The organism is Bradyrhizobium sp. NAS96.2, assembly GCF_001908235.1.
Classification (GTDB): domain Bacteria; phylum Pseudomonadota; class Alphaproteobacteria; order Rhizobiales; family Xanthobacteraceae; genus Bradyrhizobium.
The window spans coordinates 1-43,103 of the sequence record NZ_LGHK01000144.1 but is presented as its reverse complement, the minus strand read 5'-3'; the positions used below and the strand labels follow the sequence as shown (position 1 = coordinate 43,103).

46 protein-coding genes are annotated in these 43,103 nt (G+C 65.0%); 20 read left to right on the top strand and 26 right to left on the bottom strand.

Annotation, left to right across the window (positions count from 1 at the left end; genetic code table 11):
- Positions 1-227: 227 nt before the first annotated feature.
- The 8 genes from AC628_RS28100 to dnaK all read right to left on the bottom strand — a co-directional run bounded on the left by AC628_RS28100 (position 228) and on the right by dnaK (position 7,386).
- On the bottom strand, positions 228-851 hold the full coding sequence (locus tag AC628_RS28100; RefSeq protein ID WP_074130027.1) for a 2,3-bisphosphoglycerate-dependent phosphoglycerate mutase: 624 nt from the start codon (positions 849-851) through the stop codon (positions 228-230).
- A 46-nt stretch (positions 852-897) separates the two neighbouring features.
- On the bottom strand, positions 898-1,710 hold the full coding sequence (gene dapB, locus AC628_RS28095; protein WP_074130026.1) for a 4-hydroxy-tetrahydrodipicolinate reductase: 813 nt from the start codon (positions 1,708-1,710) through the stop codon (positions 898-900).
- A gap of 65 nt (positions 1,711-1,775) precedes the next feature.
- Entirely contained in the window at positions 1,776-2,078 is a 303-nt protein-coding gene (locus AC628_RS28090; protein ID WP_050424071.1) for a DUF1330 domain-containing protein, read from the bottom strand.
- A 40-nt stretch (positions 2,079-2,118) separates the two neighbouring features.
- Positions 2,119-2,841, bottom strand: coding sequence for an orotidine-5'-phosphate decarboxylase (gene pyrF, locus AC628_RS28085; protein WP_074130025.1), 723 nt, complete (start codon positions 2,839-2,841; stop codon positions 2,119-2,121).
- Positions 2,842-2,847: 6 nt separating this feature from the next.
- The gene (locus AC628_RS28080) at positions 2,848-3,426 is read right to left on the bottom strand and encodes an NADPH-dependent FMN reductase (RefSeq protein ID WP_074130024.1); all 579 of its coding nucleotides are present in this window, start codon (positions 3,424-3,426) and stop codon (positions 2,848-2,850) included.
- A gap of 48 nt (positions 3,427-3,474) precedes the next feature.
- Entirely contained in the window at positions 3,475-4,077 is a 603-nt protein-coding gene (locus AC628_RS28075) for a class I SAM-dependent methyltransferase (protein ID WP_074130023.1), read from the bottom strand.
- Positions 4,078-4,177: 100 nt separating this feature from the next.
- Positions 4,178-5,308: a molecular chaperone DnaJ gene (dnaJ, locus tag AC628_RS28070; RefSeq protein WP_050424067.1), complete on the bottom strand. Its 1,131-nt coding sequence runs from the start codon at positions 5,306-5,308 to the stop codon at positions 4,178-4,180.
- 176 nt (positions 5,309-5,484) lie between these two features.
- Positions 5,485-7,386: a molecular chaperone DnaK gene (gene dnaK, locus AC628_RS28065; RefSeq protein ID WP_050404333.1), complete on the bottom strand. Its 1,902-nt coding sequence runs from the start codon at positions 7,384-7,386 to the stop codon at positions 5,485-5,487.
- A 567-nt stretch (positions 7,387-7,953) separates the two neighbouring features.
- Between dnaK and AC628_RS28060 the strand changes: the two genes are divergently transcribed.
- The 4 genes from AC628_RS28060 (at position 7,954) to AC628_RS28045 (ending at position 11,059) form a co-directional block, all read left to right on the top strand.
- A complete protein-coding gene (locus AC628_RS28060) occupies positions 7,954-8,889 on the top strand; it encodes a hypothetical protein (RefSeq protein ID WP_074130022.1) in 936 nt (311 codons plus the stop codon).
- 99 nt (positions 8,890-8,988) lie between these two features.
- Entirely contained in the window at positions 8,989-9,699 is a 711-nt protein-coding gene (pncA, locus tag AC628_RS28055; protein ID WP_074130021.1) for a bifunctional nicotinamidase/pyrazinamidase, read from the top strand.
- 24 nt (positions 9,700-9,723) lie between these two features.
- On the top strand, positions 9,724-10,566 hold the full coding sequence (locus tag AC628_RS28050) for a helix-turn-helix domain-containing protein (RefSeq protein WP_074130020.1): 843 nt from the start codon (positions 9,724-9,726) through the stop codon (positions 10,564-10,566).
- Between the two features lie 67 nt (positions 10,567-10,633).
- The gene (locus AC628_RS28045; protein WP_074130031.1) at positions 10,634-11,059 is read left to right on the top strand and encodes a VOC family protein; all 426 of its coding nucleotides are present in this window, start codon (positions 10,634-10,636) and stop codon (positions 11,057-11,059) included.
- Positions 11,060-11,097: 38 nt separating this feature from the next.
- On the opposite strand, the gene grpE is transcribed toward AC628_RS28045, so the two are convergent.
- Together grpE and hrcA are read right to left on the bottom strand one after the other, a co-directional pair.
- Positions 11,098-11,703, bottom strand: a complete 606-nt coding sequence (gene grpE, locus AC628_RS28040) for a nucleotide exchange factor GrpE (protein ID WP_074130019.1) — start codon at positions 11,701-11,703, stop codon at positions 11,098-11,100.
- A 165-nt stretch (positions 11,704-11,868) separates the two neighbouring features.
- Positions 11,869-12,957 carry a heat-inducible transcriptional repressor HrcA gene (hrcA, locus tag AC628_RS28035; protein WP_016841498.1) on the bottom strand — a complete coding sequence of 363 codons (1,089 nt, stop codon included), beginning with the start codon at positions 12,955-12,957 and terminating at the stop codon, positions 11,869-11,871.
- Between the two features lie 182 nt (positions 12,958-13,139).
- On the opposite strand from hrcA, the gene rph reads away from it, so the two are divergent.
- The 3 genes from rph to hemW are packed head-to-tail and all read left to right on the top strand — an operon-like array spanning position 13,140 to position 15,644.
- Entirely contained in the window at positions 13,140-13,853 is a 714-nt protein-coding gene (gene rph, locus AC628_RS28030) for a ribonuclease PH (RefSeq protein ID WP_021078183.1), read from the top strand.
- Positions 13,854-13,864: 11 nt separating this feature from the next.
- Positions 13,865-14,500 carry an RdgB/HAM1 family non-canonical purine NTP pyrophosphatase gene (gene rdgB, locus AC628_RS28025; protein ID WP_074130018.1) on the top strand — a complete coding sequence of 212 codons (636 nt, stop codon included), beginning with the start codon at positions 13,865-13,867 and terminating at the stop codon, positions 14,498-14,500.
- Entirely contained in the window at positions 14,487-15,644 is a 1,158-nt protein-coding gene (gene hemW / locus AC628_RS28020; RefSeq protein WP_074130017.1) for a radical SAM family heme chaperone HemW, read from the top strand. Before rdgB ends, hemW begins: the two co-directional genes overlap by 14 nt.
- Before the next feature lie 203 nt (positions 15,645-15,847).
- Here hemW and AC628_RS28015 read toward each other — a convergent pair whose 3' ends face one another.
- Positions 15,848-17,050: a penicillin-binding protein activator gene (locus AC628_RS28015; RefSeq protein ID WP_074130016.1), complete on the bottom strand. Its 1,203-nt coding sequence runs from the start codon at positions 17,048-17,050 to the stop codon at positions 15,848-15,850.
- Positions 17,051-17,269: 219 nt separating this feature from the next.
- Here AC628_RS28015 and rsmI point away from each other — a divergent pair, with 219 nt between their 5' ends.
- The 4 genes from rsmI to AC628_RS27995 all read left to right on the top strand — a co-directional run bounded on the left by rsmI (position 17,270) and on the right by AC628_RS27995 (position 20,812).
- Entirely contained in the window at positions 17,270-18,223 is a 954-nt protein-coding gene (gene rsmI / locus AC628_RS28010) for a 16S rRNA (cytidine(1402)-2'-O)-methyltransferase (RefSeq protein ID WP_074130015.1), read from the top strand.
- A complete protein-coding gene (locus tag AC628_RS28005) occupies positions 18,210-18,593 on the top strand; it encodes a YraN family protein (protein WP_050628015.1) in 384 nt (127 codons plus the stop codon). The genes rsmI and AC628_RS28005 overlap by 14 nt, the downstream gene beginning before the upstream one ends.
- A gap of 30 nt (positions 18,594-18,623) precedes the next feature.
- Positions 18,624-19,571 carry a glutathione synthase gene (gene gshB / locus AC628_RS28000; RefSeq protein WP_074130014.1) on the top strand — a complete coding sequence of 316 codons (948 nt, stop codon included), beginning with the start codon at positions 18,624-18,626 and terminating at the stop codon, positions 19,569-19,571.
- A 269-nt stretch (positions 19,572-19,840) separates the two neighbouring features.
- On the top strand, positions 19,841-20,812 hold the full coding sequence (locus AC628_RS27995; protein ID WP_074130013.1) for an MBL fold metallo-hydrolase: 972 nt from the start codon (positions 19,841-19,843) through the stop codon (positions 20,810-20,812).
- A 74-nt stretch (positions 20,813-20,886) separates the two neighbouring features.
- Here AC628_RS27995 and AC628_RS43210 read toward each other — a convergent pair whose 3' ends face one another.
- Entirely contained in the window at positions 20,887-21,714 is an 828-nt protein-coding gene (locus tag AC628_RS43210; protein WP_143201841.1) for a hypothetical protein, read from the bottom strand.
- Between the two features lie 139 nt (positions 21,715-21,853).
- On the opposite strand from AC628_RS43210, the gene AC628_RS27985 reads away from it, so the two are divergent.
- The 3 genes from AC628_RS27985 to AC628_RS27975 all read left to right on the top strand — a co-directional run bounded on the left by AC628_RS27985 (position 21,854) and on the right by AC628_RS27975 (position 26,403).
- A complete protein-coding gene (locus AC628_RS27985; protein WP_074130011.1) occupies positions 21,854-23,392 on the top strand; it encodes a YifB family Mg chelatase-like AAA ATPase in 1,539 nt (512 codons plus the stop codon).
- Positions 23,393-23,522: 130 nt separating this feature from the next.
- Positions 23,523-24,038: a hypothetical protein gene (locus AC628_RS27980; RefSeq protein WP_074130010.1), complete on the top strand. Its 516-nt coding sequence runs from the start codon at positions 23,523-23,525 to the stop codon at positions 24,036-24,038.
- 103 nt (positions 24,039-24,141) lie between these two features.
- Positions 24,142-26,403 carry a PAS domain-containing hybrid sensor histidine kinase/response regulator gene (locus tag AC628_RS27975; protein WP_074130009.1) on the top strand — a complete coding sequence of 754 codons (2,262 nt, stop codon included), beginning with the start codon at positions 24,142-24,144 and terminating at the stop codon, positions 26,401-26,403.
- Between the two features lie 159 nt (positions 26,404-26,562).
- Here the strand turns inward: AC628_RS27975 and coaA are convergent, their stop codons facing one another.
- The 7 genes from coaA to hisB all read right to left on the bottom strand — a co-directional run bounded on the left by coaA (position 26,563) and on the right by hisB (position 31,462).
- Entirely contained in the window at positions 26,563-27,519 is a 957-nt protein-coding gene (gene coaA, locus AC628_RS27970) for a type I pantothenate kinase (RefSeq protein ID WP_050628009.1), read from the bottom strand.
- 136 nt (positions 27,520-27,655) lie between these two features.
- Positions 27,656-27,979 (bottom strand): phosphoribosyl-ATP diphosphatase, encoded by a 324-nt coding sequence (locus tag AC628_RS27965; protein ID WP_074130008.1) that lies wholly within the window; start codon positions 27,977-27,979, stop codon positions 27,656-27,658.
- Positions 27,980-28,088: 109 nt separating this feature from the next.
- A complete protein-coding gene (gene hisF, locus AC628_RS27960) occupies positions 28,089-28,865 on the bottom strand; it encodes an imidazole glycerol phosphate synthase subunit HisF (protein ID WP_028335794.1) in 777 nt (258 codons plus the stop codon).
- 11 nt (positions 28,866-28,876) lie between these two features.
- Positions 28,877-29,608: a 1-(5-phosphoribosyl)-5-[(5-phosphoribosylamino)methylideneamino]imidazole-4-carboxamide isomerase gene (gene hisA, locus AC628_RS27955; RefSeq protein WP_074130030.1), complete on the bottom strand. Its 732-nt coding sequence runs from the start codon at positions 29,606-29,608 to the stop codon at positions 28,877-28,879.
- Positions 29,605-30,255, bottom strand: a complete 651-nt coding sequence (gene hisH / locus AC628_RS27950) for an imidazole glycerol phosphate synthase subunit HisH (protein WP_074130007.1) — start codon at positions 30,253-30,255, stop codon at positions 29,605-29,607. Before hisH ends, hisA begins: the two co-directional genes overlap by 4 nt.
- Positions 30,252-30,782, bottom strand: coding sequence for a DUF2628 domain-containing protein (locus tag AC628_RS27945; protein WP_074130006.1), 531 nt, complete (start codon positions 30,780-30,782; stop codon positions 30,252-30,254). The genes hisH and AC628_RS27945 overlap by 4 nt, the downstream gene beginning before the upstream one ends.
- A gap of 86 nt (positions 30,783-30,868) precedes the next feature.
- Positions 30,869-31,462, bottom strand: a complete 594-nt coding sequence (gene hisB / locus AC628_RS27940) for an imidazoleglycerol-phosphate dehydratase HisB (protein WP_021078165.1) — start codon at positions 31,460-31,462, stop codon at positions 30,869-30,871.
- Between the two features lie 245 nt (positions 31,463-31,707).
- Between hisB and hslV the strand changes: the two genes are divergently transcribed.
- The 5 genes from hslV (at position 31,708) to AC628_RS27915 (ending at position 35,978) form a co-directional block, all read left to right on the top strand.
- Entirely contained in the window at positions 31,708-32,265 is a 558-nt protein-coding gene (gene hslV / locus AC628_RS27935) for an ATP-dependent protease subunit HslV (protein ID WP_074130005.1), read from the top strand.
- A 2-nt stretch (positions 32,266-32,267) separates the two neighbouring features.
- A complete protein-coding gene (locus tag AC628_RS27930; RefSeq protein ID WP_074130004.1) occupies positions 32,268-32,753 on the top strand; it encodes a GNAT family N-acetyltransferase in 486 nt (161 codons plus the stop codon).
- The gene (locus AC628_RS27925; protein ID WP_074130003.1) at positions 32,750-33,346 is read left to right on the top strand and encodes a DUF2585 domain-containing protein; all 597 of its coding nucleotides are present in this window, start codon (positions 32,750-32,752) and stop codon (positions 33,344-33,346) included. The genes AC628_RS27930 and AC628_RS27925 overlap by 4 nt, the downstream gene beginning before the upstream one ends.
- A 43-nt stretch (positions 33,347-33,389) precedes the next feature.
- Complete coding sequence (hslU, locus tag AC628_RS27920) at positions 33,390-34,694, top strand: ATP-dependent protease ATPase subunit HslU (protein WP_074130002.1); 1,305 nt, start codon at positions 33,390-33,392, stop codon at positions 34,692-34,694.
- Between the two features lie 159 nt (positions 34,695-34,853).
- Entirely contained in the window at positions 34,854-35,978 is a 1,125-nt protein-coding gene (locus AC628_RS27915; RefSeq protein WP_074130001.1) for a hypothetical protein, read from the top strand.
- 2 nt (positions 35,979-35,980) lie between these two features.
- Here the strand turns inward: AC628_RS27915 and AC628_RS27910 are convergent, their stop codons facing one another.
- Genes AC628_RS27910 through AC628_RS27900 form a run of 3 tightly spaced genes read right to left on the bottom strand, consistent with a single transcriptional unit; the run spans position 35,981 to position 38,857 of the window.
- On the bottom strand, positions 35,981-36,571 hold the full coding sequence (locus AC628_RS27910) for a Smr/MutS family protein (RefSeq protein ID WP_074130000.1): 591 nt from the start codon (positions 36,569-36,571) through the stop codon (positions 35,981-35,983).
- Positions 36,568-38,169: a murein transglycosylase A gene (gene mltA, locus AC628_RS27905; RefSeq protein WP_502689780.1), complete on the bottom strand. Its 1,602-nt coding sequence runs from the start codon at positions 38,167-38,169 to the stop codon at positions 36,568-36,570. Before mltA ends, AC628_RS27910 begins: the two co-directional genes overlap by 4 nt.
- Positions 38,153-38,857: a Tim44/TimA family putative adaptor protein gene (locus AC628_RS27900; RefSeq protein WP_074129999.1), complete on the bottom strand. Its 705-nt coding sequence runs from the start codon at positions 38,855-38,857 to the stop codon at positions 38,153-38,155. The genes mltA and AC628_RS27900 overlap by 17 nt, the downstream gene beginning before the upstream one ends.
- A 420-nt stretch (positions 38,858-39,277) precedes the next feature.
- Between AC628_RS27900 and secB the strand changes: the two genes are divergently transcribed.
- Entirely contained in the window at positions 39,278-39,766 is a 489-nt protein-coding gene (secB, locus tag AC628_RS27895; protein WP_074129998.1) for a protein-export chaperone SecB, read from the top strand.
- A 166-nt stretch (positions 39,767-39,932) separates the two neighbouring features.
- Here the strand turns inward: secB and dnaQ are convergent, their stop codons facing one another.
- Genes dnaQ through AC628_RS27875 form a run of 4 tightly spaced genes read right to left on the bottom strand, consistent with a single transcriptional unit; the run spans position 39,933 to position 42,784 of the window.
- Positions 39,933-40,655: a DNA polymerase III subunit epsilon gene (gene dnaQ / locus AC628_RS27890; protein ID WP_074129997.1), complete on the bottom strand. Its 723-nt coding sequence runs from the start codon at positions 40,653-40,655 to the stop codon at positions 39,933-39,935.
- A 29-nt stretch (positions 40,656-40,684) separates the two neighbouring features.
- Positions 40,685-41,284 carry a dephospho-CoA kinase gene (gene coaE, locus AC628_RS27885; RefSeq protein ID WP_074129996.1) on the bottom strand — a complete coding sequence of 200 codons (600 nt, stop codon included), beginning with the start codon at positions 41,282-41,284 and terminating at the stop codon, positions 40,685-40,687.
- A gap of 44 nt (positions 41,285-41,328) precedes the next feature.
- Entirely contained in the window at positions 41,329-41,937 is a 609-nt protein-coding gene (locus tag AC628_RS27880; RefSeq protein WP_074130028.1) for a Maf family protein, read from the bottom strand.
- Between the two features lie 10 nt (positions 41,938-41,947).
- Positions 41,948-42,784 (bottom strand): pyruvate, water dikinase regulatory protein, encoded by an 837-nt coding sequence (locus AC628_RS27875; protein ID WP_074129995.1) that lies wholly within the window; start codon positions 42,782-42,784, stop codon positions 41,948-41,950.
- Between the last annotated feature and the right edge of the window lie 319 nt (positions 42,785-43,103).

Here is a 43,103-nt window from a genome sequence, read left to right as displayed (position 1 = left end):
TGCTGGCCTCCGCCCAGCCAGCATGGTGAATCAAAAACGACCTGATTTGGGAATCCCAAATCGATTCAAGCTAACTTCATCCCGCTTTAGAGCGGGACCGTACGGTCTCTCACCGTCACCCTGAGGCGCTCGCGCAAGCGAGCCTCGAAGGGTCGACGGCCCGGCTGGTGGCCGTGCATCCTTCGAGACGCGCTTCGCGCTCCTCAGGATGACGGATCACACGTTGCCTACCCCGCCAGATCGACCTTCGAGGCCACGGTGGAATCGGCATTGAGGCGATAGACCACCGGCGCGCCGGTCGCGAGCTCGCGCTTGAGGATCTGCTCCGGCGTCAGCTTCTCCAGCACCATGATCAGCGCGCGCAGCGAATTGCCATGGGCGGCGATCAGCGTGCGCTGGCCGCGCAGCACGCCGGGCAGGATCTCCTGCACGTAATAGGGCAGCGTACGCGCCAGCGTGTCTTTCAGGCTTTCGCCGCCGGGCGGCGGCACATCGTAGGAACGGCGCCAGATCAGCACCTGGTCCTCGCCCCACTTCTTGCGGGCGTCATCCTTGTTGAGGCCCGAGAGATCGCCGTAGTCGCGTTCGTTGAGCGCGAGGTTCTTCGTGGTCGGCAGTCCGGTCTGGCCGATCTCTTCCAGCATCAGCTTCAGCGTGTGCTGCGCGCGGGTGAGGTCGGAGGTGAAGGCAACGTCGAACGACAGGTCCTGCGCCTTCAGCTTGCGGCCGGCGTCCTTGGCCTCACGGATGCCCTGCTCGGTGAGATCGGGGTCCTTCCACCCGGTAAACAGGTTCTTCAGATTCCATTCGCTCTGACCGTGACGAACGAGCACAAGAAGTCGATCACTCATTTCAGATTCCGTTTCGCTAAGATGGATTTGATCTCGACGAGCGATCTCAGTCACTCAACCCGAGAACGTCGGTCATCGAATACATGCCGGGCTTCTTGCCGTGTGCCCACAGCGCCGCCTTCAGCGCGCCCTGCGCGAACAGCGCGCGATCCTCGGCGTGATGGGAGAGCGTGATGCGCTCCGAGGGGCCGGCAAAGATCACGCTGTGATCGCCGGCCGCGGTGCCGCCGCGCAGCGAGGCAAAGCCGATGTCGCCTGCACGCCGTGCGCCGGTCAGGCCGTCGCGGCCGCGCGCCGAATGCTGATCGAGCGCGATCTTGCGGCCGGCAGCGGCAGCTTCGCCGAGCATCAAGGCGGTGCCCGACGGCGCATCGATCTTCTGCTTGTGATGCAGCTCGAGGATTTCGATGTCAAAGCTCTGGTCGAGCGATTGCGCGACGCGCTTGACCAGCGCCGCGAGCAGATTGACGCCGAGGCTCATATTGCCCGACTTCACCACGATGGCGCGGTCGGTGACGCTGCGGATCACCGCGTCGTCGGACGGCGACAGGCCGGTGGTGCCGATGACATGGACGAGGCCGCGCTCGGCCGCGATCGCGACATTGGCGATGGTCGCCGCCGGCACGGTGAAATCCAGGATGCCGTCGGCGCCCGCCGACATCGACCACAGATCGGCCGACAGTTTGACGTCATTGGCGGGAAGGCCGGCGAGCACGCCGGCGTCCTTGCCGAGCAGTTCCGAGCCCGGCGCTTCCAGCGCGCCGACCAGCACCGCCCCCGGGGTTTCGGAAATCACCCGCACCAGCGTGCGGCCCATCCGGCCGCCGGCTCCCGCAACGATCAAACGCATGTCAGCCATGGCTCACCTCTCCACGCGATATAGCGAGCCAAGGCAGTTCCGGCAACCGAGCCGGCCGGCCCCGGTCAGGGCTGCGGGCCGTCATAGCCCTCGATGATGATGAGGTCGGCGATCGAATGCGGCTGCCGCACCTTGATGTTGGCCTGGTATTCCGGCGAGTTGTAGCAGGCCATCGCGGTTGCGTAGTCGGGGAATTCGATCACGACGTTGCGGGAGCGGCTCTGGCCCTCGACGCAGTTGAGCTGGCCGCCGCGCACCACGTAGCGGCCGCCGAATTTCTTGAAGATCGCAAGGTTGGCGACCGCGTAGGGCTTGTAGCCTTCGTCGTTGTGAACGTCGACGCGTCCGATCCAGTATCCCTTCGCCATCTGTGTTCTCCCTTGTTGTTGGTTCAGGCGAGCTGTTGCTTCAGGCAAGTGCTTGGGCGATCTCGGTGTGAATGGCTTCGGCGGCGGCCTTCGGATCGGCGGCTTCCATCACCGGGCGGCCGACCACCAGATAGTCGGCGCCGGCGGCAATGGCACGGGCCGGCGTCATGATGCGCTTCTGGTCGCCGGTCGCCGAGCCCGCCGGGCGGATGCCGGGCGTCACCAGGTTCATCTGATCGCCGACGATCTTGCGCAGGGCGGCGGCTTCCTCGGGCGAGCTGACGAGGCCGTCGACGCCGAGCGCCTGCGCCTGCCGGGCACGCGCTTCGACGAGATCGGAGACGTTGAGGCGATAGCCTGCGGCGTGAAGGTCGGCGTCGTCGTAGGACGTCAGCACCGTCACCGCGAGGATCTTCAGACTGGTGCCGGCGCGGGCTTCGACCGCCGCCTTCATGGTCTGCGGATAGGCATGCACGGTGAGGAAGGTCGCGCCGAGCGAGGCGACGCTCTCGACGCCGCGCGCAACGGTGTTGCCGATGTCATGCAGCTTGAGATCGACGAAAACCTTCTTGCCGCTGCCCGCAAGCTGCTTCGCCAGCACGAGGCCGCCGGCGTAACCGAGCTGATAGCCGATCTTGTAGAAGGTGACGCTGTCGCCGAGCCTGTCGATCATCGCCTCGGCCGCAGCGACTGACGGCACATCGAGCGCCACAATCAACCGGTCTCTTGGGGCGATCCTTGGAGCGATCTTGGCTGGCTGCATGTCACCTCACATCATGCGTTGGGAATGGTCGATCAGCTGCCGCACCAGCGCGCGCATCGTGTCGATGTCGCCCTGGTGCTTAAGGTGATCCATGTCGTCATAGGCGTGCTCGGCGAATGACAGCGCGAGCTGGTTCGGGATCACGGTGGCGTGGCACGCCGACAGGATCAGGCGCAGCGCCGCCAGCGCACGCGTGCCGCCGAGCCGGTTGCCGGAGGCCGCGGCGATCGCGAACACGCGCTCGCGGAACACCTGGCCGCGTGCCTCGTGCGGATCCTGCACGCGGCTCACCCAGTCGATCGTGTTCTTCACCAGCGCCGGCACCGAGGAATTGTATTCCGGCGTCACCACCAGCACGCCATGATGGGCGCCGATCATCCGCTTCAGATTGACGGCGTGCTGCGGCACGCCCGATTTGGCCTGCAGGTCGCCGTCATAGATCGGCAGCGGAAAATCGCCGAGCGAAATGCGGGTGACATCGGCCCCCAGCAGCGCTAGCTCGTGCGCCAGCACGGCTGCCAGCTTCGCATTGAGCGAGCCTGATCGAAGCGATCCAGGGATCACGAGGATTTTCAGCGCGGACATTCTGCAATCGCGGTTGGGGCGCGTGCCCGACACGATTGCGCCGAGCGGTCAGCCCTTGCGATACACCCAGACCCGCGCGGGCGGAAGGTTCATCCAGATCCGCTCGGAGGCCTCTGTGGACACGCCCGGCAGCGACTTCGGAATCGGGGGCGCCACCGAATAGGTGAACTGGACGAAGGGCGCGCCCGGTGCGAGCGCAATGAAGGCGTCGCGGATCAGCTTCAGGCGGGTCAGCATCGGCTTGGTGACGAGCGGCAGGCCGGAGACCACGGCCGAGGCCGGAGACTTCATGACGTCCCACAGCGTGTCGCGAAGCCTGTAGGCGTCGCCCTGGACGACTTTGGCGTGCGGATAGCGTTCGCGCAGCAACGCGCAGAAGCCGGGATTGTACTCAACCAGGACGAGACGCTTCTGATCGACGCCATGTTCGATCAGCGCATTGGTGATCGCCCCGGTGCCGGGCCCAAGTTCGATGACCGGCCCTTCGGCTTCGGGATCGACATATTGCGCCATGGTGCGCGCGAGCAGCCGTCCGGACGGCATCACCGCGCCCATATGCAGCGGCTTCTCCATCCATGAACGGAGGAAACGAACCTCGTCGTCGAGACGGAGGGGCTTCTTCGACGCACGCACGGACGATTGCAGAGGCATGTCGCTACCAGGCGGGACCGCGCACAATCGAGCGGTTGTCAGAAAACGTTCATAAACACGTATAGATCGAAGTCGTTACGGTCAAGCGTAACGACTGCGGCTAGACGGAGCGGTTTCCGAAGAAGTCCTTGACCTTAGAGAAGAAACCCGCTGCCTCCGGCTGGGTTGCGCCGGACGAGAGTTTTTCGAACTCCATCAGCAATTCTTGCTGCTTCTTGGTCAGATTCTGCGGCGTTTCGACCACGACCTGGACGTACATGTCGCCGGTCTGGCGCGAGCGCAGCACCGGCATGCCCTTTGATGCGATGCGGAATCGGCGGCTGGACTGGGTGCCGGCCGGCACCTTCACCTTGGTCTTGCCCTTGTCGATGGTCGGCACCTCGAACTCGCCGCCGAGCGCTGCGGTCACCATCGAGATCGGCACGCGGCAGTGCAGGTCGGCGCCGTCGCGCTGGAAGAACTGGTGCGTGGTCAGCGACAGGAAGATGTAGAGGTCGCCGGGCGGTCCGCCGCGGACGCCGGCCTCGCCTTCGCCGGCGAGCCGGATACGGGTGCCGTCCTCGACCCCCGGGGGAATGTTGACCGACAGCGTGCGCTCGCGCGTCACCCGGCCGGAACCGGCGCAGGAGGTGCAGGCGTCCTCGATCATCTGACCGCGACCCTGACAGCCGGGGCAGGTCCGCTCCAGCGTGAAGAAGCCCTGGGCCTGCCGGATCCGGCCGGCGCCGCCGCAATGCGAGCAGGTCTTCGGCTTGGTGCCGGCCTTGGCGCCGGTGCCGGAGCAGGATTCGCAGGTGACCGAGACCGGGATCTCGATCTGCGCGGTCTTGCCCTGGAAGGCCTCCTCGAGTGTGATCTCCATGTTGTAGCGCAGGTCGGCGCCGCGCTCGCGGCCGCCACCGCCGCGGCGCTGTCCGGCCATGCCGAACAGATCCTCGAAGATATCGGAGAAGGAGGAGGCGAAGCCGGCGCCGAAGCCGGGACCACCGCCGCCCATGCCCTGCTCGAAGGCGGCATGGCCGAAGCGGTCATAGGCGGCGCGCTTGTCGCCGTCCTTCAGCACCTCATAGGCTTCGTTGATTTCCTTGAACCGGACTTCGCTGGTGGCGTCGCCCGGATTCTTGTCCGGATGCCATTTCATCGCGAGCTTGCGGAAAGCCGATTTCAGCTTGGTCTCGTCCGCGTTCCGATCGACCTCGAGAGTCTCGTAATAGCAGCGCTTGGTCGACATCCTTCAATTCCGTCCGAAGTTCGTGGCCATCGCCCAGGACCAGGTCCGCAAGAACTGCGCTTGCAAGGATTGCGCCTGTCTCGAAGATGCAGCGATCGCCTTAAAGAAAAATGACCCCCACTCCTCCGAGACGCGGCGCGTGCTCTTTGGTGTGAGGGTCATGATCGCAAATCCGCTTAAGCAGACTTCTTGCTGTTCTTGTCGTCGTCGACCTCGGTGAATTCCGCGTCGACAACGTCATCCTTGGCAGCGTCCTTGGCCGCATCGGCCTCGGCCTGCTGCTTGTACATGGCCTCGCCGAGCTTCATCGAAGCCTGCGCCAGCGTGTTGGTCTTGGCCTTGATCGCCTCGGCGTCGTCGCCCTTCAGCGCTTCCTTGAGGTCGCTGACGGCGTCTTCGATTGCGCGACGGTCCGTCTCCGGGATCTTCGATCCGTGCTCGGCCAAAGCCTTCTCGGTCGAATGAACCAGGCCATCGGCATGGTTCTTGGCGTCGACCGCCTCGCGGCGCTTCTTGTCCTCGGCCGCATTGGCCTCGGCGTCCTTGACCATCTTGTCGATGTCGGCCTCGGACAGACCACCGGATGCCTGGATCCGGATCTGCTGTTCCTTGCCGGTCGCCTTGTCCTTGGCCGAGACGTTGACGATGCCGTTGGCGTCGATGTCGAAGGTCACCTCGATCTGCGGCATGCCGCGCGGAGCCGGCGGAATGCCCATCAGGTCGAATTGGCCGAGCATCTTGTTGTCGGCCGCCATTTCACGCTCGCCCTGGAAGACGCGGATCGTGACGGCGCCCTGATTGTCTTCGGCCGTCGAGAACACCTGGCTCTTCTTGGTCGGGATCGTGGTGTTGCGGTCGATGATGCGGGTGAACACGCCGCCCAGCGTCTCGATGCCCAGCGACAGCGGGGTCACGTCGAGCAGCAGCACGTCCTTGACGTCGCCCTGCAGCACGCCGGCCTGGATCGCAGCGCCGATCGCGACGACTTCGTCGGGATTGACGCCCTTGTGCGGCTCCTTGCCGAAGAACTGCTTCACGACTTCCTGGATCTTCGGCATGCGGGTCATGCCGCCGACCAGCACCACTTCGCCGATCTCGCCGGCGGTCAGGCCGGCATCCTTCAGCGCCTTGCGGCACGGCTCGATGGTCTTCTCGACCAGGTCGGCCACCAGCGCCTCGAACTTGGCGCGGGTCAGCTTCATCGTCAGATGCTTCGGACCGGTCTGGTCAGCCGTGATGAACGGCAGGTTGATTTCGGTCTGCGTGGTCGACGACAGCTCGATCTTGGCCTTCTCGGCAGCTTCCTTCAGGCGCTGCAAAGCGAGCTTGTCGTTGCGCAGGTTGATGCCCTGCTCCTTCTGGAACTCGTCGGCGAGATAGCCGACCAGGCGCATGTCGAAGTCTTCACCACCGAGGAAGGTGTCGCCGTTGGTCGACTTCACCTCGAACACGCCGTCGCCAATCTCGAGAATCGAGACGTCGAAGGTGCCGCCGCCGAGGTCGTACACGGCGATCGTGCCGGACTTCGACTTGTCGAGACCGTAGGCGAGCGCGGCAGCCGTCGGCTCGTTGATGATGCGCAGCACTTCGAGGCCGGCGATCTTGCCGGCGTCCTTGGTGGCCTGACGCTGCGCGTCGTTGAAATAGGCGGGAACGGTGATGACGGCCTGATCGACCTTCTGGCCGAGATGCGCCTCAGCGGTCTCCTTCATCTTCTGCAGAATGAAGGCCGAGACCTGCGAGGGCGAATAGGTCTTGCCGTCGGCTTCGACCCAGGCATCGCCGTTCGATGCTTTGACGATCTTGTAGGGAACGAGCTTCTTGTCCTTCTCGACCATCGGGTCGTCATAGCGGCGGCCGATGAGGCGCTTCACCGCAAAGAACGTACGCTCGGGATTGGTCACCGCCTGGCGCTTCGCCGGCTGTCCGACGAGGCGCTCGCCGTCGTCGGTGAAGGCAACGATCGACGGCGTCGTCCGCATGCCCTCGGCATTCTCGATCACCTTGGCGTTCTTGCCATCCATTACGGCGACGCACGAATTCGTGGTGCCGAGGTCGATCCCAATGACCTTACCCATGATTTTGATATCCTCTTTGCTACGGCAGGTTGGTTGGGCCCTGACGGCGCTCCGTACCGAACCCCCAGACGTTCACATACTCGCGATATTGCGACGGTGAGCCTGATATAGGAGAGAGGGTCCTGCCCGCAAGGACTGGACGCAACGTTGAGGCCTGAAAAGACTGACGTTTGAAAGATTGTGTCAGTCCGACCGCGGCGCCGGTTCAAGCCCGATCCAAGTTAACAAATCGGCAATGATGGGGCCTGCCGTCGACCGCAAACGTTCGCGGCATGGCGTCAGCGCTGTTGAGTGAACGCTCACAAACGTCGTATGCGAGAGCGGCGCACGGGTCGAGGGCGCGCTGTTTGGCCGCTGGCGGCCGCTCGTTGGAAACGTCGGGAAACTGGAAAGTGCCAGCCAATCGGGGCCAAAAGCCCACGGAATCGAGCCTGCGGGCCCGGAGCGGAGAGTTGGCGGCCTGTTGCAGGGCCATCAAAACCGCTAAAAGCGGTCCGACTGAAAGAGGCCATCCAGCCCTGCACCGGCCCCGTTGCGCGGCCACCAAGCAAAACCGGTAGATCCCCCATGACGCCTTTTCGAGTTCTCGTTGCGGTTGCCTTGCTGATTGCCGCCACCTGTCGTGGCTTTGCCGCCGACGTGGTGTTTCCGCCGGGCGCGCATGTCGGGATGAAACCGCTGGTGGGCCTCGTCCGCGCCAAATCGTTCATCGGCTTCGAGACCGAGGATCAGGGCGTCAAGGTCCTGATCGCCGACCTGCCTGCGGACGCCTACAACGAGGTCGTGACCGCCTTCAAGGCCAACCCGGCCGGCACCGGAAACATCAAGCCCGAGAGCCTCGAGACGCCGGCCGGCCTCGCATACTACACCGTGGAGAGCGCGCGCGACGGCGCCAGCAATGTGCGGCGCTATTCCATGATCCTGCCGGGGCCGACCTTCTCCGGCTATGTCGCGGTGCAGGTGCCGGAGAACGCCAGCAAGATCTACACCGACGACGCGGTCCGGCAGATGTTCGCCTCGGCCCAGATTCGCAACGAGGTGCCGGTCGACGAACAGCTCGCCATGATGCCGTTCAAGGTCACCGAGCTCGGCAGCTTCAAGAACATCCGCATGCTGGCGCCGGGCGCAGCGCTGCTGATGGCCGACGGCGACGACAAGGTCCTTGAGACCAAGCCCTTCATGCTGCTTGGCGTCATCGCTTCTGCGCCCGCCACGCCTGACGACCGCGGCCGCTTTGCCCAGCAGATCGCGACCACGATCCCCGGCGTGCGCGACGGGCGGATCACCATGTCCGAACCGATCCGGATCGACGGCCAGCCCGGCTTCGAGACCCGGATCGACGCCGTCAGCGGCAAGGACAACACCCCGGTGACCATCGTGCAGTGGCTGCGGTTCGGCGCGCAGACATCGGTGCGGGTCATCGGCAGCTCGCCGCGCACCGATTGGGAGAAGGCCTTCCCGCGCTTCCGCGCGGTGCGCGACGGCATCCAGCCGCGCGGCTGACCAGCCGTTCGCAGCCCGGTCAGAAAAATCCCACTTTCGTCGTTCGCCGAACGGAACTAGCCTCCTCGCGCTGTATCACGCAAAGCGAGGAGGGGCGCGATGTTGGATCGACGACGGATCGTTGCAGGCCCTGGTACGATGGCGCTTGCGACGCTGGTTCCAAGAAGTCTCTGGGCCGCCACCATCAAGCCCGACGATGGCTCCGCGCTGCTCGTGATCGACGTCCAGAACTGCTTCCTGCCCGGCGGCAGCCTCGCGGTGAAGGATGGCGAGCAGGTGGTGCCTGTCATCAACAAGATCGCCAAGAGCTTCGCCAATGTGGTGATGACGCAGGACTGGCACACGCCGGGTCACATCTCGTTTGCCTCGGTCCATGCAGGCAAGAAGCCGTTCGAGGTCATCGACCTCGCCTACGGCAAGCAGGTGCTGTGGCCCGATCACTGTGTGCAGGGCACTGACGGCGCAGGGCTGTCGAAGGACCTCGCGATCCCGCAGGCCGAGCTGATCATCCGCAAGGGTTTTCACAAGGACGTCGACAGCTACTCCGCCTTCACCGAAGCCGACGGCAAGACCACCACAGGGCTTGCCGCCTATCTCAAAGCGCGCAACGTCGAGCGGGTTTTCGTGGCCGGGCTCGCCACCGATTTCTGCGTGGCATGGACCGCGCTCGATGCGCGCAAGGCCGGTTTCGAAACCTATGTGGTGGAAGACGCCTGCCGCGGCATCGACACCCAGGGATCCCTCGCCAAGGCCTGGGCCGATATGGACAAGGCCGGGGTCAAGCGCATCCAGTCGTCCGATATCGGGTAAGCCGCCGCCTCCTGCGAGGACCGCATGGCCGAGTTCGCGGCACCCGTCGCATTTGAGTTCGTGCAGCGCACCCCGTCGCTGCGCACGGCAGGGCTGATTGCTGCGATGACCGGCTATCGCGAGACCGCGGCCGGCCGGTTCGCGCAGCGGCAGACCGCGCCGCTGATCGTTCCGCTGATCATCAGCTTCGGCACCCCGTTCCTGATCGCGCTCGGGCGGGAGCCGCAAGCGAGCGACCGCCAGCACAGCTTTGCTGCCGGTCTCTACGCGGGACCGGTCTACATCGAGTCCGATGGCCACGCCGCCTGCGTGCAGGTGGATTTCACCCCGCTTGGTGCCTACAGCTTCTTTGGCGGCGCCGTGACCGAGCTGGCCGGGCGCATGATCGAACTCGATGACGTGCTCGGCCGTGATGGCCATTGGCTGCGCGAGCGGCTCGGCGCCGAGACCTGCTGGCAGCGCCGCTTCGACCTGATCGAGGACTTCGTGCTTCGCCGCGCCGGCCACGCGCCGTCTGGCGAAGTCGCGTTCGCCTATCGAAGACTGGCGCGCTCGGCCGGTGCCATCAGGATCACGGCACTGGCCGGCGAGATCGGCTGGAGCCGCAAGCATCTGGTCGGCCGGTTTCGATCCGAGCTCGGCCTCGCGCCCAAATCGCTGGCGCGCATGATGCGGTTTCATCGGGCGAGCCGGCTTGCACAAAGCGGATCCAGGCTCGGCTGGGCGGGCATCGCGGCGGAAAGCGGCTATGCCGACCAGGCCCATCTCGCTCGCGAGTTCGTCACGTTCGCAGGGGAACCGCCGACCGCCTGGGCACGCCGCCAGGCGCTGACCAACGGCCGGCTGGTTCGTGCCGAGGACTGGTAACAAACCTTCAAGCCGAAGCCGGATTGTCTCGTGCAGAGTGGCGCCATCAGCCAAGGAGGCCACGACCATGACGCACGATATCGAACCGCCCCGCATCTATCCGACCCTGCGCTGCAAGGACGCCGCGGCGATGATCGCCTGGCTGACGACGGTGATCGGATTCACCGAGCACGTCGTCTATCGCAACGGCGGCGTGATCCACCATGCCGAGCTTGCCTACGGTTCCTCGCTGCTGATGCTGGGCCAGGCTCGCGACGATGCCTATGGCAGACTGGTCGGCGACCTCGGCGGCCGCCGCACCGATTCGATCTACATCGCCGTCAACGATCCCGACGCCCTGCATGCGAAGGCGAGGGCTGCGGGAGCCAAGATCGAAATGGAACTGCGCGACACCGAATACGGCAGCCGTGATTTCGCGTGCCGGGACCCGGAAGGAAATCTCTGGAGTTTCGGCACCTATTGGCCGAAAGCGCATGAGAAGCCGCTGCCGTGAAACCACGACAGCGCGCTTAGGTTCGCGGATTGGACGGATCAGACCGTGATGTCGGCGGCGGGTGCAGCCTTGGCGCCGCCCTTGGAGACGCCGACCAGCGCCGGACGCAGGATGCGCTCGCCGATCATGTAGCCGGCCTGCACCACCTGCACCACCGTGCCCGACGGCACCGACGCATCAGGCACCTCGAACATCGCCTGTTGGAAGTTCGGGTCGAACTTCTCGCCGATCGGATCGAACTTCTTGACGCCGTTCTTCTCCAGCGCGTTGAGCAACGAACGCTCGGTCAGCTCGACGCCTTCGATCAGCGCCTTCAGGCCGGGATCGGCAGCTTCCTTGGTCTCGGCCGGCACGGCGTCGAGTGCGCGCTGCAGATTGTCGGCGATATCGAGCACGTCGCGGGCGAAGCCGGTGATGCCGTAGGTCTTGGCGTCGGCGACCTCGCGGCGCGTGCGCTGGCGGAGGTTCTCCATCTCGGCCAGCGTGCGCAGCGTGCGGTCCTTCGCCTCGGCGAGTTCCTTGGTCAAGGCCTCGGCCGATCCCACCTCGGGATCGTCAGGCATGATGTAGGGCTTCGAGACCACGGGCTCACCCGTCGGCGCCGAATTCTCGGTGTTGTCGTTGGCCCGGTTCGGATCGGTCATGGCTTGCCTTCTCGAAAACTCGCGTCGGTTCAAATCTTGGGGATTGGCTGCCCGGGATATCGTGCTTTAAGCGGCGAAAATCAAGCGCAACATACCGGTTTCGGGCATAGGGATCTCCGGTCGGGGTGAACGAAACCCATCAAATGAAAGCGAAATCCGCCCCTGTCAGCCGCCCAGCATCTTGCTGACGATGCGCGCGGCATAATCGACGGTCGGGATCACCCGCGCATAATTCAGCCGCGTCGGCCCGATCACGCCGAGCACGCCGACGATCCGGCCCTGGGCGTCGCCATAGGGCGCGATGATGGTCGAGGAACCCGACAGCGAGAACAGCTTGTTCTCCGAGCCGATGAAGATCCGCACGCCCTCGCCGCGCTCGGCGCGGCCGAGCAGGTCGATCACGCCGCGCTTGGTCTCGAGATCGTCGAACAGCGACTTGATCCGCTCGAGATCATCGAGCGCATGGAGATCCTCGAGCAGGTTGGCGTGACCGCGCACGATCAGCTGGCGGTCCTCGTTCTCGCCGCCGGACCAGCTCGCGATGCCGGCCGCGACGACCTTTTGCGTCAGCTGGTCGAGCTCGGCGCGATTTTGCGTCAATGCGGTCTCGAGCTCGAGCCGTGCTTCGGCCAGCGTCCGGCCGCGGATCCGCGCATTGAGGAAATTGGTCGCCTCGGTCAGGGCCGAGGACGGAACGCCCGGCGGCAGCGCCAGCACGCGGTTTTCGACCTGGCCGTCTTCGCCGACCAGCACGACCAGCGCCTTCTCCGGCTCCAGCCGCACGAATTCGATATGCTTCAGCCGCGCATTCGACTTCTGCGTCAGCACCACGGCCGCGGCCCGGGTCAGCCCCGACAGCCGCGTCAACGCTTCGCCAAGCGCCGCCTCGACGGATTGCGCACGGCCGACGGCCGCAAGCTGGGTCTGGATCGACTGGCGTTCGGCCTCGGTAAGGTCGCCGACCTGCATCAGGGCGTCGACGAAGAAACGCAGGCCAAGCTCGGTCGGCAGCCGGCCGGCCGAGGTGTGCGGCGCATAGATCAGGCCGAGCTGCTCGAGGTCCGACATCACATTGCGGACCGAGGCCGGCGACAGCGGTAATGCGATCAGGCGCGAGATGTTGCGCGAGCCGACCGGCTCGCCGGTCGCGAGATAGCTTTCGACGATTTGACGAAAAATATCGCGCGAGCGCTCGTTGAGCTGGGCGAGCCCGGCATGCGGGGCAATCAGGCCGATCGGATCGTGGTGAGTCACACTCCAGTCCCTCACAATTACTGCCTAATTTGTCGATCCGGAGGGCCGGTGACAAGCATGCATTCGGCCCTCTGGTACCGGACCAATCCGGGGCCGAAAACCCGTGCCAAAGCCCTTGCCGCTGCCCCCTGCCCCTCCTACAAGCACGCCCAGCCATATCTGTCGGATTTTTGGAGGATTTCATGCGGCCAAGCCGCCGTGCGCCCGATGAACTACGTCCCGTGTCGCTGGAACGCGGCGTCGTCAAATACGCCGAGGGTTCCTGCATGGTGAAGTTCGGCGACACCCATGTGCTGGTGACCGCGACGCTGGAAGAGCGCCTGCCGCCGTGGCTGAAGGGCCAGGGCCGCGGCTGGGTCACCGCCGAATACGGCATGCTGCCGCGCGCCACCCTGGAACGCACCCGCCGCGAGGCCTCCGCCGGCAAGCAGGGCGGCCGCACGGTCGAGATCCAGCGGCTGATCGGCCGCTCGCTGCGCGCCGCCGTCGATCTCGAAGCGCTCGGCGAGCGCCAGATCACGGTCGATTGCGACGTCATCCAGGCCGATGGCGGCACCCGCACCGCCTCGATCACCGGTGCCTGGGTGGCGCTGGCCGACTGCATCAACTGGATGAAGACCCGCAACATGCTGAAGACCAACGTGTTGCGCGACAATGTGGCGGCGATCTCCTGCGGCATCTACCAGGGCACGCCGGTGCTCGACCTCGATTATGCCGAGGATTCGGAGGCCGACACCGACGCCAATTTCGTCATGACCGGCGACGGCCGCATCATCGAGGTGCAGGGCACCGCCGAGAAGACGCCGTTCTCGCAGGACGAATTCCTGGCCCTGATGGCGCTGGCGCGCAAAGGTGTCGCGCGTCTGGTCGACTTGCAAAAGATCGCGGTCGCGTAGTCAGATTGGTCATGCATCGCCGAATCACCGGAAGGCTCGTCATCGCCACCCATAATCCCGGCAAGCTTGCCGAGATGCGGGAACTGCTGGCGCCGCATGGCGTGGAGGCGGTGTCGGCGGGCGAGCTCGATCTGGCTGAGCCCGAGGAGACCGGCGACAGCTTTCGCACCAATGCGGCGATCAAGGCGATCACAGCGGCAAAGGCTGCGGGACTGCCGGCCTTCGCCGACGATTCCGGCCTCGTGGTCGACGCGCTCGACGGTGCGCCGGGGATTTACTCGGCGCGCTGGGCCGGCGAAGGCAAGGACTTCATGGCGGCGATGACGCGGATCGAGCGGCTGCTGCAGGAGCGCGGCGCCACCGCGCCGGACCAGCGCAAGGCGCATTTCGTCTCCGCGCTGTGCGTGGCCTGGCCGGACGGTCACCTCGAAGAGGTCGAGGCCCGGGTCGATGGAACCCTGGTCTGGCCGCCGCGCGGCACCGCCGGATTCGGCTATGATCCGGCTTTCCTGCCCGACGGTTACACGCGGACCTTTGGCGAGATGAGCAGTATCGAGAAGCACGGCCTGCCGCCGCTCGGGCTCGGCCTGTCACATCGCGCCCGCGCCTTCGTGAAGCTCGCGGAGATCTGCCTTGAGCCACGCTGAACGAGAAGCTTTCGGCGTCTACGTGCACTGGCCGTTCTGCCTGTCGAAATGCCCGTATTGCGACTTCAACAGCCACGTCCGGCATGCGCCGGTCGATGAGGCGCGCTTCGTGCGCGCGTTCGCCCGCGAGATCGAGACCACGGCTGCGCGGGTGCCGGGGCGCGAGGTCACTTCGATCTTCCTCGGCGGCGGCACGCCGTCGCTGATGCAGCCGCAGACCGTCGGCGCCGTGCTCGATGCGATCGGCAAGCATTGGCAGGTCTCGCGCGACGTCGAGGTCACGCTCGAGGCCAATCCGACCAGCGTCGAGGCGACGCGCTTTCGCGGCTATCGCGCCGCCGGCGTCAATCGCGTCTCGCTCGGCGTCCAGGCGCTGGATGATGCGTCGCTGAAGGCATTGGGCCGCCTGCACACCGCGCGCGAGGCGCTCGACGCGGTTGCGATCGCGCGCTCCGCATTCGACCGCTACTCGTTCGATTTGATCTACGCCCGCCCCGACCAGACGCCGCGGATGTGGGCCGATGAATTGAAGCAGGCGATCGCGGAAGCAGCCGAGCATCTGTCGCTCTATCAGCTCACCATCGAGGAAGGCACGCCGTTCTTCGGACTGCATGCCGCCGGCAAATTGCAGACACCTGATGAAGCGACTTCGCGCGCACTCTACGACGTGACGCAGGAAGTCTGCGCCCGCGAGGGATTGCCGGCCTACGAGATCTCCAACCACGCCCGCACTGGGGCGGAGTGCAAGCACAATCTGGTCTACTGGCGCGGCGAGGAATATGCCGGCATCGGCCCCGGCGCGCATGGCCGGCTCGACGTCGATGGCATCAGGCACGCGACCGCGACCGAGCGGCGTCCCGAGGCCTGGCTGCTGAACGTCGAGGAGCGCGGCCATGGCGTCGTCACCGATGACAGCCTCAACAGCGAAGAGCGCGCCGACGAATTCCTGCTGATGGGGCTGCGGCTCGCCGAGGGCATCGATCCCAAGCGTTATGCGCAGCTCTCCGGCCGAAAGCTCGACCCGCACCGGATCGCGATGCTGCGCGAGGAAGGCGCGATCGCCGTTGATGCCGACGGACGGCTGCGCGTGACCAAGTCGGGATTCCCGGTGCTCGACGCCGTCGTCGCGGATCTCGCGGCCTGAAGCCTGATGAGATTAGGTTGAGCTGGAACGGCGTCGGAAGTTCACCTCTCCCTTGGGAGAGGTGAACCAAGACCGAGCCAAGCCGATTCAACCGAAACTCATCCCGCTCTGGGTGCACGCTGCCAAAATATCGAAAACAACCCCATGCAAAGTAGCCGGCGGGTGCCGGCGCTCGACAAGGCAGCTCGACCGGCTGACGAAAATTAAGCGCCAAAGCTCTTCGGCGAACCTGCAACCGGCGTGCTGCCTCCGGACGCCACCTTCATGACCGCAAGGCCGCGCTCGTTGGTGCCGTCGGAGCGAAAGCGGAACAGGCCGTCGATGCCGGCAAAGCCGGACGGATTGGTCAGCGTCTCCGGTGCGAAGCGCTGCGCCCCCTGGGTGCGCGCCAGCGCCGCCATCAATGCCACGGCATCATAGGCGAGCGTTGCGGTGCGCACCGGCTCGCCGCCGAACTTGGTGCGATAGCGGCCGGCGAAGCTGCGGAAGCCGGAAGGGTCGGGCGCGGCGTAGAGGCCGCCCTGCAAGACGGGGCTCGCGAACACCCGCGGATTGTCCCACAGCCCGGTACCGAGCAGCTGGATGTTGCGCAGATTGGCGCCCGCCGCGGTCAACGCATCGGCGGTCGCGACCACCGAATCGCCGTCGTCGGCGATCAGCAGCGCATCGGCCTGGCCGAGCGCCTGCGCCACGGTCCGCGCCGGCGTCGCGCGATCGGCGCCATATTTCTCGAATGCGACGACGCGGCCATTCTTGCGGCCGACCGCCTGCTTGAACGCGGCCTCGACCACGTTGCCATAGGCATTGTCCGGCACCATCGCGGCGAACGAGCGCTTTCCGATCCCGGAAGAATAATCGACGATCCGGTTGATGTCGGACTCGGGGAGGAAGCTCAGCAGATAGACGCCGTGCCCGGCGACGCTCGAATCGGTGGAGAATGCGATCACCGAGGTTCCGCGCGGCCGCGTCAGTTGCGCGACGGCCGGCACCGAACCGGCGAACAGCGGTCCCAGGATGATCTCGGCGCCTTCGGACAGTGCCTGCTGGGCACCCTGCGATGCGCCCTGCGGGCTGCCGCCATCGTCCTTGATCAGGAGCTGAATATTCGGGTTCTGGAATTCCGCCAGCGCCATTTCGGCGGCGTTGCGCATCGATTGCGCGGCGAGCCCGGCATTGCCGGACGCCGACAGCGGCAGGATCAATCCAATTTTGACCTGCCCGGTGCCGACCGCCTGCGGCTGCTGTTGCGGGCCGGCGGGACCACCTTCCGGGTTGCTGGAGAATTGGCTCAAGCTCTGCTGGATGCCGGAACAGGCCGCGAGCAACGGCGCGCCCACGAGCAGGCCGAGCGCCGTCCGCCGGGTCGCGCCCGATGGCGAGGAGTTGCGGTGATGCGGGCCTTCCATCGTCTCTCTTCTCTTGGCCGACCAGGATCGGCCAGGACTCCATCGACCTCTGATGAGGCGGGTGGATTTGGGCATATTGTCGGCGAATAGTTAACTAAAACAAAAGGATTATGGCCCCGCGGCGCCCTTGCCGCGGCTCCCGTTTCCCTCAGCAGCCGCCTACCGTCATCGCGGTTTCCGGATGTGGCGCAAGTGCTGCCATCCCTCTAGATTGGCATTATGCGCGCAAAAGCCAGTTCCCTCCACAGTTCCGATGCCACGACAGGTGCTGCGGCCAAAAGCTTTTCGATCGGCGGACAGCAGCTGGCTGCACCAAAGGCCAGGCCCGGGCTCCATCTGGTGGCTACCCCGATCGGCAATCTCGCCGACATCACCCTGCGCGCGCTGGAGACGCTGGCGGGTGTCGACGTCATCGCCTGCGAAGACACCAGGATTACGCGCCGGCTGACCGAACGTTACGCGATCACCGCCGAATTGGCGCTCTACCACGAGCATAATGCCACCCAGGCCCGGCCCAAGATCCTCGAACGGCTGGCGCAGGGTGCTGCCATTGCACTGGTGTCGGACGCCGGTACGCCGCTGATCTCCGACCCCGGCTTCAAGCTGGTGCGCGAGGTCTGCGCCGCCGGGCACTCCGTCATCGCGGTGCCCGGACCATCGTCGGTACTGACCGCGCTGTCGGTTGCGGCGCTGCCGACCGACCGGTTCTTCTTCGAGGGATTTCTACCTGCCAAGGAGCACGCGCGCCGCGCGCGGCTCACCGAACTCGCCCGGATCGATTCGACGCTGGTGATGTTCGAATCCGGCAATCGCGTGCAGGACACGCTACGCGATCTCGCCGCGATCATGGGTGATCGCCATGCTGCGATCTGCCGCGAACTGACCAAGCTGCACGAGGAGGTCAAGCGCGCGCCGGTCGCCGAGCTCGCGGCAGGCGCGGATGGGCTGGAGACGCGCGGCGAATTCGTGCTCGTGATCGGGCCGCCGGCCGATGATGCCGGGGTGATGGATGAGAATGCGCTCGACGACCTCCTGCGCGCGCAGCTCGCCCGCGGCAGCGTCAAAGATGCGGTGGCGCATGCCGTCGAGCTGTCGGGCCGCCCGCGCCGCGAGGTCTACGCCCGCGCGCTCGAACTCGCCAAAACCATCGGAGACGGCGATGGCGAAGACTGACAGCGCCTCGCCCGAACGCGTGGCGGCATTCCGCACCGGCTTGTCGGCCGAAAGCCGCGCCGCGGCCCTCCTGATCGCCAAGGGCTATCGCATCCTGGCGAAGCGCTTCCGCACCCCCTATGGCGAGATCGACCTGGTGGCGCGGCGGCGCAACCTCGTCGCCTTCGTCGAGGTCAAGGCCCGGGCCAGCCTCGACGACGCCGCCTATGCGGTGACGCCGCGCCAGCAGCAGCGCATCGTCAATGCCGCCCAGGCCTGGCTGATGGCGCATCCCGAACATGCCGAATTTGACCTCAGATTCGATGCCGTGCTGATTGCGCCGAGGAGCCTGCCGCGCCATCTGTTAGCGGCATTCGACGCAAGCCCTTAAAGTTACCCTCAGACCTCTCGGGACACGCCTATGAAATTGAAGATCGCCGTCCAGATGGATCCCATCGCGCGCATCAACATCCGCGGCGATTCGACCTTTGCGCTGCTGCTCGAAGCCCAGAAGCGCGGCCACGGCATTTCCTACTACACGCCCGACAGACTGTCGCTGCGTGGCGAGGAGCTGGTGGCGCCGCTGCAACCGCTCACCGTGCGCGACGAGGTCGGCGATCACTTCACGCTGGGCGAAGCGAAGCGCGAGGCGCTCAACGGCTTCGACGTGGTGCTGCTGCGGCAGGACCCGCCGTTCGACCTCGCCTACATCACCTCGACGCACTTTTTGGAGCGCATCCATCCGAAGACGCTGGTGGTCAACGATCCGGCCAGCGTGCGCAATGCGCCGGAAAAGCTGTTCGTGATGAATTTCCCGCAGCTGATGCCGCCGACCCTGATCTCGCGCGACCTCGACGAGATCAACGCGTTCCGCGACCAGCACGGCGCCGTCGTCATGAAACCGTTGCACGGCCATGGCGGCGCTGCGGTATTCCGCGTGATGCCGCAGGACATGAACTTCGGCTCGCTGTTCGACATGTTCTCGGTCACCTTCAAGGAGCCCTGGGTGATCCAGCGCTTCCTTCCCGAGGTGAAGCACGGCGACAAGCGCATCATCCTGGTCGACGGCGAGTTCGCCGGCGCGGTCAACCGCGTGCCGGCGGCGGACGATCTGCGCTCCAACATGGTGCGCGGCGGCGCGGCCAAGGCCACCGAGCTCTCGGATCGCGAGCGCGAAATCTGCGCCACGCTCGGACCCGCACTGCGCGAGCGCGGCCTGCTGTTCGTCGGCATCGACGTGATCGACGGCAACCTCACCGAGATCAACGTCACCTCGCCGACCGGCATACGCGCAATCCAGCGGCTCAATGGCCCCGATGTCGCAGCGATGATCTGGGATACCATCGAGAAGAAGCGCGCCGCGAAATAATCCTCCTTCCTTGTGCGTTGCACATGCAGGTTGAACTCTGGGGCATGATCGCCCGAAAAGATCATGCCCAAACAAAGCGCTAAAGCGCGATGACGATGAATCACAATCGCATCGCGCGTTAGCCTGGGTTCGGCTGCGCCTGCGTTCGCCTTATTCTTCTTGCCAGCTTGCGCAGGCGCGGGCAGCATCCTCTTGCCTGTGTCAGGTCAAGCGGCGGGCCAGTGCGGGCGACAACGCAACAAACTCATAAAAATTTGGAGGAAGACGTTATGACGCTCAATGTCTCACGACGATCCTTGCTCGCGCTCGGTGCCGGTCTCGGCGCCAGCACACTCCTCGGCGGCACTGCGCAAGCGCGCGCGCCGAAGCTCGGCACGCAGACTCCCTATTGGCACCGCTTCGTGCTCGGCGATGCCGAAGTCACCGTCGTCTCCGACGGTCCGCTTCCGCTCGGCGATCCCTCCGGCACCTTCACCGGCGTGCCGAAGGAAGAAGTGAAGAAGATGCTCTCCGACAACTTCCTCTCGCCCGACAATGTCGTGCTCGAGCAGAATTCGCCGATCGTCAACACCGGCGACAAGCTGATCCTGTTCGATACCGGCATGGGCACGTCGAAGGCGTTCGGTCCGACCACCGGGCGGCAGCAGAAGAGCATGCAGGAAGCCGGCATCAAGCCGGAGGACATCGACGCCGTCGTGCTGTCGCACGCGCACATCGATCATATCGGCGGCATTGTCGGCGCCGACGACAAGCCGCTGTTCCCGAATGCGCAGTACTACATCGCGCAGAGCGATCTCGATTTCTGGACCGACGAAGGCAAGATGGGCAGTCCGTTGAAGGACTTTGTCGTGCACGCCCGCAAGAACCTGCTGCCGGTGCGCGACCGCATCGTGTTCTTCAAGGACGGCCAGGAATTCCTGCCCGGCGTGCAGGCGATCGCGGCGCCCGGCCACACCGTGGGCCACACCATCTTCATGGTGAGCTCCGGCGGCAAGTCGTTCGCCTTCCTCGGCGACCTCTCGCATCACGCGGTGCTGCTGCTGGAGCGGCCGCGGATGGAGTTCTCATACGACACCGACCCGAAGCAGGCGGCGGCCTCGCGGGTCAGGCTGCTGGAGACGTTGGCTGCGAACAAGACGCCTGTCATGTCCTATCACTTCGCCTGGCCGGGCTACGGCCACGTCGCCAAGGCCGGCGAGGGCTTCCACTACTATCCCGAGCCGATGCAGATGACGCTGTAATCGTACAAAGCTCCGTGAGGGGGACAGCTTGTCACCCTCACGGACAAGCTAGCAAGATTTCACGTCAGGCAGATTCAAGGCTTAGCACTGTTTGCTTGATCCAAGTAAATAAGCCAGCGCAAGAATGCGGTGCCATTGCTTATCGCCAAAATCGCGAGATCAATAGGCGGTTGAACCGGCTCTTCACTACCCTGCTCATGGCGATAATTGTGCGAGGAATCTATCCAGCCCCTGAACGATGCCAGCTGTTTGTTAGCTGCTCGCATTGCAGTTGCGTCGTTCGCGTGCGTCTGCTGAATAATCGAACCTAGGTGAGTTTCCGCAGCTCCGGCATTTAACTGGGGCGCAGAAGGAAACATCAGACGAAAAAGCCCCTCTACCGCGCTAAAGATTGCTCGCCAAGCGTCTTTGCCATTAGGAGGCTGCTCCGCCAGTTGATCAGATATTCGTTCGAATGCCGCTAGACTGTTCGAATATCGGGCATTCTGGAGTCCAGCCAAGGTGGACCGACGGTTCCTCTGAAATTCTTGGTCTACGGCTGGATGGACAACGCAACTTTCATCGATTTCATACGCAAGGCGTTCTTCAGTAAAGATACGCCGAACCTCCTGCTGCCAAATGCGTGCTCCGGCCGATTGGCCTCTCTTTACGAAGAAAGTATTGGCGAGCGTAATGCAATCAAGAAAATCGCGAATGTCGCATTTCTCGCAAAATGCGATCCATTCGATGTTGTAAGTAGCCTTTACCCGAATTCCCAACTCGCGCTCCAAGAGATCTCGCAGTTCTGGCGTGGTGTCGTCGGTGGTGACTCTCTCCATCAGCTTTCCGACGCGTCGGCGAGCGCGCGGGCTGTCCGGTACCGGTCCTGCTTGATCAATGTAGAGTTGGCTATAACGGGACACATTGCCCTCACTTCAGTTCACTAGAGCTTCGCCAGCAGAATCCTTACCATGAGGAGGTTGCCGCCGAAGTTTGTTCCCGTAATGTTCTTGCGCTTTCCACCGGTTTCCACTACCCTTAATTGCGGAAGATAGGGGCAGCATGGTCCAGCGGGTTTCCACCGTCGCTTTCGAGGGGATTGAGGCTCGCGCGGTCGACGTGCAGGTGCAGGTCGCGCCGGGATTGCCGGCGTTTGCGATCGTCGGCCTGCCCGACAAGGCGGTATCGGAGGCGCGCGAGCGGGTGCGCTCGGCGCTGATCGCCTCCGGCCTCGCGCTTCCCGCCCGCCGCATCACCGTCAACCTCGCTCCCGCCGACCTGCCCAAGGAGGGCAGCCATTACGACCTGCCGATTGCGCTCGGCCTGATGGCGGCGATCGGCGCGATCCCGCCGGATACGCTGAGCGGCTTCACCGTGCTCGGCGAGCTCGGCCTCGACGGCTCGATCGCACCGGTGGCGGGCGTGCTGCCCGCGGCGATCGGCGCCAATTCGCGCGACGAGGGGCTGATCTGTCCGGCAGCCTGCGGCTCGGAAGCCGCCTGGGCGAGCCCTGACATCCAGATCATCGCAGCGCACTCGCTGATCCAGATCGCCAATCACTTCAAGGGCACGCAGCTGCTGTCGCGGCCGCAGCCGAAGGTGCATGAGCGCGAGGAAATGCTGCTCGATCTGCGCGACATCAAGGGCCAGGAAAGCGCAAAGCGCGCGTTGGAGATTGCGGCCGCCGGCGGGCATCATCTGCTGATGATGGGCTCGCCCGGCGCCGGCAAATCGATGCTGGCGGCGCGGCTGCCCTCGATCCTGCCGCCGCTGTCGCCGTCCGAGCTGCTCGAAGTCTCGATGATCGCCTCCGTCGCCGGCGAGATCCGCGACGGCGCGTTGACCGCGCGGCGTCCGTTCCGCAGCCCGCATCATTCCGCGAGCATGGCCGCGCTGACCGGCGGCGGCATGCGCGCCAAGCCGGGCGAAATTTCGCTCGCGCATCAGGGCGTGCTGTTCCTCGACGAATTGCCGGAGTTCGATCCGCGCGTGCTGGATTCGCTGCGCCAGCCGCTCGAGAACGGCGAGGTTTCGGTGAGCCGGGCCAACCATCGCGTCACCTATCCGGCGCGCTTCATGCTGGTCGCGGCGATGAACCCGTGCCGCTGCGGCCACGCCTATGAGCCGGGCTATTCCTGCAAGCGCGCACCTGTCGACCGCTGCACCGCCGACTACCAGATGCGGATCTCCGGCCCGCTGATGGATCGCATCGATCTCAGGATCGAAGTGCCCGCCGTGACCGCGGCGGACCTGATCCTGCCGCCGCCGGCGGAGGGCTCGGCCGAGGTCGCCGCACGCGTCGCGGCGGCGCGCGACATCCAGCTCGCGCGTTACGCCGCGGCCGGCATGCCGCAGGTCCGCACCAATGCGGAAGCGCCGAGCTCGCTGCTCGAGACCATCGCGCAGCCCGATGCGCATGGCCAGAAGCTGCTGCGCGAGGCGGCCGACACCATGCGCCTCACCGCGCGCGGCTATCACCGCGTGCTGCGGGTGGCGCGCACGCTCGCCGATCTCGATGGCGCTGATACGATCGGCCGGCTCCATCTCGCCGAAGCGCTGTCCTATCGTGCATTGGCCGACGATCTGCGCCGCGCCGCCTGACGCGAACCTGAGCCTGTTTCAATTCGTGGCGGAATCGCGCGCGTCAACGCGACGGTAACCACTCCCATTTACGCTCCGCAAACCATAAGCACCGCGGTCCGCGGCACGCTTGGGTCGAGCGAGTTGTGTCATGTTGCGTATGAAGATCCTGGCCTCGGTGGTCCCCCTTGCCGTGGCCGCGGTATTTGCCCGCGCTGAATTGCTGCCGGGTCCCCGGCCCTGCATCGACGTGGGCGGCGCCACGATGCAGATCGCGTCAGTCCCCTGGCAGGCGCAGCTTCACGTCAGCTTCACCGACGACCCCGGCCTTGCCACCGTCCGGGTCCAGATCGCAGACAGCGCAGATGCCGCCGACTTCACCGTGATCGATGACATCGACGATGCCGAGGCCGGCGCCTGCGAAAGCAACGCGGTGCCGCAGCTGATCGGGATTTCCAGCGAGCCGACCGCAACCGGACCTGTCATCTATCTCACCCACGATGGTCCGTTCGATTACCGCGTCTACGTGCAGTCGAAGACGTTCTCGGTGCGCGATGCCGCGGCCCTGATCGTCAGCGCCCGCGGCCCTCGCCATCTCGACGCGGCCTCGCTCGCGCCTGACCCCAACTTTCCGCGCCGGATCATGGCGGAGTTAACCTCCCGCTAACCCTGTTCCGAGGGCAGCGCGAAACAGCCACTAACTTCAAGCACTTTGCAAGGTCGCCGACGCATCCTCATCACCAGATCGGGCACTTTCAGGACCACCATTGATGGGGCGTTTCTTCCGGATCAAGTTACGCCTTCGCCGCTTCCTGCGGCGCCATTCCTGGGTCGCGACGATTGTCCGTTCCTTCACGATCTTCTCCGTCGCATTCGGCAGCGCCTTCGGGTTCATCTCCGGCGCCCTCTCGCCGCACAGCGGCTACGATCCCAATGCATTCGCGATCGGGGTCAGCTTCCTGTTCGCGCTGGCCTGTCTCTGGATCGTGACGCTCGGCATCCGCCTGCGGCTGATGCGCAGACGGCTGCGCACCATCGCCATGCACAATGAGGCGATGGCCGACCGCAACTGGGAACTGCAGGAGGCCGAACAGCGCGCCTCCACCCTGTTCGAGGCGCAGGACGATTTGATCGTGCTGCGCGACCTCGACGGCCGCATCACCTATGCCAACGACGCCTATTGCGCGCTGGCGCAGATTGCCCGCGGCGAACTGATCGGCAGCACCGCCACGCTCAAGGTGCTCGAGCAGGGCGACACCGCACTCGAATCCAACGGCACAAAGGTCTACGACCAGAAGATCCAGGGACCGCTCGGACCGCGCTGGATCGCCTGGCGCGAGGGCCTCGTGCGCAACGATGCCGGCGCACCCGCGGAGATGCAGAGCGTCGGCCGCGACGTCACCGACCGCACCGAGAGCGAGCACGCGCTGACCGAGGCGCGCGATCAGGCCGACGCCGCCAATCGCGCCAAGTCGCGCTTCCTGGCGATGGCGAGCCACGAGATCCGCACGCCGCTGAACGGCATCATCGGCATGAGCGGACTCCTGATGGACACCCAGCTGACGCCGGAGCAGATGACCTACGTCAAGGCGGTCAAGACCTCCGGTGATGCGCTGATGGCGCTGATCGAGGAGCTGCTCGACTATTCCAAGATCGAAGCCGGCAAGATCGATCTCGAACACCGCGCCTTTGCGCTGTCCGGCCTGATCGAGGACATCACCGAGCTGCTGGCGCCGCGCGCGCAGACCAAGGGCATCGAGATCGCCGCCTATGTCGACGAGCGACTGCCGATGCAGGTGACCGGCGATGCCGCGCGGCTGCGTCAGGTGCTGCTCAATCTCGCCGGCAATGCCATCAAGTTCACCGCGACCGGTGGCGTGGCGCTGATCGTCGAGCCCGGGATCTGGCCGAACGAGATCAGCTTCCTGGTTCGCGACACGGGCATCGGCATCGCACCGGAAGCGCAGCAGCGTATCTTCCGGGAGTTCGAGCAGGCCGACGATCGCATCGCCCGCAGCTATGGCGGCACCGGCCTCGGCCTGTCGATCAGCGACCGCATCGTCAAGCGCATGGGCGGCCGCATCACGCTCGCAAGCACGCCCGGTTCAGGCTCGACCTTCGAGGTGTCGATCCCGCTCACCGCCGCCGACACCGGCGAGGCCAATAGCTTCACCGCACCTGACCTCGCCGGCCAATCGATCATGCTGGTTGCGCCGCACAGCATCGAAGCCTCGCTGATCTCGCGGCGGCTGCAGCGCTGGGGTGCGCAAACCTGCATCGTGTCGGATGCCAATGTCGCCGAGGCACTGCTGCCGGAGCGAAGCTGGCACACCGTCCTGATCGATCACATGCTCGGCCCCCAGACGATGGAGGCGTTCGCCACCGCTGCCCGCATCCATGCGACGCATCGCATCGTGATGGTCACGCCGTCGACCCGGCAGGACCTCGCGGCGTCCGAGACGGCGATGTTCACCGGCTATCTGGTCAAGCCGCTCCGCGCGTCATCGCTCGCCGCGCGCCTGACCGCGTCGCCCGAGATCGCCGCGCCAAGCCTTGTGAGCGAGACGGTCACTGAGCCGGCGCCTGCTGCTGCGCCGGCCGCGCCGCCGGACAAGGGGCTCTCGATCCTGGTCGCGGAAGACAATGAGATCAACGCGCTCTTGATGCGCTCGCTGCTCACCCGGCTCGGCCACAACGTGGTCATCACGACCAATGGCGAGCAGGCGATGGAATCCTGGCTCTCGGCGAGGTCAGCCGGCACGCCCTACGATATCGTGCTGATGGACATCCAGATGCCGCGCCTCAACGGTATCGAGACCACCAAGCAGATCCGCGCGCAAGAATCCAGCGGGCTGGCCGGCCAGTCCGGACGCCGGACGCCGATCCTGGCGCTGACCGCCAATACGCTGGTGGAGGATCGCAATGCCTGCTTCGAAGCCGGTATGGACGGCTTCCTGATCAAGCCGCTCGACCGCGAGAAGCTGGAAGAAGCCCTCGCCGGCCTCGCCGCCGGGCGGCATATCGCGGCGTAGCCGAGCGTCGTCCCGGCGAAGGCCGGGACCCATAACCACGAATGTCAATTTGGTGAACGACGGTCTCGCCGCGTGCCTTTTGCAGAGGCCGCGGAGTATGGGTCCCGGCCTTCGCCGGGACGACACCGTTGATGTGGTCAGCTTTGGCGGATCAAATACTCACAGCCGCCGCAACGCGACCGACTGCACCACATGGTCGGCGCCCTTCTTCAGGATCAGCGTCGCGCGCGGGCGGGTCGGCAGGATGTTGTCCTCGAGATTGGCGAGGTTGGTGCGCTCCCAGATCGCGATCGCGGTCGCGGTGGCTTCGTCGTCGGACAGCAGCGCATAGCGGTGGAAGTAAGACCGAGGGTCGGTGAACGCGGTGTCGCGCAGCGCCAGGAAGCGCTTGATGTACCATTCCCGCAGCACGGCTTCATCGGCGTCGATATAGACCGAGAAATCGAAGAAGTCGGAAACGAACGGCACCGCCTTGCCGTCGCGCGGCAGCCGCCCGGTCTGCAGCACGTTGACGCCCTCGACGATCAGGATGTCCGGCTGGTCGATCTCGACCCACTTGTTCGGCACGATGTCGTAGGTCAGATGCGAATAGACCGGCGCGCGCACCCGGCGCCGTCCCGCCTTGATGTCGCTGAGGAACGACAGCAGCGTCGGCAGGTCGTAGCTCTCCGGAAAGCCCTTCTTCTGCATGATGCCCTGCCGCTCGAGCACGGCATTGGGAAACAGGAAACCGTCGGTCGTGATCAGGTCGACCTTCGGCCGCGGCGACCAGCGCGCCAGCAGCGCCTGCAGCACGCGGGCCGTGGTCGACTTGCCGACCGCGACCGAGCCGGCGACGCCGACGATGTAGGGCATCTTGCGATCGCGGATGTTGAGGAACTGGCGCTGCGAGTAGTACAGCCGCTGGGTCGCATCGACATAGATCGAGAGCAACCGCGAAAGTGGCAGGTAGATGTCCTCGACCTCCTGCAGATCGAGGCGGTCGTGCATCGAGCGCAGCCGGTCGAATTCGCCGGGCTCCAGCGTCATCGGCGTATCGTCGCGCAGATGCGACCATTGCTGGCGCGTGAAGATACGGTAGGGGTTGTACTGCTGATCTGGTGCCCGGATGTCCATGAGGCCGCCCCTCTCAATGCGCTCGATCATTTGCGCCAAAGCGCGATGCGATTGAATTGAATCGTCATCGCGCTTTGCCTCCTTGTTTGAGCATGATCCCTTCGGAAAACCGCTTCACACTTTTCCGGATCATGCTCTATTCGCGCTTGCGCGACGCCTTCTCTTCCAGTCCCGACATCGCGGTGCGCTTCTCCAGCGCAGCCTCGACATCCTCCAGCTTCACGCCGCGTGATTTCAGCAGAACCAGCAGGTGAAACACGAGATCGGCACTTTCCGCGATGAGATGATCGCGGTCATTCTCGACTGCGGCGATCACGGTCTCGACCGCTTCCTCGCCCAATTTCTTGGCGCAGTGCTCCGCGCCCTTGTCGAGCAGCTTGCGGGTGTAGGACGCCTCGCCGCCCGTCGCAGCACGGGCATCGATCGTGGCGGCCAAATCGTGGACCGTGAAACGCGACATCAACTCAACTCAAGCATGCGCACCGGCACCGCCAAGGTGCCATCCCTAAGTTGGGACTTAGCATTTTTGTGACAAGGAGTCCCGGATCACTGTGTTTCCGAACCACGCGCTACGGATCGAGCCGCATCGGCAAGCCGGCGCGCACCATGTGGTCCTTGGCCTGGCGGATGGTAAATTCCCCGAAGTGGAAGATCGACGCGGCCAGTACGCCGGTCGCATGACCCTCGCGGACGCCATCGACCAAATGATCGAGATTGCCGACGCCGCCGGACGCGATGACCGGTACGGGGACACTGTCCGCGATCGCCCGGGTCAGCGGCAGGTCAAAGCCCTGCCGCGTGCCGTCGCGGTCCATCGAGGTCAGCAGGATCTCGCCGGCGCCGAGCGCGACGACTTCCTGGGCATATTCGATGGCGTCGATCCCGGTGGCATTCCGTCCACCATGGGTGAAGATCTCCCAGCGGTCGGAGCCGCCGGCCCGCTTGACCCGCTTGGCGTCGATCGCGACCACGATGCATTGCTCGCCATACTTCTCGGCGGCTTCCTTGACGAACTCGCGCCGGCTGACCGCCGCCGAATTGATCGAGACCTTGTCGGCGCCGGAGCGCAGCAGGGTCTTGATGTCGTCGACGGTGCGGACACCGCCGCCCACGGTCAGCGGCATGAAGCAGGCCTCCGCCGTCCGCCGCACCACGTCCAGCATGATGCCGCGGTTTTCATGGGTGGCGGTGATGTCGAGGAAGGTGAGCTCGTCGGCGCCGGCGGCGTCATAGGCGATCGCGGCCTCGACCGGGTCACCGGCGTCGCGCAGATCGACGAAGTTGACGCCCTTGACCACGCGCCCGTCCTTGACGTCGAGGCAGGGGATCACGCGAACCTTGAACATGTGTCTGCCTCCTAGGCCGCGCTGCGGATCAGCTTGAGCGCCGCGGCGGGATCGAGCCGGCCGTCATAGAGCGCGCGGCCGACGATCGCACCCGCAAGCTTCCTGGCGCGCGGCTCCAGCAGCGCCTTGACGTCGTCGATCGAGGCAAAGCCGCCGGAGGCGATCACCGGGATCGAGATGCGGTCGGCCAGCGCGATGGTCGCATCGAGGTTGAGGCCCTTGAGCAGGCCGTCGCGGGCAATGTCCGTGAAGATGATCGCGGCGACGCCGGCGTCCTCGAAGCGCTGCGCGATTTCGAGCGCGGTCACATGCGAGGTCTCGGCCCAGCCCTCGACCGCGACGTTGCCGTCGCGCGCATCGAGGCCCACGGCCACCCGGCCGGGGAACCGCTTCGCCGCGCCCTTCACGAGCTCGGGATCGCGCACCGCAGCGGTGCCGATGATGACGCGCGTGATGCCCTTGTCGAGCCAGGCCTCGATGGTCTTGAGGTCGCGGATGCCGCCGCCGAGCTGCACCGGCATGGTGACGGCCTTCAGCATCGCCTCCACCGCATGCGCATTCATCGGCTTGCCGGCGAAGGCGCCGTCGAGATCGACGACATGGAGATATTGGAAGCCCTGCGCGGCGAAGCTCTTCGCCTGCGCCGCCGGATCGAGATTGAACACGGTGGCGCGCGCCATGTCGCCCTGCTCCAGGCGCACGCACTGGCCGTTCTTCAGATCAACCGCTGGAAAGAGAATCACGGCTTCCACTTCAAGAAATTGGAGATCAGAGCGAGGCCGAAGCGCTGGCTCTTCTCGGGGTGAAACTGGGTGCCAACAGCGGTGTCCTTGGCGACGATCGCAGTTACCGGTCCGCCATAGTCGGCGCGCGCCAGCACGTCCGCCTCATTGGCGGCGTTGAGGTGGTAGGAGTGCACGAAATAGGCGTGACGCCCCTTCGGCCCGAGCGGCAGCCGCTCCAGCACCGGGTGCTCGCGCACCATGTCGAGCGTATTCCAGCCCATGTGCGGGACCTTCAGGTTCTCGTCGCGCGGCTCGATCTTCACGACGTCGCCGCCGATCCAGTTGAAGCCCTCGGTGATCACGTGCTCCTTGCCGCGCGTCGCCATCAGCTGCATGCCGACGCAGATGCCGAAGAACGGCCGCGCCTTGACCCGCACCGCCTCGGTGAGCGCTTCCAGCATGCCGTCGACCGCATCGACGCCGCGGCGGCAATCGGCGAACGCGCCGACGCCGGGCAGCACGATCCGATCGGCGCGATACACCGCGTCGGGATCGCGCGTCACCTTGATGGCTTGCGGATCCTCCATGCTGCGCGCGGCGCGCTCAAAGGCTTTTGCCGCCGAATGCAGATTGCCGGAGCCGTAATCGATGATTGCAACCGTCATCGCGATCCTCCTGGCTCTGGAAACAATCCGATGATGCCGCCTTGCGGCATCGGCGGGGGTTTTGAGAACGATTGACCGGGAACGTCCCGGGTCGGCGGCGGTCCGCCGCGATCGACCGACCGCTGGTCGTTGAAGCCGCCGCGATGCCGCGCGGTCCAGCGCTCGAAGAAGCGGCGCTCGGCGGCCTCCGCGTCGTCGGCCACGACGATGTCGAGCTGACGCCATTTGCGCCGCGACAGCGTCCAGCGTTGCAGGGTCGCCGCCTCCAGCCCGATCAGCACCATCAACACCAGGTCGACGAGGAAGATCGCACCGCGGCCGATCCCGAGCTTGGTCAGCGCATAATCAATCGCGAAGGTGAGGACGAGCCAGCCGATCAGCGCCAGCCAGAGCCTGTTCCAGGCAAGCCAGATCACGCCCGCGACCGCGGCCCAGAAATGGAAGCCGTCGCGCACGAAGACGAACTTGTCGGCCGCCGCGAGATCGGCGCCGTTGGCCACGGGGGCATGCACTGTATAGACCGGCATCGAACGCTCCGCCGAGGATGGACTTCAATTTGGAGGATGATCTCCGGAAAGCCGGTGCCACCGTTTTCCGGATCAAGCTCCCGGGATCAGCCGCCGAGCTGACCCTTTGTCGAGGGCACTTCGCCCTGTGCACGCGGATCGATCGCAACCGCCGTCCGCAGCGCCCTCGCCAAACCCTTGAAACAGGATTCGGAGATATGATGGCTGTTCTCGCCATATAGGGTCTCGACGTGGAGAGTCACGCCGGCGTTCATCGCGAAGGCGTTGAACCATTCGCGCACCAGCTCGGTGTCGAACTCGCCGATCTTGTCGCGCGGGAACTCGACCTTGAACACCAGCACCGGGCGGCCGGAAATGTCGATCACGACGCGCGACAGCGTCTCGTCCATCGGCATGTGGATCGAGGCGTAGCGGGTGATTCCGGCCATGTTGCCGAGAGCCTGCTTGACGGCCTGGCCGAGCGCGATCCCGACGTCTTCGGTGGTGTGGTGGTAATCGACATGGAGATCGCCATCCGCCTTCACCGTGATGTCGATGCGCGAATGCCGGGCCAAGAGGTCGAGCATGTGGTCGAAGAAGCCGATCCCGGTCGAAACCGTGGATACGCCTGCCCCGTCGAGGTTGACCGTCACCTCGATGTCGGTCTCCTTGGTCTTGCGCTTGATGGTTGCCGTGCGCATGAAGATTAAGCTTTCCCGTGCCGAAAACGCCGGTCTTTTAACAGGCTGATGTCACCTTCGCTACTGCGGGATGACCTCGAAATGACCCAACTTCGGGCCATGGTGACCGGAAATCCTTGCCGATCTAATTCTGACGCGTTTTCTTCACGCGAACCGGTACCCACTTCGCTCGAAAACGCTCTGATTTCGCCCCGATTGTAACCCCCTGCCCGACCGCCTAAATCTGCCCGGAAGAGAGGTAACCTATGCAAGCATCCCAAAATGAGCTGCCGGTCTGGCATGGCACCACGATCTGCACCGTCCGCAAGGGCGGCAAGGTGGTGATCGGCGGCGACGGGCAGGTCTCGATCGGCCAGACCGTGATCAAGGCCAACGCCAAGAAGGTCCGCCGGATCGGCAAGGGCGACGTGATCGGCGGCTTTGCCGGCGCCACGGCCGATGCCTTCACCCTGTTCGAGCGGCTGGAAAGCAAGCTGGAGCAGTATCCGGGGCAGCTGACCCGGGCGGCCGTCGAGCTGGCCAAGGACTGGCGCACCGACCGCTATCTGCGCCGGCTGGAAGCCATGATGATCGTGGCCGACAAGGACGTGTCCCTGGTGCTGACCGGCACCGGCGACGTGCTGGAGCCTGACTCCGGCGTGATGGCGATCGGTTCCGGCGGCAATTACGCCCTCGCCGCGGCCCGCGCGCTGGTCGATACCGACAAGGATGCCGAGACCATCGTCCGTCGCGCCCTGGATATCGCCGCCGATATCTGCGTCTACACCAACCGGAACGTGACGATCGAGACGATCGGCGGCTGAGCATGGCCGGCCCCTATCGTTTCCGCCCGATGACGACGGCCGACCTGCCGCTGATCAAGCAGTGGCTGGCGTTGCCGCATGTCAGGGAGTGGTGGGGCGATCCGGCCGAGCAATACGCGCTGGTCAGCGGCGACCTCGACGAGCCGGCCATGGACCAGTTCATCGTCGCCGCCGATGGCAGCGATTTCGGCTACATCCAGTGCTACGACCTGACGGCGTGGAATTCCGGCTTCGGAGCCCAGCCTGTGGGCACCCGCGGCATCGATCTCTTCATCGGTGAGCCCAACATGGTGGCTGGTGGACACGGCTCGGCGCTGATCCGCGGTTTTGTCGAGGAACGGCTGGCGCAAGGCGCGCCACGCATCGTCACCGATCCCGATCCGGCCAATGCGCGTGCCGTGCGCGCCTATGCGAAGGCGGGCTTTCACGAGGCCGGCATGGTCGATACGCCCGACGGGCCGGCGTTGCTGATGGTCCGCGACGCATGACAGTCGCGCCAAAACCCGACACCGGCGTTTCAGCGTGGCAATGGCTTGCGATCGCCGCCGCGCTGCTCGTGCTGCAGGCGGCACTGCTCTATGCGATGGGCCGTTTGCCGATCTGCGCCTGCGGCTACGTCAAACTCTGGCACGGCGCGGTGCAGAGCTCGGAGAACTCGCAGCACATCGCCGACTGGTACACGCTGTCGCATGTGGTGCATGGCCTGCTGTTCTACGGCCTGACGTTCCTCGTGCTGCCGCGGCTTATCTGGCCGGGGCGGCTGATTGTCGCGATGCTGATCGAGGGCAGCTGGGAGCTCGTCGAAAACTCCAACTGGATCATCGAGCGCTACCGCGCCGGCACCATCTCGCTCGACTATTACGGCGACACCATCGTCAACTCGGTGTCGGACACACTCGCGATGGTGTTCGGCTTCCTGCTGGCGCGCAAGCTGCCGATCGCCGCGACGGTTGCGCTCGGCGTTGTGTTGGAAATCGTGATGCTGCTTCACATTCGCGACAATCTGACACTGAACATCATCATGCTGATCCACCCGTTCGAGGCGATCAGGCAGTGGCAGGCCGGGCCGCCCCTTCTATAGACTGCCGCTTGCCGAGACCGCCATTTCAACCTAGCTAAAGCCAATGACTCACTTCTCCCCCCGCGAAATCGTTTCTGAACTTGATCGCTTCATCGTCGGCCAGACCGACGCCAAGCGCGCCGTCTCGATCGCGCTGCGTAACCGCTGGCGGCGGCTGCAGCTCGCCGGTTCCCTGCGCGAGGAGGTTCTGCCCAAGAACATCCTGATGATCGGGCCGACCGGCGTCGGCAAGACCGAGATCGCGCGGCGGCTGGCCAAGCTCGCGGGCGCCCCGTTCCTCAAGGTCGAGGCCACCAAGTTCACCGAGGTCGGCTATGTCGGCCGCGACGTCGAGCAGATCGTCCGCGACCTTGTCGAGGTCGCGATCGCACAGACCCGCGAGCGCAAGCGCAAGGACGTCCAGGCCCGTGCCCAGCTTGCCGCCGAGGAGCGCGTGCTGGATGCGCTGGTCGGCCCGGGATCGAGCCCGGCAACGCGCGAATCGTTCCGCAAGAAGCTGCGCGCCGGCGAGCTCAACGACAAGGAAATCGAGATCGAGACGCAGTCGTCTGGCAGCGGCATGCCAATGTTCGAGATCCCCGGCATGCCCGGCGCCCAGATGGGCGCGATCTCGCTCGGCGACATCTTCGGCAAGATGGGCGGACGCAGCAAGACCCGCCGCCTGACCGTGGAGGGCTCGCACGAAATCCTCGTCAACGAGGAATCCGACAAGCTGCTCGACACCGACCAGCTGGTGCAGGAGGCGATCAGCGCGGTCGAGAACAACGGCATCGTGTTCCTCGACGAGATCGACAAAATCTGCGTGCGCGAGAACCGCGCCGGCGGCGATGTCTCCCGCGAGGGCGTGCAGCGCGACCTGCTGCCGCTGATCGAGGGCACCACGGTCTCGACCAAGCACGGCGCGGTCAAGACCGACCACATCCTGTTCATCGCCTCGGGCGCCTTCCACATCGCCAAGCCATCGGACCTGCTGCCGGAGTTGCAGGGCCGCCTGCCGATCCGCGTCGAGTTGCAGGCACTGACCCGCGACGACATGCGCCGGATCCTGACCGAGCCGGAAGCATCGCTGATCAAGCAATATGTCGCGCTGCTGAAGACCGAGGGCGTGACGCTCGACATCACCGACGGCGCGATCGACGCGCTGGCCGACATTGCCGTTGCGGTCAATTCCACGGTCGAGAATATCGGGGCGCGGCGATTGCAGACCGTGATGGAGCGGGTGCTGGACGAGATCTCCTTCACCGCCCCCGATCGCCACGGCGAGACCATCCAGGTCGACGCCGACTACGTGACCAGGCATGTCGGCGACCTCGCCAAGAACGCCGATCTCAGCCGGTTTATTTTGTAGGCGGGCAGTTCCTCGTCGCCCCGGCGAAAGCCGGGGCCCATAACCACCACAGTCCGCAGTGACAAAGACTCGGGCCGCCATTCCCTCTAGAACTACCATCGGTGGTTATGGGTCCCGGGTCGCGCTTCGCTTGCCCGGGACGACGAGACTGGGCGAGCGATGAATCTGCGAACGTGGCAAAACCCCTGGCGCTTGATGCTGGCCGTCAACGCGGCGGTGCTGGTCGGGGTGTTCCTGCACAAGATCGCGCTGCCGCCCTTCGTTCCCTACATCCACCTGCTGGTCGACTATCACTACGGCTTCACCAAGCGCGCGCTGATCGGCGCGATCGTGTCGCTGTTCACCGACAAGGTGCCGGTGTGGCTGGTGTTCGCGCTGGCCGGCGCGATCTGGCTGCTGACGCTGGGGCTGTTCATCAAGCTGTTCCGCCGCACATTCGGCTTCGACGATACGCATTGGCCGCTGTTCGTCTTCATCGCGGGATCGCCGTTCTTCCTGAAGAACTTCATGCATACGCTCGGCCATTTCGACATCTATGGCTGTGCGTTGGCAATCGTGCTGCTGCTGATCCCGGCGCGCTCGGTCTTATACGTGCTGATTGCAGCAACGTTCTCGATCGCGCTGATCCTGGTCCACCACATCTTCGTCCTGATGTATGTGCCGACCATCGCGGCAATCGTGGTGCTGCGCTTCTATCTGATGCAGGGCGCGACGCCGCGAAACATCGCCGTTGGACTTGCGGCGCTCGCCGCAGTCGGCATCCTGTTCCTGGTCGCGCAGTTCGAAGGCACCGTCGACGTGCCCTATGACGAATTCATCCGTCACCTGCAAAGCCGGATGGCCGATCCGTCCCGCTCCGATCTGCTTCAGTTCGGCTACATCTGGTACCAGCCGCTATCGAAGGAGTTTGCCGACACCTGGGCGCGGATGCCCTCGAACATTCTCGGCGTCCCGGTGTTCGCGCTGCTGATCTGGCTGCACACGCCGCTGTGGCGCTATTTCGCGCGGTTGATCGGTGCGCTGGCGAACGAGCTGCATCGGCGGATCGTGCTTGCCGCGCTCATCATGATCAGCGCCGGCTATTTCGTGATGTTCGCGACTGTGTTCGACTATTCGCGCTGGATCTCGAACTGGGCGGTCTGCATGTTCCTGATGCTGCACGCAGTGAAAACGCTGCCGGCGTCGAAGGATGTGCCTGTGATCCCCGCGGACGACCGCAAGACAACGGTTCTCGGCTGGATCGTTACGCTGATCCCGCGCGTCGGGATCGTGCGGCCCTTTTAGATTCAGCGCGCGCGCCGGACGCGCACATAGAGCGCGCCCTCGCCGCCATGGCCGATATGCGCTTCCTCGAAGCCGACCACCAGCGAGCGGAATTCCGGCAGGCTGAGCCATTCCGGCACCTGGCGGCGCAGCACGCCGCGCTCGGACTCGAGACCACCGACCTTGCCCTTGCCCGTGATGACGAGCACGAAGGTGAGCCCGTCAGAGTGGGCGCGCTGCAGGAAGGCGAACAGCATGCGATGCGCGCGCATCTGGGTCATGCCGTGCAGATCGAGCCGCGCATCGATCTCCTGCCGGCCGCGCGACAGCTTTGCACGGTCGCGGCGGCCGATCGGCGCCAGCGGCGGCACATGCGGACGCGGCGCCGGCGCGGCCTTGACCGACGCCACCGGCTTGACCGGGATCGGTTTGGCTGCGGCGTGATGGGTGGCCGGGTCAGCCGCGACGGCATGGGCTTTCGCAGCGGCCGGTTTCTTGCGCAGCGGCTTGACCTGTTTCGCCACGCTCTCCCACAGCACGCGCTCCTCCTCGCTCAGCGCGCGCTTGCGCCGCGACGGAGCGGATAGATCAGGGATCGGCGCGGGTCGTTTCATTGCTCGCGGTGATGGCGATAGCGCCTGTAGCGCCGCTTCTCCGGTTGCTGCGGAATGTCGGGCCGGGCGACCGGCAACGGCACCGGTTCTGCCACAGGTGCGGCCTGCGCGACAGGGGTTGTCGCCGGAGAAGCGGCGGGCGCGGCATCCTTCGTGGCCGCGTTCTTGGCCGCGTCCTTGCTGCCGGCCTTGGCGACCGTCGCCGTCGGCACGTCAGCAGGCTTCGCCGCCGGCTTGTCCTTTGCCGGATCGGTCTGCGGAAACAGCTTTGCGATCTTGGCGGACGGTCGCTCGTCAGGGATCGGCAGCTTGTGGCCGCGTGCGACGGGATCGAGACCCTTCGGGACCAGCATCACGAACTGCATATTGTGCCGCAGCCGGCCCGAGACCTTTCCGGCGTCGGCGCCAGCGCCGAAATAGAGATCGGCGCGCGCCGGGCCGACGATCGCCGAGCCCGTGTCCTGCGCGATCATCAGCCGGTGGAACGGCGTCTTCGACTGCTCGGATTCGATCGGCAATTGGCCTGCGATGAAGAACGGTGTGCCGTAGACATGCAGCGCCTTGTCGACCGCGATCGAGCGGCCCGGCGTCAGCGGCACGCCCTGCGCGCCGACGGCTTCGTCCTTGTCCGACAGCGGCACCTCGCGGAAGAACACGTAGGCGCGGTTCTGCCGCCGCACCTCGTTGGCGCCGTCAGGGTTCTGCTCCATCCACTCCCTGATCTTCTGCATCGACATCTGATCCCTCGGGATGATGCCGCGGTCGATCAGGACGCGCCCGACCGGCGTATAGGGATAGCCGTTATGCGCATCGTAATTGATGCGCAGCGTGGTGCCGTCCTCAAACTTGATCCGCGCCGAGCCCTGGATCTGCGCGAACAACAGATCGGTCTGGCTCTTCAGCCAGCAGATCTCGAGCCCGCGGCCGGCGATCGCGCCGTCCTCGATCTGGGCGCGGTCGTAATAGGGCACGAGCTTGCGCCGGCCGATCTTGCGATACACCGGTCCGCTGTTGGGCAGGCCGACCGACGCCTGCGTCTTGCCGCGCACGAACAGGTTGGACGGCCGGCGGTAGACCGGAACATTGTAGACGTCGGTCTGGGTCTTCGAGCCCTCCAGCACCGGCTCGTAATAGCCGGTGACGAAGCCGGCATCCTCGCCGAGCCGCGAGATGCGCAGCGGCACGAAATTCTGCTCGAAGAATTCCTTCGCTTTGGCGCCGTCGCCGAGATCGAGCCCCTTGGCGATCCGGCAGGGATCGCGCAGCGAGCTGCCGAGCGCTTTCGACTCCGCGGGCGCACCCTGCTGGGCGGCGATCGGCTTGCAGCTGGTGCGAAACGCCTTGTATGCCGCGAGATGATCGTCGTCGCCCCAGCCGGCGACACTGGCCCAGGCGAGCGGCTCATACTGGCTGCCGCTGACCTGCAGCGGCAATTCCAGATTGGGATATGGGATCGGGTGGATACGCTCGTGCCGAGGCGGCGGGTGCCGGCTCGACCTGTAGCGCGCGGCAATCGCCGCGGTGGAGCACACAACCGCGAGCGCGCAGCACGCGATCGCGAGGCGGCCGTAGCTGAGATGTCTAGTGAGCGCTTCCAGTGCCAACCAGCTTCCAATTCGGATCGCGGGAAGTCGAGTCGCGGGCGAATGTCCAGATGTCGGTGATGTCGGCCACCTTGTCCGGGCTGCCGTCGACGATGGTTCCCGCCTTGTCGCGGGTGACCGAGATCATCTGCGACACGAATCGGACGGTCAGCTGGGTCGAGCGATCGCGCGTTTCCGCGCTGACGATCTCGGCCTTGTCGATCGAGACGAACCGCGTCTCGGTTTTCTGCTCGTGCTTCTCGCGTTCCTTGATCGCGGCCTCGAAGCTCTCATAGACCTCGGTGGAGAGCAGGTCGCGCAGCGCGCGGCGATCGCCATTGGCGAAGGCCAGCACAATCATTTCATAGGCCGAGCGGGCGCCCGACAGGAAATGCCGCGGATCGAACGAGGAATCCTGGGTGGCGACCGCGTCGAGACCCTGCGCCAGCGGCGTGCCGGGTTCGGCGATACCCTTCCAGCGTTCGGTCGGCTCGACGGGCTCGGCAGGCGCGGCCGGCGCCGGCTGATCAATCACCGATCCCGGGATCGGCACGACGTTGTTATCCTGGCCGCGCTGCAGGACGTTGGGTGCTGCACGATCATACGGCGGCCGCTCGCTTCCCGTGCGCTGTCCGAGAACGCTGCGCAGGCGCAGGAAGATAAACACAGCCAGCGCCAGGAAGATGATGGTGTAGATATCCACGTCGGGTTCGCTTTCTGGTCTCTGCCGGCAACGGGCCGGGCATCAAAGCGTTCCCGGTCGGGAACGGCAGAGATTACATCACCGATTAAGTCCGCAGCATGTAGGCACGAAACTATGCCCGGCCAATGGCGCTTTTTGGCACGGGCAAGTGTAGCGCGTTTTAACCCCGGGGGGAAACCCGTTCCTTTCAGGAAATCGCGCATCTTCAATAATTTAGGAAGCCGTTAAGAGATTGGGCAGAGTTGCGCTCGCGCGCCTTTCGCCGCAGATTTGGCAGCAAGGCCCGAGGGCGCGCGCGCTCGTCGTCCTTGTGGACCGAGCCGGGCCTATGATAGCCACTCGCCCGGCATCGGCATTTCCAAACCTTAACGCGTGCCGTCGGACATCCTGTCCATCGAGCGCTGCTCCAGGAGACATTTCATGACCAATGGCAACGGCGCCCCCGTCGAACAGGCCGCTCCCCAGCTCAACGTGCTGGCGCAGTACACCAAGGACCTGTCGTTCGAGAACCCGAACGCGCCGGCCTCGCTCGGCCAGCAGCAACAGCAGCCGGCGATCAACATCCAGATCAATGTCGGCGCCAACAACCTGTCCGAGAACGAGTACGAGGTGGTCCTCTCGATCGAGGGCAAGGCCGAGACCGGCGGCAAGGTGATGTTCAGCTTCGATCTCGCCTATGCCGGCGTCTTCCGGATCGTGAACGTGCCGAAGGAGAACCTGCACCCGCTGGTCATGATCGAGTGCCCGCGGCTGCTGTTCCCGTTCGCCCGCGAGATCGTCGCGACCTCGGTGCGCGACGGCGGCTTCCCGCCCTTGCTGCTCGACCCCGTCGACTTCGTCGGTCTCTACCGTCAGAACATGGAACGCCAGGCAGCCGCCCAGGCCGCATCCGGCGCCAAGCCGAGCTGATCCACAGCTCGAGAACAAGCGCACCGCTTGGCGACGTGTAATCCGTCATCCTTGAGGAGCGCGCAGCGCGTCTCGAAGGGTCGACGGCCACCGGCCGGGCCGTTCATCCTTCGAGACGCCGCTTCGCGGCTCCTCAAGGATGACGGGGATATAGTGTAGTCTTGATCTACGCCGCCGGGGCTGCAGCGGGCGCTGGCGGCGGCAAATAATCGTTCCAGATCGGCTTGTCGCCGAGCGTGGTAACGAACGCCCGGTGGGCTTCGCGATCCGCGTCAGTCACCCGCGCCACCAGCGGGGTCTCGCGCTGCCGCCGCGGCGAATCGCCATAGCCGCCCGCCCGCGCATCCGATGTTTCCGACGCCAGGATGAGCTGCGACTGCCGGGCCCCGATCAGGTCGATATAGACCTCGGCCAGCAGCTCGGCGTCGAGCAAGGCGCCGTGCTTGGTGCGGCGGGAATTGTCGATCTGATAGCGCGAGCAGAGATCGTCGAGCCGGTTCGACACGCCAGGGTGCTTGCGTCGCGCCAGCAGCAGCGTATCGACCAGCCGGTCCTTCGGAATCGCCTTGCGCTTGATGCGGTCGAGCTCGGCGTTGATGAAGCTGATGTCGAAGGACGCGTTATGGATCACCAGCGGCGTATCGCCGATGAAGGCCAGGAACTCGTCGACCACTTCAGTGAACAGCGGCTTGGAAGCCAGGAACTCGGTCGACAGGCCATGCACCGCGAACGCTTCCGCCGGCATGTCGCGTTCGGGATTGATGTAGACGTGATAGGTCTGTCCCGTCGGCATGCGGTTGAAGATCTCGACACAGCCGATCTCGACTAGCCGGTCGCCGCGCAGCGGATCGAGGCCAGTGGTTTCGGTATCGAGGACGATTTCGCGCATGACGTGAGGTAATCCGGAACGCGGGCGAATCAGGCTCGCCGCTGCGGCATCTTAACAACCTCGGCCAGAATGTCGCGAATGCGCGCCCGCACGGGATCAAGCCCGTGCGAAGTATCCACTATGAAATCGGCGCGCTTGCGCTTCTCGGCGTCCGGCATCTGCTTGGCGATGATGGCATCGAGCTTGGCGGCATCCATGGTGCCGCGCGCCAGCACGCGCTCGCGCTGCAGTTCCGGCGAGGTGGTGACGACGACGACCGCATCGACGCGCTTCTCGCCGCCGGTCTCGAATAGCAGCGGGATGTCGAGGACGACGATGGGTGCGCCGGCGGCTTCTGCGTCGGCGAAGAATTTCTGGCGCGATGCACCGAGCATCGGATGCACGATCTGCTCGAGCTGTTTGATCGCCACCGCGTCTCGCACCACGCGCGCCGAGAGCTTCGCGCGGTCGACCTTGCCGCCGGCAGTGGTGCCGGGAAAGGCGGCCTCGATCGCCGGCGCGGCTTCGCCCTCATAGAGCTGATGCACGGCGGCATCGGCGTCGTACACCGGCACGCCGGCCTCCATGAACAGTTTGGCCGTGGTGGATTTCCCCATCCCGATCGAGCCGGTCAGTCCCAGAATCAGCATTTGATCAACATCGGTTCAGTATCTCGTCGCCTCGCCTCGGCATCTCACACCGCGAGCAGCCCCTCGCGGCGCAGGAATGCGAGCAGCGACAATAGCGGCAGGCCGAGGATGGTGAAATGGTCGCCTTCGATCCGCTCGAACAGATGTACGCCGAGACCTTCGAGCTGATATGCGCCGACGCTGGTCGTCACCGCCTCCCCGGCCTGGTCGAGATAGGCCTCGATCTCGCCGGCAGCGAGCCGCCGCATCGTCATCCGGGCGACGCTCACGTCGTTGAACAGGGCTTTGCCATCGCGTGCGACCGAAACCGCCGAGTGCAGCGCGTGGGTCTGTCCGGCGAGCAGGCCGAGCTGTTCGGCGGCCTGCGCGCGGCCGGCAGGCTTGCTGAACATCTGCTCACCCAGCGCCAGCGTCTGGTCGGCACCGACGACGTATTGGCCGGGTTTCTGCCTTGAGACGAACAGCGCCTTCTCGCGCGCCAGCAGCGATGCAATTTCTCCCGGCGCCGAAAGGCCGGAATTCTTCTGCACCGCGCGTTCGTCGATATCGGCCGGCAGCGCCTCGAAATCGAGGCCGGCGTTTTCAAGCAGCATTTTCCGCGCGCGGCTTTGCGACGCCAGGATCAGCTTCTGCGGGCCACGCCAGATGCTCATGGCAAGACGATCATTCCGACGGCCGGGCGCGCTGGCGGTCATTGTAGAGCTTCAAGATCGCGGCGGCCGTCTCCTCGATCGAGCGACGCGTCACGTCGAGCAAGGCCCAGTTGAACTTCGCGCTCAGCCGCCGGGCAAACGCAACCTCGTCTGCCACCGCCTGCTTGTCGATGTAGGTGTCATTGTCACGGTCGCCCATGGTGAGCAGGCGATTCTGCCGGACCTGGATCAACCGTTCCGGCGTCGCATGTAGGCTGACCACCAATGGCTTCTTCAGGGTCTCGAGCTGGTGCGGCAGCGGGATACCCGGCACCAGAGGTACGTTTGCAGTTCTGATGCCGCGGTTGGCGAGATAGATCGAGGTCGGGGTCTTCGAGGTGCGGGACACACCGACCAGCACGACGTCGGCCTCCTCGAGGCCTTCGACATGCTGACCGTCGTCATGGATCATCGTGTAATTCAGCGCGTCGATCCGGCTGAAATATTCTGCGTTCAGCACGTGCTGCGCGCCGACGCGGCCAGTGGTCGCGGCGCCCAGATACGCCTCGAACAATTGCATCACCGGCCCGATGATCGACAGGCTCGGAACGTTGATTTCCTTGCACTTGGCTTCGAGCCGGCCGACCAGGTCCTTCTCCAGCAGCGTGAACAGCACGATGCCGGGCGATTCCTCGATCTCGTCGAGCACGCGATCGAGCTGCTTCTGGCTGCGCACCAGCGGATAGACGTGCTCGACCGCGGTCACGTTGGCGTATTGCGCGGCGACCGCGCGCGCCACGGTGATCAGCGTCTCGCCGGTCGAGTCTGACACCAGATGCAGGTGGAAATAATTGGAGGTCGTCGGCACCAGAACCCCTGTCTATTCTGTGAATCCCTGTGGAGGTCGGGGAGGAGAATCCGGGTCCGCCGCCAGGCCCCTGTATATCTCGCCCCTTTCTTCACAGCACTCCGCAAAAGGATAAGTCGACGCCATGGAACGGATGATAGTGAAGCAGTGTGGATTTGTCTCTTCATAAGCTGGCCACAGATCTACGCAACCAATTGAGTCCTTCGGCAGATTCCAGTTGCCCGTCCCCGCCGAGCAGAATGTTGAGGGATGTGAACAAGCCCGCAAATACGACTGGATCGCTTTGCATGAGTCAAATTCACGGCCAATAAGACTCAAA

Excerpts from the sequence above, each read along its gene's own strand:
- AC628_RS28100 (WP_074130027.1), bottom strand. The coding sequence starts at position 851 with ATGAGTGATCGACTTCTTGTGCTCGTTCGTCACGGTCAGAGCGAATGG.
- dapB (WP_074130026.1), bottom strand. The coding sequence starts at position 1,710 with ATGGCTGACATGCGTTTGATCGTTGCGGGAGCCGGCGGCCGGATGGGC.
- AC628_RS28090 (WP_050424071.1), bottom strand. The coding sequence starts at position 2,078 with ATGGCGAAGGGATACTGGATCGGACGCGTCGACGTTCACAACGACGAA.
- pyrF (WP_074130025.1), bottom strand. The coding sequence starts at position 2,841 with ATGCAGCCAGCCAAGATCGCTCCAAGGATCGCCCCAAGAGACCGGTTG.
- AC628_RS28080 (WP_074130024.1), bottom strand. The coding sequence starts at position 3,426 with ATGTCCGCGCTGAAAATCCTCGTGATCCCTGGATCGCTTCGATCAGGC.
- AC628_RS28075 (WP_074130023.1), bottom strand. The coding sequence starts at position 4,077 with ATGCCTCTGCAATCGTCCGTGCGTGCGTCGAAGAAGCCCCTCCGTCTC.
- dnaJ (WP_050424067.1), bottom strand. The coding sequence starts at position 5,308 with ATGTCGACCAAGCGCTGCTATTACGAGACTCTCGAGGTCGATCGGAAC.
- dnaK (WP_050404333.1), bottom strand. The coding sequence starts at position 7,386 with ATGGGTAAGGTCATTGGGATCGACCTCGGCACCACGAATTCGTGCGTC.
- AC628_RS28060 (WP_074130022.1), top strand. The coding sequence starts at position 7,954 with ATGACGCCTTTTCGAGTTCTCGTTGCGGTTGCCTTGCTGATTGCCGCC.
- pncA (WP_074130021.1), top strand. The coding sequence starts at position 8,989 with ATGTTGGATCGACGACGGATCGTTGCAGGCCCTGGTACGATGGCGCTT.
- AC628_RS28050 (WP_074130020.1), top strand. The coding sequence starts at position 9,724 with ATGGCCGAGTTCGCGGCACCCGTCGCATTTGAGTTCGTGCAGCGCACC.
- AC628_RS28045 (WP_074130031.1), top strand. The coding sequence starts at position 10,634 with ATGACGCACGATATCGAACCGCCCCGCATCTATCCGACCCTGCGCTGC.
- grpE (WP_074130019.1), bottom strand. The coding sequence starts at position 11,703 with ATGACCGATCCGAACCGGGCCAACGACAACACCGAGAATTCGGCGCCG.
- rph (WP_021078183.1), top strand. The coding sequence starts at position 13,140 with ATGCGGCCAAGCCGCCGTGCGCCCGATGAACTACGTCCCGTGTCGCTG.
- rdgB (WP_074130018.1), top strand. The coding sequence starts at position 13,865 with ATGCATCGCCGAATCACCGGAAGGCTCGTCATCGCCACCCATAATCCC.
- AC628_RS28015 (WP_074130016.1), bottom strand. The coding sequence starts at position 17,050 with ATGGAAGGCCCGCATCACCGCAACTCCTCGCCATCGGGCGCGACCCGG.
- rsmI (WP_074130015.1), top strand. The coding sequence starts at position 17,270 with ATGCGCGCAAAAGCCAGTTCCCTCCACAGTTCCGATGCCACGACAGGT.
- AC628_RS28005 (WP_050628015.1), top strand. The coding sequence starts at position 18,210 with ATGGCGAAGACTGACAGCGCCTCGCCCGAACGCGTGGCGGCATTCCGC.
- gshB (WP_074130014.1), top strand. The coding sequence starts at position 18,624 with ATGAAATTGAAGATCGCCGTCCAGATGGATCCCATCGCGCGCATCAAC.
- AC628_RS27995 (WP_074130013.1), top strand. The coding sequence starts at position 19,841 with ATGACGCTCAATGTCTCACGACGATCCTTGCTCGCGCTCGGTGCCGGT.
- AC628_RS27985 (WP_074130011.1), top strand. The coding sequence starts at position 21,854 with ATGGTCCAGCGGGTTTCCACCGTCGCTTTCGAGGGGATTGAGGCTCGC.
- AC628_RS27980 (WP_074130010.1), top strand. The coding sequence starts at position 23,523 with ATGTTGCGTATGAAGATCCTGGCCTCGGTGGTCCCCCTTGCCGTGGCC.
- AC628_RS27975 (WP_074130009.1), top strand. The coding sequence starts at position 24,142 with ATGGGGCGTTTCTTCCGGATCAAGTTACGCCTTCGCCGCTTCCTGCGG.
- coaA (WP_050628009.1), bottom strand. The coding sequence starts at position 27,519 with ATGGACATCCGGGCACCAGATCAGCAGTACAACCCCTACCGTATCTTC.
- AC628_RS27965 (WP_074130008.1), bottom strand. The coding sequence starts at position 27,979 with ATGTCGCGTTTCACGGTCCACGATTTGGCCGCCACGATCGATGCCCGT.
- hisF (WP_028335794.1), bottom strand. The coding sequence starts at position 28,865 with ATGTTCAAGGTTCGCGTGATCCCCTGCCTCGACGTCAAGGACGGGCGC.
- hisH (WP_074130007.1), bottom strand. The coding sequence starts at position 30,255 with ATGACGGTTGCAATCATCGATTACGGCTCCGGCAATCTGCATTCGGCG.
- AC628_RS27945 (WP_074130006.1), bottom strand. The coding sequence starts at position 30,782 with ATGCCGGTCTATACAGTGCATGCCCCCGTGGCCAACGGCGCCGATCTC.
- hisB (WP_021078165.1), bottom strand. The coding sequence starts at position 31,462 with ATGCGCACGGCAACCATCAAGCGCAAGACCAAGGAGACCGACATCGAG.
- hslV (WP_074130005.1), top strand. The coding sequence starts at position 31,708 with ATGCAAGCATCCCAAAATGAGCTGCCGGTCTGGCATGGCACCACGATC.
- AC628_RS27930 (WP_074130004.1), top strand. The coding sequence starts at position 32,268 with ATGGCCGGCCCCTATCGTTTCCGCCCGATGACGACGGCCGACCTGCCG.
- AC628_RS27925 (WP_074130003.1), top strand. The coding sequence starts at position 32,750 with ATGACAGTCGCGCCAAAACCCGACACCGGCGTTTCAGCGTGGCAATGG.
- hslU (WP_074130002.1), top strand. The coding sequence starts at position 33,390 with ATGACTCACTTCTCCCCCCGCGAAATCGTTTCTGAACTTGATCGCTTC.
- AC628_RS27915 (WP_074130001.1), top strand. The coding sequence starts at position 34,854 with ATGAATCTGCGAACGTGGCAAAACCCCTGGCGCTTGATGCTGGCCGTC.
- AC628_RS27910 (WP_074130000.1), bottom strand. The coding sequence starts at position 36,571 with ATGAAACGACCCGCGCCGATCCCTGATCTATCCGCTCCGTCGCGGCGC.
- secB (WP_074129998.1), top strand. The coding sequence starts at position 39,278 with ATGACCAATGGCAACGGCGCCCCCGTCGAACAGGCCGCTCCCCAGCTC.
- dnaQ (WP_074129997.1), bottom strand. The coding sequence starts at position 40,655 with ATGCGCGAAATCGTCCTCGATACCGAAACCACTGGCCTCGATCCGCTG.
- coaE (WP_074129996.1), bottom strand. The coding sequence starts at position 41,284 with ATGCTGATTCTGGGACTGACCGGCTCGATCGGGATGGGGAAATCCACC.
- AC628_RS27880 (WP_074130028.1), bottom strand. The coding sequence starts at position 41,937 with ATGAGCATCTGGCGTGGCCCGCAGAAGCTGATCCTGGCGTCGCAAAGC.